This window comes from Mycobacterium sp. NGS51 (assembly GCF_059812525.1).
The window spans coordinates 115,344-170,302 of the sequence record NZ_JCALCV010000008.1 but is presented as its reverse complement, the minus strand read 5'-3'; the positions used below and the strand labels follow the sequence as shown (position 1 = coordinate 170,302).

The 54,959-nt window shown below is 66.7% G+C and carries 58 protein-coding genes (1 of these 58 only partly in view); 43 read left to right on the top strand and 15 right to left on the bottom strand.

Going from position 1 to position 54,959, the window contains the following annotated elements; genetic code table 11:
* Nucleotides 1–78, bottom strand: the 5' portion of a protein-coding gene (locus tag AC5Y5W_RS12550) for an aromatic ring-hydroxylating dioxygenase subunit alpha (RefSeq protein ID WP_500022324.1). Its footprint begins 1,209 nt before the window's first position; only the first 78 of its 1,287 coding nucleotides appear in the window; its start codon is at nucleotides 76–78; its stop codon lies beyond the left edge, outside the window.
* A 268-nt stretch (nucleotides 79–346) separates the two neighbouring features.
* Between AC5Y5W_RS12550 and AC5Y5W_RS12545 the strand changes: the two genes are divergently transcribed.
* The 7 genes from AC5Y5W_RS12545 to pcaC all read left to right on the top strand — a co-directional run bounded on the left by AC5Y5W_RS12545 (nucleotide 347) and on the right by pcaC (nucleotide 5,507).
* The gene (locus tag AC5Y5W_RS12545; protein ID WP_500009609.1) at nucleotides 347–1,291 is read left to right on the top strand and encodes a Rieske (2Fe-2S) protein; all 945 of its coding nucleotides are present in this window, start codon (nucleotides 347–349) and stop codon (nucleotides 1,289–1,291) included.
* A complete protein-coding gene (locus tag AC5Y5W_RS12540; protein ID WP_500009611.1) occupies nucleotides 1,288–1,773 on the top strand; it encodes a hemerythrin domain-containing protein in 486 nt (161 codons plus the stop codon). Before AC5Y5W_RS12545 ends, AC5Y5W_RS12540 begins: the two co-directional genes overlap by 4 nt.
* A 63-nt stretch (nucleotides 1,774–1,836) precedes the next feature.
* Complete coding sequence (pcaH, locus tag AC5Y5W_RS12535) at nucleotides 1,837–2,574, top strand: protocatechuate 3,4-dioxygenase subunit beta (protein ID WP_500009612.1); 738 nt, start codon at nucleotides 1,837–1,839, stop codon at nucleotides 2,572–2,574.
* Entirely contained in the window at nucleotides 2,567–3,118 is a 552-nt protein-coding gene (pcaG, locus tag AC5Y5W_RS12530; RefSeq protein ID WP_500009613.1) for a protocatechuate 3,4-dioxygenase subunit alpha, read from the top strand. Before pcaH ends, pcaG begins: the two co-directional genes overlap by 8 nt.
* On the top strand, nucleotides 3,115–4,344 hold the full coding sequence (locus AC5Y5W_RS12525) for a lyase family protein (protein ID WP_500009614.1): 1,230 nt from the start codon (nucleotides 3,115–3,117) through the stop codon (nucleotides 4,342–4,344). Before pcaG ends, AC5Y5W_RS12525 begins: the two co-directional genes overlap by 4 nt.
* Entirely contained in the window at nucleotides 4,341–5,120 is a 780-nt protein-coding gene (locus AC5Y5W_RS12520) for an alpha/beta fold hydrolase (protein ID WP_500009615.1), read from the top strand. The genes AC5Y5W_RS12525 and AC5Y5W_RS12520 overlap by 4 nt, the downstream gene beginning before the upstream one ends.
* Entirely contained in the window at nucleotides 5,121–5,507 is a 387-nt protein-coding gene (gene pcaC, locus AC5Y5W_RS12515) for a 4-carboxymuconolactone decarboxylase (protein ID WP_500009616.1), read from the top strand.
* Between the two features lie 7 nt (nucleotides 5,508–5,514).
* On the opposite strand, the gene AC5Y5W_RS12510 is transcribed toward pcaC, so the two are convergent.
* The 3 genes from AC5Y5W_RS12510 to AC5Y5W_RS12500 all read right to left on the bottom strand — a co-directional run bounded on the left by AC5Y5W_RS12510 (nucleotide 5,515) and on the right by AC5Y5W_RS12500 (nucleotide 8,785).
* Nucleotides 5,515–6,318, bottom strand: coding sequence for a class I SAM-dependent methyltransferase (locus AC5Y5W_RS12510; protein ID WP_500009617.1), 804 nt, complete (start codon nucleotides 6,316–6,318; stop codon nucleotides 5,515–5,517).
* Nucleotides 6,318–6,914, bottom strand: a complete 597-nt coding sequence (locus tag AC5Y5W_RS12505) for a DUF2249 domain-containing protein (protein WP_500009618.1) — start codon at nucleotides 6,912–6,914, stop codon at nucleotides 6,318–6,320. The genes AC5Y5W_RS12510 and AC5Y5W_RS12505 overlap by 1 nt, the downstream gene beginning before the upstream one ends.
* Nucleotides 6,915–7,000: 86 nt before the next feature.
* Complete coding sequence (locus AC5Y5W_RS12500) at nucleotides 7,001–8,785, bottom strand: molybdopterin-dependent oxidoreductase (protein WP_500009620.1); 1,785 nt, start codon at nucleotides 8,783–8,785, stop codon at nucleotides 7,001–7,003.
* A 55-nt stretch (nucleotides 8,786–8,840) separates the two neighbouring features.
* Here AC5Y5W_RS12500 and fdxA point away from each other — a divergent pair, with 55 nt between their 5' ends.
* The 5 genes from fdxA to AC5Y5W_RS12475 are packed head-to-tail and all read left to right on the top strand — an operon-like array spanning nucleotide 8,841 to nucleotide 11,614.
* Nucleotides 8,841–9,197, top strand: coding sequence for a ferredoxin (fdxA, locus tag AC5Y5W_RS12495; RefSeq protein ID WP_499886022.1), 357 nt, complete (start codon nucleotides 8,841–8,843; stop codon nucleotides 9,195–9,197).
* Nucleotides 9,194–9,865: a helix-turn-helix transcriptional regulator gene (locus AC5Y5W_RS12490; RefSeq protein WP_500009621.1), complete on the top strand. Its 672-nt coding sequence runs from the start codon at nucleotides 9,194–9,196 to the stop codon at nucleotides 9,863–9,865. Before fdxA ends, AC5Y5W_RS12490 begins: the two co-directional genes overlap by 4 nt.
* Nucleotides 9,862–10,287, top strand: coding sequence for a hypothetical protein (locus tag AC5Y5W_RS12485; RefSeq protein WP_500009622.1), 426 nt, complete (start codon nucleotides 9,862–9,864; stop codon nucleotides 10,285–10,287). The genes AC5Y5W_RS12490 and AC5Y5W_RS12485 overlap by 4 nt, the downstream gene beginning before the upstream one ends.
* Nucleotides 10,288–10,318: 31 nt before the next feature.
* Complete coding sequence (locus tag AC5Y5W_RS12480; protein ID WP_500009624.1) at nucleotides 10,319–10,660, top strand: cupin domain-containing protein; 342 nt, start codon at nucleotides 10,319–10,321, stop codon at nucleotides 10,658–10,660.
* Between the two features lie 9 nt (nucleotides 10,661–10,669).
* The gene (locus AC5Y5W_RS12475) at nucleotides 10,670–11,614 is read left to right on the top strand and encodes an NAD(P)H-dependent flavin oxidoreductase (RefSeq protein WP_500009626.1); all 945 of its coding nucleotides are present in this window, start codon (nucleotides 10,670–10,672) and stop codon (nucleotides 11,612–11,614) included.
* Here AC5Y5W_RS12475 and AC5Y5W_RS12470 read toward each other — a convergent pair.
* Nucleotides 11,611–12,306, bottom strand: coding sequence for a helix-turn-helix transcriptional regulator (locus AC5Y5W_RS12470; RefSeq protein ID WP_500009627.1), 696 nt, complete (start codon nucleotides 12,304–12,306; stop codon nucleotides 11,611–11,613). The genes AC5Y5W_RS12475 and AC5Y5W_RS12470 overlap by 4 nt on opposite strands.
* Before the next feature lie 90 nt (nucleotides 12,307–12,396).
* Here AC5Y5W_RS12470 and AC5Y5W_RS12465 point away from each other — a divergent pair, with 90 nt between their 5' ends.
* On the top strand, nucleotides 12,397–12,840 hold the full coding sequence (locus AC5Y5W_RS12465) for an Rv2617c family stress response/phage resistance protein (protein WP_500009628.1): 444 nt from the start codon (nucleotides 12,397–12,399) through the stop codon (nucleotides 12,838–12,840).
* Between the two features lie 39 nt (nucleotides 12,841–12,879).
* On the opposite strand, the gene AC5Y5W_RS12460 is transcribed toward AC5Y5W_RS12465, so the two are convergent.
* Nucleotides 12,880–13,377: a DUF1990 domain-containing protein gene (locus AC5Y5W_RS12460; protein WP_500009629.1), complete on the bottom strand. Its 498-nt coding sequence runs from the start codon at nucleotides 13,375–13,377 to the stop codon at nucleotides 12,880–12,882.
* 58 nt (nucleotides 13,378–13,435) lie between these two features.
* Between AC5Y5W_RS12460 and AC5Y5W_RS12455 the strand changes: the two genes are divergently transcribed.
* The 3 genes from AC5Y5W_RS12455 (at nucleotide 13,436) to AC5Y5W_RS12445 (ending at nucleotide 15,447) form a co-directional block, all read left to right on the top strand.
* Nucleotides 13,436–14,320 carry an aldo/keto reductase gene (locus tag AC5Y5W_RS12455; protein ID WP_500009630.1) on the top strand — a complete coding sequence of 295 codons (885 nt, stop codon included), beginning with the start codon at nucleotides 13,436–13,438 and terminating at the stop codon, nucleotides 14,318–14,320.
* 87 nt (nucleotides 14,321–14,407) lie between these two features.
* Nucleotides 14,408–15,025: a PaaI family thioesterase gene (locus AC5Y5W_RS12450; protein ID WP_500009631.1), complete on the top strand. Its 618-nt coding sequence runs from the start codon at nucleotides 14,408–14,410 to the stop codon at nucleotides 15,023–15,025.
* A complete protein-coding gene (locus AC5Y5W_RS12445) occupies nucleotides 15,022–15,447 on the top strand; it encodes a TIGR02611 family protein (protein ID WP_500009633.1) in 426 nt (141 codons plus the stop codon). The genes AC5Y5W_RS12450 and AC5Y5W_RS12445 overlap by 4 nt, the downstream gene beginning before the upstream one ends.
* 16 nt (nucleotides 15,448–15,463) lie before the next feature.
* Here the strand turns inward: AC5Y5W_RS12445 and AC5Y5W_RS12440 are convergent, their stop codons facing one another.
* On the bottom strand, nucleotides 15,464–16,117 hold the full coding sequence (locus AC5Y5W_RS12440; protein ID WP_500009634.1) for a TetR/AcrR family transcriptional regulator: 654 nt from the start codon (nucleotides 16,115–16,117) through the stop codon (nucleotides 15,464–15,466).
* 82 nt (nucleotides 16,118–16,199) lie between these two features.
* Here AC5Y5W_RS12440 and AC5Y5W_RS12435 point away from each other — a divergent pair, with 82 nt between their 5' ends.
* The 3 genes from AC5Y5W_RS12435 to AC5Y5W_RS12425 are packed head-to-tail and all read left to right on the top strand — an operon-like array spanning nucleotide 16,200 to nucleotide 19,095.
* Nucleotides 16,200–17,033, top strand: a complete 834-nt coding sequence (locus AC5Y5W_RS12435; RefSeq protein WP_500009767.1) for an SDR family oxidoreductase — start codon at nucleotides 16,200–16,202, stop codon at nucleotides 17,031–17,033.
* A complete protein-coding gene (locus AC5Y5W_RS12430; RefSeq protein ID WP_500009635.1) occupies nucleotides 17,030–18,139 on the top strand; it encodes an MBL fold metallo-hydrolase in 1,110 nt (369 codons plus the stop codon). The genes AC5Y5W_RS12435 and AC5Y5W_RS12430 overlap by 4 nt, the downstream gene beginning before the upstream one ends.
* Nucleotides 18,136–19,095 (top strand): alpha/beta hydrolase, encoded by a 960-nt coding sequence (locus AC5Y5W_RS12425; RefSeq protein ID WP_500009636.1) that lies wholly within the window; start codon nucleotides 18,136–18,138, stop codon nucleotides 19,093–19,095. Before AC5Y5W_RS12430 ends, AC5Y5W_RS12425 begins: the two co-directional genes overlap by 4 nt.
* A gap of 34 nt (nucleotides 19,096–19,129) precedes the next feature.
* Here AC5Y5W_RS12425 and AC5Y5W_RS12420 read toward each other — a convergent pair whose 3' ends face one another.
* Entirely contained in the window at nucleotides 19,130–20,806 is a 1,677-nt protein-coding gene (locus AC5Y5W_RS12420; protein WP_500009637.1) for a Na+/H+ antiporter, read from the bottom strand.
* 129 nt (nucleotides 20,807–20,935) lie between these two features.
* On the opposite strand from AC5Y5W_RS12420, the gene AC5Y5W_RS12415 reads away from it, so the two are divergent.
* From AC5Y5W_RS12415 to AC5Y5W_RS12385, 7 genes are all read left to right on the top strand, one after another.
* Nucleotides 20,936–21,430, top strand: coding sequence for a YflT domain-containing protein (locus AC5Y5W_RS12415; protein WP_500009638.1), 495 nt, complete (start codon nucleotides 20,936–20,938; stop codon nucleotides 21,428–21,430).
* A 142-nt stretch (nucleotides 21,431–21,572) separates the two neighbouring features.
* Entirely contained in the window at nucleotides 21,573–23,618 is a 2,046-nt protein-coding gene (gene thrS, locus AC5Y5W_RS12410) for a threonine--tRNA ligase (protein ID WP_500009639.1), read from the top strand.
* Entirely contained in the window at nucleotides 23,611–24,162 is a 552-nt protein-coding gene (locus tag AC5Y5W_RS12405; protein WP_500009640.1) for an ATP adenylyltransferase, read from the top strand. The genes thrS and AC5Y5W_RS12405 overlap by 8 nt, the downstream gene beginning before the upstream one ends.
* Entirely contained in the window at nucleotides 24,144–24,812 is a 669-nt protein-coding gene (pgsA, locus tag AC5Y5W_RS12400) for a phosphatidylinositol phosphate synthase (protein WP_500009641.1), read from the top strand. Before AC5Y5W_RS12405 ends, pgsA begins: the two co-directional genes overlap by 19 nt.
* A 59-nt stretch (nucleotides 24,813–24,871) precedes the next feature.
* Nucleotides 24,872–25,798, top strand: a complete 927-nt coding sequence (locus tag AC5Y5W_RS12395) for a phosphatidylinositol mannoside acyltransferase (RefSeq protein ID WP_500009768.1) — start codon at nucleotides 24,872–24,874, stop codon at nucleotides 25,796–25,798.
* Complete coding sequence (locus tag AC5Y5W_RS12390) at nucleotides 25,798–26,922, top strand: glycosyltransferase family 4 protein (RefSeq protein WP_500009642.1); 1,125 nt, start codon at nucleotides 25,798–25,800, stop codon at nucleotides 26,920–26,922. Before AC5Y5W_RS12395 ends, AC5Y5W_RS12390 begins: the two co-directional genes overlap by 1 nt.
* Nucleotides 26,922–27,953 carry an NUDIX hydrolase gene (locus AC5Y5W_RS12385; protein WP_500009643.1) on the top strand — a complete coding sequence of 344 codons (1,032 nt, stop codon included), beginning with the start codon at nucleotides 26,922–26,924 and terminating at the stop codon, nucleotides 27,951–27,953. The genes AC5Y5W_RS12390 and AC5Y5W_RS12385 overlap by 1 nt, the downstream gene beginning before the upstream one ends.
* Here the strand turns inward: AC5Y5W_RS12385 and AC5Y5W_RS12380 are convergent.
* A complete protein-coding gene (locus AC5Y5W_RS12380) occupies nucleotides 27,857–29,056 on the bottom strand; it encodes a glycosyltransferase 87 family protein (protein ID WP_500009645.1) in 1,200 nt (399 codons plus the stop codon). The genes AC5Y5W_RS12385 and AC5Y5W_RS12380 overlap by 97 nt on opposite strands.
* 170 nt (nucleotides 29,057–29,226) lie before the next feature.
* Here AC5Y5W_RS12380 and pdxS point away from each other — a divergent pair, with 170 nt between their 5' ends.
* The 9 genes from pdxS (at nucleotide 29,227) to AC5Y5W_RS12335 (ending at nucleotide 36,867) form a co-directional block, all read left to right on the top strand.
* The gene (gene pdxS, locus AC5Y5W_RS12375; RefSeq protein ID WP_499897347.1) at nucleotides 29,227–30,138 is read left to right on the top strand and encodes a pyridoxal 5'-phosphate synthase lyase subunit PdxS; all 912 of its coding nucleotides are present in this window, start codon (nucleotides 29,227–29,229) and stop codon (nucleotides 30,136–30,138) included.
* Nucleotides 30,139–30,147: 9 nt separating this feature from the next.
* Nucleotides 30,148–30,993, top strand: coding sequence for an acyl-CoA thioesterase II (gene tesB, locus AC5Y5W_RS12370; RefSeq protein ID WP_500009646.1), 846 nt, complete (start codon nucleotides 30,148–30,150; stop codon nucleotides 30,991–30,993).
* Nucleotides 30,990–31,592: a pyridoxal 5'-phosphate synthase glutaminase subunit PdxT gene (pdxT, locus tag AC5Y5W_RS12365; RefSeq protein ID WP_500009647.1), complete on the top strand. Its 603-nt coding sequence runs from the start codon at nucleotides 30,990–30,992 to the stop codon at nucleotides 31,590–31,592. Before tesB ends, pdxT begins: the two co-directional genes overlap by 4 nt.
* Nucleotides 31,593–31,638: 46 nt before the next feature.
* Nucleotides 31,639–33,024 (top strand): ABC1 kinase family protein, encoded by a 1,386-nt coding sequence (locus AC5Y5W_RS12360; RefSeq protein ID WP_500009648.1) that lies wholly within the window; start codon nucleotides 31,639–31,641, stop codon nucleotides 33,022–33,024.
* 45 nt (nucleotides 33,025–33,069) lie between these two features.
* Complete coding sequence (locus tag AC5Y5W_RS12355; RefSeq protein WP_499886086.1) at nucleotides 33,070–33,822, top strand: YebC/PmpR family DNA-binding transcriptional regulator; 753 nt, start codon at nucleotides 33,070–33,072, stop codon at nucleotides 33,820–33,822.
* 99 nt (nucleotides 33,823–33,921) lie between these two features.
* Nucleotides 33,922–34,476 carry a crossover junction endodeoxyribonuclease RuvC gene (ruvC, locus tag AC5Y5W_RS12350; protein ID WP_499886088.1) on the top strand — a complete coding sequence of 185 codons (555 nt, stop codon included), beginning with the start codon at nucleotides 33,922–33,924 and terminating at the stop codon, nucleotides 34,474–34,476.
* Nucleotides 34,473–35,063 carry a Holliday junction branch migration protein RuvA gene (gene ruvA, locus AC5Y5W_RS12345; protein ID WP_500009649.1) on the top strand — a complete coding sequence of 197 codons (591 nt, stop codon included), beginning with the start codon at nucleotides 34,473–34,475 and terminating at the stop codon, nucleotides 35,061–35,063. The genes ruvC and ruvA overlap by 4 nt, the downstream gene beginning before the upstream one ends.
* Nucleotides 35,060–36,103 carry a Holliday junction branch migration DNA helicase RuvB gene (gene ruvB / locus AC5Y5W_RS12340; RefSeq protein ID WP_499897360.1) on the top strand — a complete coding sequence of 348 codons (1,044 nt, stop codon included), beginning with the start codon at nucleotides 35,060–35,062 and terminating at the stop codon, nucleotides 36,101–36,103. The genes ruvA and ruvB overlap by 4 nt, the downstream gene beginning before the upstream one ends.
* Nucleotides 36,104–36,186: 83 nt before the next feature.
* Nucleotides 36,187–36,867 carry a hypothetical protein gene (locus AC5Y5W_RS12335; RefSeq protein WP_500009650.1) on the top strand — a complete coding sequence of 227 codons (681 nt, stop codon included), beginning with the start codon at nucleotides 36,187–36,189 and terminating at the stop codon, nucleotides 36,865–36,867.
* A gap of 17 nt (nucleotides 36,868–36,884) precedes the next feature.
* Here AC5Y5W_RS12335 and car read toward each other — a convergent pair whose 3' ends face one another.
* Nucleotides 36,885–40,367 (bottom strand): carboxylic acid reductase, encoded by a 3,483-nt coding sequence (gene car, locus AC5Y5W_RS12330; protein ID WP_500009651.1) that lies wholly within the window; start codon nucleotides 40,365–40,367, stop codon nucleotides 36,885–36,887.
* A 365-nt stretch (nucleotides 40,368–40,732) separates the two neighbouring features.
* Between car and AC5Y5W_RS12325 the strand changes: the two genes are divergently transcribed.
* A complete protein-coding gene (locus tag AC5Y5W_RS12325) occupies nucleotides 40,733–41,032 on the top strand; it encodes a hypothetical protein (RefSeq protein WP_500009652.1) in 300 nt (99 codons plus the stop codon).
* Between the two features lie 171 nt (nucleotides 41,033–41,203).
* On the opposite strand, the gene gabT is transcribed toward AC5Y5W_RS12325, so the two are convergent.
* Nucleotides 41,204–42,544, bottom strand: a complete 1,341-nt coding sequence (gene gabT / locus AC5Y5W_RS12320) for a 4-aminobutyrate--2-oxoglutarate transaminase (protein ID WP_500009653.1) — start codon at nucleotides 42,542–42,544, stop codon at nucleotides 41,204–41,206.
* Nucleotides 42,545–42,637: 93 nt separating this feature from the next.
* Between gabT and AC5Y5W_RS12315 the strand changes: the two genes are divergently transcribed.
* The gene (locus AC5Y5W_RS12315; RefSeq protein WP_500009654.1) at nucleotides 42,638–44,065 is read left to right on the top strand and encodes a serine/threonine-protein kinase; all 1,428 of its coding nucleotides are present in this window, start codon (nucleotides 42,638–42,640) and stop codon (nucleotides 44,063–44,065) included.
* Between the two features lie 5 nt (nucleotides 44,066–44,070).
* Here the strand turns inward: AC5Y5W_RS12315 and AC5Y5W_RS12310 are convergent, their stop codons facing one another.
* On the bottom strand, nucleotides 44,071–44,316 hold the full coding sequence (locus AC5Y5W_RS12310; protein ID WP_500009655.1) for a hypothetical protein: 246 nt from the start codon (nucleotides 44,314–44,316) through the stop codon (nucleotides 44,071–44,073).
* 58 nt (nucleotides 44,317–44,374) lie between these two features.
* The gene (locus AC5Y5W_RS12305; RefSeq protein ID WP_500009656.1) at nucleotides 44,375–45,046 is read right to left on the bottom strand and encodes a nitroreductase family protein; all 672 of its coding nucleotides are present in this window, start codon (nucleotides 45,044–45,046) and stop codon (nucleotides 44,375–44,377) included.
* A 59-nt stretch (nucleotides 45,047–45,105) separates the two neighbouring features.
* On the opposite strand from AC5Y5W_RS12305, the gene yajC reads away from it, so the two are divergent.
* From yajC to AC5Y5W_RS12275, 6 genes are all read left to right on the top strand, one after another.
* Nucleotides 45,106–45,429, top strand: a complete 324-nt coding sequence (gene yajC / locus AC5Y5W_RS12300; protein WP_500009657.1) for a preprotein translocase subunit YajC — start codon at nucleotides 45,106–45,108, stop codon at nucleotides 45,427–45,429.
* 70 nt (nucleotides 45,430–45,499) lie between these two features.
* Nucleotides 45,500–47,191 (top strand): protein translocase subunit SecD, encoded by a 1,692-nt coding sequence (secD, locus tag AC5Y5W_RS12295; RefSeq protein WP_500009658.1) that lies wholly within the window; start codon nucleotides 45,500–45,502, stop codon nucleotides 47,189–47,191.
* A gap of 4 nt (nucleotides 47,192–47,195) precedes the next feature.
* Nucleotides 47,196–48,422 carry a protein translocase subunit SecF gene (secF, locus tag AC5Y5W_RS12290; protein ID WP_500009659.1) on the top strand — a complete coding sequence of 409 codons (1,227 nt, stop codon included), beginning with the start codon at nucleotides 47,196–47,198 and terminating at the stop codon, nucleotides 48,420–48,422.
* 4 nt (nucleotides 48,423–48,426) lie between these two features.
* On the top strand, nucleotides 48,427–50,079 hold the full coding sequence (locus tag AC5Y5W_RS12285) for an ABC transporter substrate-binding protein (protein WP_500009660.1): 1,653 nt from the start codon (nucleotides 48,427–48,429) through the stop codon (nucleotides 50,077–50,079).
* Nucleotides 50,076–50,612: an adenine phosphoribosyltransferase gene (locus tag AC5Y5W_RS12280; protein WP_500009661.1), complete on the top strand. Its 537-nt coding sequence runs from the start codon at nucleotides 50,076–50,078 to the stop codon at nucleotides 50,610–50,612. Before AC5Y5W_RS12285 ends, AC5Y5W_RS12280 begins: the two co-directional genes overlap by 4 nt.
* A gap of 49 nt (nucleotides 50,613–50,661) precedes the next feature.
* Complete coding sequence (locus AC5Y5W_RS12275; RefSeq protein ID WP_500009662.1) at nucleotides 50,662–53,025, top strand: RelA/SpoT family protein; 2,364 nt, start codon at nucleotides 50,662–50,664, stop codon at nucleotides 53,023–53,025.
* Nucleotides 53,026–53,192: 167 nt separating this feature from the next.
* Here AC5Y5W_RS12275 and AC5Y5W_RS12270 read toward each other — a convergent pair whose 3' ends face one another.
* Nucleotides 53,193–54,029: a peptidylprolyl isomerase gene (locus AC5Y5W_RS12270; RefSeq protein ID WP_500009769.1), complete on the bottom strand. Its 837-nt coding sequence runs from the start codon at nucleotides 54,027–54,029 to the stop codon at nucleotides 53,193–53,195.
* A 21-nt stretch (nucleotides 54,030–54,050) separates the two neighbouring features.
* Complete coding sequence (locus AC5Y5W_RS12265) at nucleotides 54,051–54,926, bottom strand: peptidylprolyl isomerase (protein ID WP_500009663.1); 876 nt, start codon at nucleotides 54,924–54,926, stop codon at nucleotides 54,051–54,053.
* Nucleotides 54,927–54,959 lie beyond the last annotated feature (33 nt).

Here is a 54,959-nt window from a genome sequence, read left to right as displayed (position 1 = left end):
CATCCAGGCGCGACTGAATATTCGGTCCTTCTCCAAAGCGAAGATGTCGTCGTCGTTGTAGATGTGGGCGGGGATCATCCCACGCCGAACGTTGTCGAAGACGTGGCTGTAGTCGGTCACCGGCCAACTCCCGTCGATGATCTGCTATGCAGAGAGCACTTCCGCTAATTAGAGAATGCCCGAACCGTGGGGGACGGTCAACGGAGCGCGGGCTGCGCGCTGGGAGCGTGAACAATCTCACATGAATCCGATCATGCGGTTCCATGAATCGTGCAAGCTGGGCATATAAAGCTATAGTCCGTAACAGAGCGGGGATAGACACCGCAAATGAGGAAAGGCTGAGGTCATGGTTCAGCGGTCAAAGGTGGGCACCCGAACGCTGTCCTTCATCGGGCGGCAGGACTGGTTGGATCGCCCCAGTTACCGGTTTGAGCACATGCTCGGCTTTGCCTACAACGCGCTGGGCGGCGCCCGGGACCGGATTTCCAACGCACTGAACGGCGTGTGGCTCGGGCATCCGGTTCATCCGCCATTGGCGTCGCTGACCAGCGGAGCGCTCGGGACGACGGTGGCGCTGGATGCGCTGAGCGTGCTACCGGGCCGACCGGCTTCCGAACTGGTGGACGCATCGCGGTTTGCGCGACGCGCGTTGGGTCTGGGGATTCTGGCGAACATCGCCTCCGCGGTCACCGGTGTCACCGACTGGCAGCACACGCACGAGGAAGACCGCCGCGTCGGAGTCGTACACGGTCTGCTGAACGTCGTCGCGACTGGGCTGTACGTGAAGTCGTGGTCGGATCGCCGACGTGGCCGGCACCTGCGCGGAATTGCCATCAGCGCAGTGGGTTACGGCATCACCGTGGGCAGCAGCTACCTGGGCGGTGCCCTGGTGTTCGAGTCCGGAATCGGCATCGATCAATCCGGCCAGCGGTTGCGCACCCGCGACTGGATGCCTGTGCTGCCGGCGACGTCGCTGCAGAACGGCAAGCCGCAGCGAGTCGAGATCGACGGGGTGGGGTTGGTCGTGTGCAAGACCGGCGACGACGAGGTGTCCGCCTTCGGCGAGTTCTGTCCGCACCTCGCTGCGCCGATGGCCGACGGTTGGGTCGATCGTGGGCGAATCGTATGTCCCTGGCACGGTTCACGATTCGACGTCGACTCAGGGGAGGTGCTGCGCGGCCCGGCGGCGGCGCCGCTGCCCCGCTATCAGGCGCGGATCAGCGACGGAATGATCGAGTTGCGCGGCGACGCACAACATCCGCTCGAGGCGGGAAGGGGAGTGGCCAAGTGAACGCCTACACAGTGCTGCAGGACCACCACAAAGTACTCAAAGGCCTGGCGGCCAAGGTCAGTGCGGCGCCGGCAGGGACCGCGGAACGGCAGGCCATTCTCGACGAGATGTTGGTGGAATTGGATATCCACTTTCGCATCGAGGACGACATCTACTATCCGGCCCTGGCGGCGGCCAGCAGGTTGATTGCGATCGCGCACGCCGAACACCGCCAAGTCACCGACCAGCTCGCCGTGCTGCTGCGCACGCCGCCGACCGCGTCCACCTACGAACTCGAATGGGAAACGTTCAAAACGGTCCTGGAGGCGCACGCCGACGAAGAGGAGCGCGACATGATCCCGGTTCCCGCATCGGTGCACATCACCGACGAAGAACTCGCGGCGCTGGGCCGCAAGATGGCATCGCGCATCGAGCAGCTGCGTGGCTCCACTCTGGAAAAATTGCGGGTGAAGGGCAAAGCGGCGCTGCTTCGCGCGATGTAGTCGCGCGGCAGTCGAGCCCCGCCCCCGGAGGACAGCCGGGCATTGCTAGTAGCGTCAGCCTCTATGAGGGCTGCACCGGAGCACCTCGCGTCCCAGGATGACATCACGGCGGAGATCGCCGGCGTGGCGGCCGGGGGCGCGGAAGGACCGCAGCCGCGACTGAACTACCCGCCGTATCGCAGCAGCGCCCTGCGCCATCCGCAATCGCCGTTTGTCCGCATCGATCCGGAGGGCGTCGAGCGCGCGGCGCCGTGCTTCGGCTACCAGGACGTCGACCCCGGCGATGCCGACCTCACCGCCGGTGGTGCCGGCGAGCCGATCGGCGAGCGCATCATCGTGACGGGGCGGCTGCTCGACACCGCGGGCCGACCGCTCACCGGACAACTCATCGAGATCTGGCAGGCCAACGCCAGTGGCCGTTACAACCACGATCGTGACCAACACCCGGCGTCGATCGACCCGAACTTCATCGGGGTGGGCCGCTGTCTGACGCAGTCCGACGGCACGTACCGCTTCCTGACCGTCAAGCCGGGCCCGTACCCATGGCGAAATCACCACAACGCTTGGCGACCGGCGCACATTCACTTCTCGGTTTTCGGCACGGCTTTCACCCAGCGCCTGGTCACTCAGATGTATTTCCCTGGGGACCCGTTGTTCGGGTTGGACCCCATCTTCCAGTCCGTCCTCGACCCCGCCGTCCGACAACGTCTGATCGCCGCCTACGACCACGAGCTCACCCAGCCCGAATACGCCACCGGTTACCGTTGGGACATTGTGCTGGAGCACAGCGAACATGAGTGAATTGGCTTGCACGGCAGGGCAAACAGTCGGACCGTTCTTTCACTGCGCGTTGCCGTATGTCGGCGACAACCGATTGGCCGACGATGCCGACGCCATCCAGTTGCACGGCGTGGTCTTTGACGGCGCCGGTGTCGGCATCCCCGACGCGCTGGTCGAACTGTGGCAGCCGGCCCCGGACGGCAGCATCGTCTCGCAGCCCGGTTCGCTGCGTCGCGACGGCGCGACATTCACCGGCTGGGGACGATGCGCGACTGACGAGGCCGGGCGCTACACCTTCACGACCCTGACACCCGGATCGGTAACCGCCGGACGTGCTGCGTTCTTCGCGATCACCGTCTTCGCACGCGGGTTGTTGAATCGGTTGTTCACCCGGGCCTATTTGCCGCACGGTGACCTGGCCGCCGAGCCGCTGCTGTCAGTGGTCGACACCGCGCGACGAAATACCCTGTTGTGCTCCGTGGAGCCGAGCGGATACCGTTTCGACATCCACCTGCAAGGCGAGCACGAGACGATTTTCCTGGCCTACCACAGCGATAACGGATGACGAACCTGCTGTGGCCGGGTGATCACCGCGCCGGTGCCCTGATGACTGACGAGGCGTTGCTTGCGGCGATGCTCGCGGTGGAATCGGCCTGGCTGAACGCACTGACCGCCGCCGGCCTGGCACCGGGCGAGGCAGCCGACGCCGATCTGGGCCAATGGGTGGGCTCGCAGGACTGCGAGTTGCTCGCCGTGACCGCCGAAGAGGGCGGCAACCCGGTGATCGGGCTGGTCGCACTGCTGCGTGAGCGCGCCGCTCCGGCCCTCAGTGCCTGGATCCACCGCGGCCTCACCAGCCAGGACACCCTGGACACCGCCCTGATGCTGGCCGCCCGCGATGTTGCCGATACCCTGAAAACTCAATTCTCCGAGCAGATTTCGACACTGTCTGCTCTTGCGGAGAAGTATCGGGCCGCACCGATGGTGGCCCGCACGCTAACCCAGCACGCCGTGCCAACGACATTCGGCGCCAAGGTGGCCGGGTGGCTCGGCGGCGTGGTCGAGGCGTATCGGGGCCTCGGCGCATTGACCTGGCCGGCCCAGATCGGCGGTGCCGGCGGGACACTGGCGGCGACGACCGAGCTGGCCACCTTGGCCGGAAGCGCAAACGGCCCCGCGCAGGTCTCCATCCAGTTGGCGCAAAACACCGCAGCGGCATTGGGATTGGCGGCCCGAATGCCGTGGCATACCACCCGGGCGCCGATCACCGCGTTCGCCGACGCCCTGGTGGGATGCACTGACGCGTGGGGCCATATCGCCTCGGATATCGTCACGCTGGCCCGTCCCGAGATCGCCGAGTTGAGCGAGCCTACCGTCGGCGATCGCGGCGAATCGTCGACCATGCCGGGCAAGCGCAATCCCGTGCTGTCCATCTTGCTCCGGCGCACTGCATTATCGGCGCCACCATTGGCCGCGACCCTGCACATCGCCGCCGCCCTCGCCCACGACGAGCGCCCGGACGGGGCGTGGCATGCCGAATGGGACACGGTGCGGACGTTGGCCCGCCGCACCGTCGTCGCCGCCGCCCAGTGCAGCGAACTGCTTGCCGGGTTGGAAGTCCACCCAGACCGCATGGCCGACAACCTCGACGGCGCCGACGTATCCGGCGAACAAGGAGCGATCGCAGATCTGGTCGAAAGCACCCCGTCGCCAACCTATTTCGGTACAGTAGATTTCTTGATCGATGACAGCCTGGACCGTGCGCAACGGCTTCGCGAGGAACGACGTTGAGTACGCCTGCCATCCGCGGATGCCACCTCGGCGGCTCACCCGACCTGCCGCCGCTGGTCGTCGGTCCGTCGCTGGGCACATCCGTGGTGACGTTGTGGTCGGCCGCGGCCCGGCGTCTGACGGACAGCTATCAGGTCATTGGCTGGGATCTACCCGGCCACGGCGCCAGCCCGCCGCCGCGGGGCGCCTTCACGATCAGCGAGTTGGCCTCAGCCGTCGGCAAGCTGGTGGATCACACGGTGGGCAAGCGACCGGTCACCTATGCCGGTGTCTCGGTCGCCGGCGTCGTCGGACTGCAGTTGCTGCTCGCGCGCCCCGAACGCATTATGTCTGCTGCGCTGATCTGCACAGCGGCAAAAATCGGCGACCCGGACGACTGGCACTCCCGAGCCCAGGTCGTCCGTAGCGGCGGAACCGGCGAAGTGGTGTCCGGATCTGTCCGGCGGTGGTTCGCTCCAGGCTTTTTCGAGCGTGACCCGGGCTCGGCGCGGGCGCTGCTGGACGCGTTGCGGGAAGTGGATGACGACGGCTACGCGCGAACCTGTGAGGCGCTGGCCGAATTCGATGCCCGCGGTCGGCTCGGTGAAATCGACACACCGATTGTCGCGGTCGCCGGGGCCGCCGACATCGCCACTCCGCCCGATTCGGTGCGCTTCATTGCCACCAATGTCAGCCGTGGCCGGTTCGTCCAGGTGCCCAACGCCGCGCACCTGGCTCCCGCCGAGCAACCCGGACGTATTGCCAAAGTTCTTTCCGCGCTGAGGAAGTGGAGATAGATGGCCGGGGCCAGTGACCGCTACGCGAACGGGATGGCAGTGCGGCGTGAGGTGCTCGGCGAACTCTACGTCGAACGCGCCGACTCGCAGATCACCGACTTCACCCGCGAGTTTCAGGCGTTCATCACCGAATTCGCCTGGGGCGCGATCTGGACGCGACCGGGCCTGGACCGGCGCAGCCGTTCACTGATCGCGCTGACGGCCCTGATCGCTCGTGGGCGCGACGAGGAACTGGCGGCGCATCTCCGGGCGGCGCTGCGCAACGGGTTGACCCGCGATGAGATCAAAGAAGTGCTGCTGCAGACCGCCGTCTATTGCAGCGTGCCAGATGCCAACAGCGCTTTCCGCATCGCCCAGCGCGTGTTCGACGAAATCGACGCTCAGTGACGCGGATTCAGTCGGTTGCCGGTTTGTGAGCGATGATCGCCACGGCGATCAGCTGCTCACGGTACTTGCGGAAAGTGCGGCGCATGATCAGTACGCGTCGTCGCGCATCGTGGTGAGTGAGCAGGTTTTTGGCGAACCGCAGCGCTCCCCACAGCCCTTCGTCGGCAACCAGCCGCCGCGGCTGTAACAGCGCCATCGGCGCCGTTGCCACTTCGTCGACGACCAGACCCGCCTCGGCGAGGAGCTGGGTCCATTCAGCCACGGTGAGCGGGCGGGCGTTGACTTTGATCGCGCGGGCAAGAGACTGCCGGACATCGGTTTTGATGTCCTCGGCGATGCTGTCCGGCGTCAGCGCCAGTTCGTGAATCGCATACCGTCCGCCCGGTCGCAGCACCCGCGCCGCCTCGCCGACGATCGCCTGTTTGGCGGTGTCGCCCTGCATGGTCAGCATCGCCTCGCCGATCACCACGTCGGTGGCGGCGTCGGGCAGGCCGGTCTGGGCAGCGTCGGCGACCCGGACATCGCCGTGCCCCGCAACGAGGTTGCGCACCGCCCGAGCGGCGTCGGGGTCTTGCTCGGCGCCGAGATAAGAGCGCGGGTGGCGGGCCAGGATCTCGGTCGCGGTGCGGCCCATTCCGGGGGCCAGTTCGAGCACGTCGACACCGGCCACATCGGCACGGGTCAACAGCGTGCGGGTCAGTCCGAGCCCGCCCGGGCGCAAAACCCGCTTGCCCAGCCGGGCCAGTAGCCAGTGCCCGTGTACCGCATCATCGGTGCGGTCCGCTGACGGCAGCGTGTCGTAGTCGGCCATTAGACTGCCCGCCGCACAGTCGGTGTGAGCGGCAGAATTTCCCGCTTTTGGTGCACGGTCAGATAGCGCAGCCCGTCCGGACCCGCGCTGAACTGGCGTCGGGACCGCTTAGGCAGCCAGAGCAACGCGCCGGGCACCAAATCGATCACGCCATGTTCGGTGGTGAGCCGCCCGCTACCGGAGAGCACGTGGATCAAGACGTCGACGTCCGCGCCGGCGTGCGCGTCGATCCCGCCGTCGGGCGCCAGCGCGATCACGTTCGAATCCAGGTCGCGTTCGCGGGCCTCCAGCTTCCATACCGCCCCGGCCACATCGGGCTCGGCCGCCAGGTCGGCGGTGTTGGCCAGAACGCGGGGGAGCGGAGTCGTGGCGCGCTTGGTGATTCGGATCCGCCAGACCTTGGGGCCCTTCTCGACGTACTCCCAGCCATAGCTGCCGGCGTGGTCGGCCTCGAACTCGTCGTGCAAATGCTTGGGGTCATGGTTGTTGACCAGCACAAACGATTCGTCGACGGCCAGCGCGCCGTAGGTGGCGAAGATCGTCGGATGCTTCTGGGGCTTGGGTAACTCTCGGACGTCAAGTTCGTTCTCTGCCATGGGGTTTCGTCCTCCCAGAGTTTGTACAACGCAACTTGTGTAAACGCTACCGCATCACCTGCGTGATAGGGAAGCCTCCCCTACCCTTAGATCGTCTGGTGGCGGCCGAAGAACTCGTGGTCTTCGTTATAACCGCCATAACCGCTACCGACCTCGGAGTAGTGCGCAACAAACTCGATGCCCTTGAGCCACTTCACCTGCCTGAACCCGTGCTGCAGCTCGTTGCGCAGCCGCAGCGGCGCGCCGTGCCCGTAGCTCACCGCTTCCCCGTTCATGTCGTAGGCCAGCATGGTCAGATGGTTGCTCATCTGCTCGATCGGGTGCGCGACGTAGTAGATGCCGCCGTCGGCGCCGGCGCCCAGTGAGTAGAACACCGCCCATTTTGCCTCCGGCAGCGGTGTGACGATGTCGATGATGGTCTGCATCGATACACCGCCCCATTTCGCGACGCCTGACCAACCCTGGATGCAGAAATGCTGGGTGATCTGTTCGTGGTAGGGGAGATCATGCAGGTCGGCCAGGGAGAAGTCGGTGGGGTTCTCGACAAGACCGTGGACGCGCAAACGCCAATCCACGAAGTTGTTGTGCTCCAACTCCTTGTACTCCACGGTTTCCGGGTAGGTGCCGTTGTGCCAGAAGTAGGGCGAGATGTCTTGCTCGGTGAACGCGCCCGGCTTCGGGTTGACGTATTCGAACAGCCGCTGCAACGGCCCGATCAGCGCGTAGCCGACTCGTTGCACCACGCGGGGGTGGCGATATGTGAACGGGGTGGCAGCTGCCCAGCCGACCGCCACCACCACCATCGCCGCGGCAAAGGCACCGAACCCGATCCAGCTGTCGTCGTCGCGGGCGGCGAACATGTGGTTGAGGTTGCGCAACGCCTCGGTGGTGAAGACCAACGTCACGTGCACCACGATGAAGAACACGAAATACGCCATGACCAGGAAGTGCAGCGAGCGCGCGACCTGAATGTTCAACCGCTTGCTGATCACGGTGAGCCGCATGGACAGCGCCGGCGACATGCCGAGCCCGGTGATGACCGCCAATGGCGCGGCGATGAAGACGGTGGTGAAGTAAGCCAGCAGCTGCAACGCGTTGTAGGCCAGCCACGTGTTGTCGGCCGGCCAGTTCAGTGACAGGTACTGGATCGCCACCGACACGGCGTTGGGGAAGACGTCCCACCTGGTGGGCACAATGCGACGCCATTGCCCGGTCGCGAACAACAGCAGGTAGAACACCACGCCGTTGAGCAGCCACAAGACATCGGCCCCGAGGTGCCACCATCGGGCCAAGCCGATGGAGTGCCGAATCCCCGGCAACCCGAGTTGATCGGGCAGCGCGACCGAATCATCCTTGGCTGTCCACATCGGGTCATCCGGCACCGGCTTCGCCAGCCGCAACCACTCGTCTTTGCCGGGTGTGGCGTTGCGGCTGAAATAAAGCCGCGGGTGATCGACGAGGATCTGGATGCCGGAGCGGATGATGAACGTCATCAAGAACAGGTTGAAAAAATGCGTCCACCCCACCCAGCCGGGAATGCCGGCGGGCGCCCCGGACGGTCCGGGTACACCGGGATAGCGCTGGATGAAAGCCTGCACTGCTGAAATATTGTGCAGCCCTTTGCCGATCGCGACCGCTGCGACGAGTATGCCGAACCCGATCGGGATCAGCCACAGCGTGTTGAACCACATCTCGCGTCCCACTCGCAGCCGCGGAGCGATGGCCCGCTTGTCTGCTAATCCGCCTGCCCAGCTCTCCGGATCGACGGTGTCGTGCGCCAGTCGCAGCTCGGTGCGGTAACTGATGGCGGGCGGGTCGACGTCAGCGCCACTCGTTTGCGGCTCCCGGACGCCGAGTTCATTGTCGGCCATGGGGTCTCGCACCTCGCTCTAGTTTCTACAAGGCAAATTGTGTAAACTGTAGCCCATGACGTACGTGATCGGGAAACCATGCGTTGATGTGATGGACCGGAGCTGCGTGGAGGAGTGCCCGGTTGACTGCATTTACGAGGGCGGGCGTGCCCTCTACATTCACCCGGACGAATGCGTGGATTGCGGTGCCTGCGAGCCGGTTTGTCCGGTCGAGGCGATCTACTACGAGGACGATCTTCCAGAGGACCTGCAGCCCTACCTGGCCGACAATGACGCGTTCTTCTCGGAAACCTTGCCGGGCCGCGACGAGCCGCTGGGCTCGCCGGGCGGCGCCGCCAAGATCGGCCCGCTCGGCGTGGACACTCCCTTGGTGGCTAGCCTGCCGAAGGCGGATGAAACTCAGGAAGAATGAGCGACATCGTCAGGTCACCAACCGAACACGTCGGTCGCCGGCGCGACGTCCTTCGGGTATTGAAGGCGGCGACGGCGCCGATGAGCATCGCCGCGGTTGCCGACGAGTTGCACGTGCATCCCAATACCGTCCGTTTCCATCTCGACACGCTGGTCAGTGAGGGACAGGTAGAGCAGGTGGCGCCCGACCGTAAAGGGCCGGGCCGGCCGCCGTTGCTGTTCCGGGCCACCCGGCAGATGGACCGCGGTGGCCCGCGGCGTTACCGGTTGCTGGCCGAGATCTTGGCGATGGGCTTTGTCGCAGAACGAGATCCGGGCGCCAAGGCGCTGGCCGCCGGCCGTGCGTGGGGCAAGCAGTTGGCCCCGCCGCCCGAGAGCGGCAAACGGTCCGGAACTCTCGGGACCGAGGAATCGATCGAGCACTTGGTCGACGTGCTCGACGACCTCGGGTTTGCGCCGGAGCGCCGCGGCAAAAAGGAGGTCGGTCTGCGGCACTGCCCATTCCTGGAACTGGCCGAAGCTCGGACCGCCGTTGTCTGTCCGATTCACTTGGGGCTCATGCAAGGAGCATTGGAAACCTGGCAGGCGCCGGTCGCGGTCGATCGGCTGGACGCCTTCGCCGAACCGGATCTGTGCATGACGCACCTCACCCTGGGCTCTCGCAGATGACCGCCGGAGCGGCCGTCGCCGTCGCCGTGATCTTCCTCTGGCTGGGCATGGTGTTGGCGATTTCGTTCCTCGAAGCACCGCTGAAGTTCCGCGCACCCAACGTCACCACTGCGATCGGGCTCGGCATCGGCCGACTGGTCTTCCGCGCGCTCAACAGCGTGGAGGTCGTATTCGCCGTGGTGATTTTGGTAGCCGCCGTGGCCAGCCCGCCCCAGACCGCTGTCACCGTGGCGTTCGTCGTCGCGTTTGCCATGCTGGGCCTGCAATTGGGCGGGGTGCGACCGCGGTTGAACCGCCGGTCCGACAAGGTGCTCGCCGGTCTGAACGCACCGCGCTCACGTGCCCATTACGGGTACGTCGGCCTCGAACTGATCAAGGTGGTTGCATTGGCCGTAGCCGGGGTTCTTCTACTATCCAGCTGAAAGCCCACCTCCGACCCGAAGGAAATCATCGATGGACTCCGTCTCATTGACCAGCCTGGCCGCCGAACAGCTCGCCAAGGCCCGAGAGGCGCATAGCGGTCGGGCCGCTCACACCATCCACGGCGGTCATGCGCTCGAATTACGCCAGACCGTGCTGGCGCTGCTGAGCGGTCAGGAGTTGGCGGAACACGACAGCCCGGGGGAGGCGACGGTGCAGGTCCTGCAGGGCCACGTGCGGCTGACTGCCGGTGACGAGGTCTGGGAGGGCAAAACCGGTGACCACGTCACGATCCCGCCGCGCCGGCACGCGCTGGAATCACTCGAGGATTCGGTGATCATCCTGACCGTGGTGAAGAACATCCCCTCGGCGTAGGCCGGCGCTGTGCTGTCGACGCCGTGGTCACGCCGCATGGGGTTGCGGGTGCCGATCGTCAACGCGCCGATGGGCGGGGTGGCCGGCGGACGGCTCGCGGCCGCGGTGTCGGCAGCGGGCGGGCTGGGCATGGTCGGTATGGGCAGCGCCGGGTCGACGTCGTCGCTGGCCGCCGAGTTGCAGCATGCGGATCCGACGTTCGGAATTGGCTTGGTGGACTGGGTGATCCGCAAGGAGCCGGGCCTGCTCGACGCGGCGCTGGCCGCGCAGCCGGTCCTGCTGTCGGTCAGTTTCGGGACCGACTGGTCTTGGGTCCGTCGCGCCCATGATGCCGGAATCGCCACCGCCACCCAGGTTTACGACGGCGGCGAGGCCCGGCGCGCCCAAGACGCCGGCATCGACGTTCTCGTCGCCCGGGGCGCGGAGGGCGGTGGTCACGGCGACGCGAGGGTCGCGATGCTGCCGCTGCTCGATGCCGTGCTGGACGCGGTGTCACTGCCGGTGCTGGCCGCGGGTGGCATCGCCTCGCCGCGCAGCCTTGCCGCGGTGCTGGCCGCCGGTGCCGGCGGGGCGTGGTTGGGCACCTGCTTGTCGGCTTCCTCGGAGGCGCTGACCAGCGACGCCGCCCGCCGGATGCTGATTGCTGCCGGCGAGACGGACACCACCGCGACTCGGGTGTTCGACGTCGGTCGTGATCGCCCGTGGCCCAAGCGGTTTCCGTCGCGGGTGCTGCGCAACGACTTCGTCGCACGCTGGGGCGGCCGCGAAGACGCGCTGGCCGGCGATTCCGGTGCGCAGGCCGAACTCGCCGAGGCGATCGCCGCCGAGGATTATCGGGTGGCTCCGGTCGACGCGGGACAAGGGGTGGGAATGGTGACCGGCGTGACGCCGGTGGCCGACGTGATCGACCGGCTCTGCGCGGGCGCCGAAGGTTTGCTTGCCCGCTGGGGTTAGTCGCTTGTCAGCACCACACAGCACCGCTCCGGTTGCGGCTGCAACCGGGCCCGAGGGCAGTGCGGGGTGAGCGCATCGGTCACCCCGGTGATCAGTGCATGGTTCATGCCGCAGGCCAGTTCGGTCTGCTCTTGAGCCAGCGCGTGAAACGGGCAGTTGGCCAGATAGACCTCGCCGTCGGCGCGTCGCGGCTCGTAGCCGTAGTCGGCCAGCACGGTCGTCGCCAACTCGAGCGCTGCCTGCGCGTCGGGCGGCTGCCGGTCATCGCGGACGGCGGCATCGGCGATGGCGCGGCCGTAGTCGTGCGCGACCTGCTGCAGCACCTCGACGACGGGCATGCCGGTCTGCGCGGACCGCGCGATGGCCTCGGCCATCAGCCGGCCGGCCAGCTCGTACTCCCGCTGCGGCAGGCTGACCGCGATGTCGCGGTCAGCCCGTTGATAGAGCTTGGACGTCCGGCCCGCCCCGGGGCCGGACCGACCGGTCAGCCGGGCATAGCCAGATTCCAGCAAGCCCTCGGCCTCCAGCCGGTCGAGGTGGAACTTCGCCTGGTGGCGCGCAATACCGACCGCCTCGGCTGCTTGATCCCGGCTGACCGGCTCCGCTTGCGAGCAGACGAACCGGTAGAGCTCGTGTCGTACCGGATCGGCGAGCGCGCCGATGCCGGCCGCGTCGCGCTGCAAGTCTCCCATAACTCCACTTCTAACGGATTAAACCCTTGACGTTAGAGTACGCCTTGTTCTAACGTTCAAATTAGGATCTTTTAGAGTAAGGAGCGAGCCATGACTACTACCCGCGCACCGGCCCCAACGGCCACCCTCACGGAGCGGTTGAAGGATCCGACGTACTCGGCGTACTTCGCGTTGCGCGTCGTCTTCACCGTCGCGCCAATCCTGTTCGGGCTGGACAAGTTCTTCAACCTCCTGACCCATCCCTACCACTGGGGCGAGTTGTATCTGGCCAACTGGATCAACGACATCGTTCCCGGAAACGCCGACCAGTGCATGTACGTGGTCGGCGTGATCGAGATCGTGGCCGGCATCCTGGTCGCGGTCGCGCCGCGCATCGGGGCCTGGGTGGTGGTGGCTTGGCTGGCCGGCATCATCATCGACCTGCTGACGCTGTCCGGTCATTACGACGTCGCGCTGCGTGACTTCGGCCTGCTGGTCGGCGCCGTCGCGCTCGGCCGGCTGGCCCAGGGCTTCCACACTCCCCGGCAACCCTGACGCAGCCCGACCGGCTGCGAACCGGTGCGGCACAGCGCATCACACCGCGCGCACGTAGCGTTTGGCGATGATGCGCTGGGCCAGCGTCACGACCGGTCCGCCGGCCTTGCTCCACCACGTCGCCGGCCGTGAGAATGCCGACACCTCCGCGAACACCGCCGCGGTCACCGGGTCATGGCGTACGACGAATCGTTCCTCACCGGACTCCGGGTGACCGGGCAGCGTGCCGTAGGCGAATCCCCTGACATCCGGTTCGTCGATGACGTAGACAACACGACACGGTGCCTGCAGGAAGGCGAGCTTGACCAGTAGCACGGCGCCGACCTCGACCACCTCGCTGCTGGCCGTCACCCGCAGTCCGGCGCCGCGCTGCATTCCCCAATGCATCACCGCGTCGGCGGCGTCGTCGAAACGCTTTTGGCCCGCACCGATCTGGGTGGCAAAGCCCATGTGGTGATAGCCCGGAGGCGGCGGGCCGGCGGTCGCGCCCACTTCGGAATAGGTCAGCGGTAAATCGGCCAGCATGCGCAAGTCCACCCGCTCAGCTTGCCACGACGTAACAGGCTATAGGCATTGGCGGCGTACGGTCGGCTTCATGACCGCACCAAGCTCTCAAACTCCTGCCCAAGCTTCCGGAACCTTCACTCTCGGCGGTGACCTCACAGTCAACCGGCTCGGATTCGGTGCCATGCGCATCACCGGCAAGGGTGTCTGGGGTCCGCCGGCCGACCGCGACGAAGCCGTGCGGGTGTTGCGTCGCGCCGTGGAACTCGGCGTCAACTTCATCGACACAGCCGACTCGTATGGCCCCTACGTGTCTGAGGAGATCATCTGCGAGGCGCTGCATCCCTACCGAGGGCTGGTCATCGCGACCAAAGCGGGGCTGCTGCGCACCGGCCCGGATGTATGGGTGCCGTTGGGCAATCCGACCTATCTGCGCCAGGAGTGCGAGATGAGCCTGCGGCGTCTGGGTGTCGACACCATCGACCTCTTCCAACTGCATCGCGTCGACCGCAACTTTCCGTTGGCGGACCAGGTGGGTGAGCTGGTGAAGTTGCGCGAGGAAGGCAAGATTCGCCACATCGGCCTGTCGGAGGTGGACGTCGACCAACTCACCGCCGCCCAGCAGATCACCCCGATTGTGTCGGTACAGAACATGTACAACCTGACGGCCCGGGACGCCGAACCGTTGCTGGATGCGGCGACCGAGCGGGGCATCGGCTTCATCCCGTGGTTCCCGCTGGCCGCCGGACCGCTGGCCGCGCCCGATGGACCGCTGCAGCAGATGGCCGCCGAGCACCGGGCGACACCCGCGCAGTTGTCGCTGGCCTGGCTGCTGAAACGCTCGCCGGTGATGTTGCCGATTCCGGGCACCTCCAGCGTTGCGCACCTCGAGGAAAACGTCGCCGCCGCCGAAATCACGCTGTCCGACGACGAGTTCGAGACGCTGTCCGCGGCCGGAGCCCACCAAAGCAGCTAACCGGCCGCCGCGAAAGTGCATTCCACGACGCATTTTGCGAGTGGACCCGTCGGTAGTTGCACTCTCGCGTGCACATACCGTGTCGGCATGGCCGGCGAACAACACCCGGGCGGCGGATTCAATCCGCCGGATCCGACCATCAGGGGTGGGCCCGACTACGGCAGGTTCATCGACGCGGTGCGGATGCTGCAGGATCACGCGCGTGCCGTCGATGCGCCCGACGAGGTGATCAGTGAGGCGGCCGATCTGGTCGAGAAGGTGTCCGATCTGCTCAGCCCGTACGACGCCGACGAATGGCAATCGCCCTCGGGCCGCCGGATGGATTTGCCGATGCGCGGCAACCTGCTGACGGTGCCGATGAAAATGGCCAAAACTGAGGACGGCCGCATCCACGGCTGGGCCCGCTTCCGCCGGTTCCATCTGGGACGTAACGGTGCCGTGCACGGCGGCGCGATTGCGCAATTGTTCGATTCGGTGCTGGGCCTAACGTCGGCTGTGCTCACCGGCGGGCCCTACCAGCGCACTGCCTATCTGCACCTAAACTACCGTCGCATTGTGCCGATCGAAAAAGAGCTACGGGTCGATGCGGGGATTGAACGCACCGGGGGCCGGAAGATTTTCGTCGAGGGACGGCTGCTCGACGGCGAGACCGTTGTGGCCGACGCCGAGGCGCTCTTCGTCCGGCTACGGCCAGGACAACCGTGACACCATCGGGACGGCCAATTGCCCACCGCTGGACCCGGTGGCGCGATCGGCTTCGCCGTTGGCCCGTCGTCGAGCTCGGCTACCGGATTGGCGTCGCGGTGATCGGTTTTACCGTTCTGACGATCGGCATCATTGCGATTCCATATCCCGGGCCGGGCTGGGCCATCGTGTTCCTGGGCCTGGCCATCCTCGCCAGTGAATTCGCCTGGGCGCACCGGCTGCTGACGTACGCCAGGAGCCGGTATGACGCAGTGATGGCGTGGTTCGCCCGCAGGAGCCGGTGGATACAGGCACTGGGTGTCGCGTTTACCGCGGCGATCGTAGTGACGACGATGTGGCTGCTCGGCGTTGTCCACTGGTCGGCAGGGTTGGTGGGTGTCGAGCAGGCGTGGTTGACGAGCCCGATCGCCCAGCATTCGTAGTTCCAGCCCACGGTTCCTAGCGGCGTGGGGCGTCGAGTCGTTCCCGCGCGGCGGTGAACAGGGTCGCGCAGACGTCGGCCAGATCGGCCGGACGGTGCTTGCTGCCCGTCATCAGCCAGTCGACGAGTAGATGGTTCACGCCGCCGACCAGTGCGACGGCGGTCGAGTGTTCCTTTTGCGTCAGGGGTTCAGTGCGGGAGGCGGCCCAAATGGTGGCCACGATATCGGCGAACTGCCGCAAGACGCCGTGGCGCCGCTGTTCCATCTCGGGCGAGACGCCGACCACCTCGGTCAGTACGACCCGGGCGCGTCTCGGGTCATCGGTGAGGTAGCCGATGAATGCCCGCAGACCTGCCTGGGCTCTCGCATCGACACCGGTGCCAGCGGACTCGACGGCCGCCAAGGTGGCCGCACGCATCTGATCGACGAGGTCGGAATAGAGCTCGGCCAAACAGCTTTCGCGGTCGGAGAACGACTCGTAGAAGTATCGTTCGGTCAGGCCGGCGACGCCGCAGATCTGTTTTACCGAGCTGCCCGCATATCCGCGGATGCCGAACACTTCCAGACCCGCCGCAAGGATGGCGGCACGCCGCTGACGTGTGCGTTCCTGGGGAGTCAGCCCGTGGTACTTGCGCCCTGCCGGCCGCGCAGCTAACTGCTTGCCCACCATCTCTGTCCTTGTTTGTCGTCGGACTGCAGAGTAGAGTATCAATTCTGACATGCCTTCATGTCAGGATGGGGGCGTGACTGAGATGAACGCACCGATCACGGGCCAGGTGATCGCGGTGACGGGGGGCGCGCGAGGGATCGGGCGGGAAATCGCCCGCCAACTTGCCGCCATCGGGGCGCGGGTGGCCATCGGCGATCGCGACGGCGAGATCGTGCGCAGCACCGCCGCGGCGCTACCCGGCACCGTGCAGGGATTCGATCTCGACGTCACCGACTCGGCGTCGTTTCGGGCCTTCCTCGCCGCGGTCGAGTCGTTATGGGGGCCGATCGACGTGCTGGTGAACAACGCCGGGGTGATGTGGGTGGGCCCGTTCGACGAGGAACCCGAGTCCTGGACCCAACGCATGTTGGACGTCAACCTGGGCGGTGTCATTCGCGGTGTTGGACTGGCGGCTCCTGCGATGCGGGCCCGGGGCCGCGGTCATATCGTCACGATCGCGTCGGCCGCCTCGCGGCTTTCCCCGCCGGGCGAATCCACGTATGCGGCCACCAAACACGGAGTGCTCGGCTATCTCGTTGGTGTGCGAGAAGAACTGCGCAGCAGCGGGATAGAACTCTCGGTGATCATGCCGGGCGTCGTCGATACCGAACTCGCCGCGGGCACCGCGACCGGCGCCGCGCGGCTCCTACAGCCGGCGGATGTCGCGCGGGTGGTCGTACGGACCATCCAACGACCGCGCTTCGAGGTGACCATTCCCGGATATGTGGGGCCGCTGACCCGGATCGTCGCGGTGCTGCCCCAGCGCATCCGCGACCTAGTGCTACGGCGCATGGTCCCCGACCAAATTGCGGCGACGCGCGGATCATCCGCTCGCGCCAGCGAATCCCAAGCCTTCAGAGACGGAGGAAACCCATGACAACGACCCAGCCCATCGCCACCGTGCGGCCGATACCGGAGTTCGACGGCGTCCACGACGTTTGGCCCCGGGGTGATCGACTCGAGGCAGTCCGGGCCGCCGCGAAGCGCTATCGGGAACGCTTCGCCGCCCAAGGACAGGTCAAGGCGATGAAGAGCATCGACCTGGTGGCGGCTCCGTATCCGGCCCGGTTCGCGTTTCAGGGCTACTCGGTCAACCTCAACCCGTTCATTTCCATCATCAACCGGATGATGGTGATTCAATTCGAGGGGTTCGACGGGAAGCTCAAAACCCTGGTCTGGGAGCCGACCGTTGCGGATGGTTCGGCCGAGGCACCGTTCTACAACAAGATCCGCAAATTCGGGAACGCCTTGCACGCCGGGCGATTCTTCGTCAAGTATTACAACGATCCCGACGAGGTGCTGCCGAATCTGGGTCTGACGAATGCAGACGTCGACTACGTCAGCTACGACCATCTCCATGTGCAGGACGTGCGGATGATCATGGGCAGCAGCGAGCCGATCGAGGGAGAGGGCAAGCCCCGAGACCCGGTCTTTCCCAACGCCAAGCTGCTGGTGCACCGCAAGGAACTCGGCACGTTCGAAGCGCTGCATCCCATGCAGTGGGCCTGGTACGTCGAGAACGGGATGGCCGGCGTACCGCCGGAACGTCTCGAAATCTTCGACGGCGACGTGGAACTCGGTGTCGGGGTGAGCCTGCTGTGGACACCCGGTCACACCGACGGGAACCACTCGCTGTGCGTCAACACGCCCGACGGGGTATGGGTGTGTTCGGAAAACGGTATGGCGCCGGACAATTGGCAGCCCGAATTGTCGAAGATCCCCGGCGTCAAGCAGCAGGCAGCGTTCTATGGGCGTGAGGTGGTGCTCAACGCCAACACGCTGGAAGACACCCTCGACCAATACGACTCGATGGTCAAAGAGAAGACGATGGCCTCGCCGTCGCCGCGGGACCCACGCTGGGTGCAGGTAATCCCGTCGTCGCAATGCGTGTCCTGGAAACGGCAATGGCCGCTGATCCCGACGTACTCGCACGCTCCGCTGAACTACGGCGAAATCGTCAAACCGGGCCGCAGCGCCTCGTGACGACGACACGACCCGTCGTATCGCCGATCATCAGTCACCGCTCGCCGAGCGTCGCATCGGTGGTGCTCTACTGGCTGGCCCGGATCTTTCTCAAGCAGGTCTATCGGGCCTGGCCGCTGGGAGACCGCGGCATCCGCGCGTTGCGCATCATCGAAACCGCTTTTGCCCGGCTGCCGCACCCCACCACGGTGTGCCACGGTCACACCGATTTGGGAGGCGTCGGAGCGCAGACCTGTACCCCGCACCAGCCCGCTAGCGATGCCCTGGCCGGCGCGCACATCCTGTTTCTGCACGGCGGCGCATTCCTCTTCTGCGGCCCCGCGACCCATCTTCGCCTGTGCAGCGGGTTGGCCGAAACGGCCGGCGTGCCAGTGTATTCCGTTAACTACCGGCAGCTGCCCGAGGTAGGGGTTGGCACCTCGGTATCCGACGCGTACGCCGCCTACCGGGCGCTGGCCCACGAGGCGGCGCCCGGCAAGGTGATCGTCGCAGGCGACTCCGCCGGCGGCTTTCTGGCCGCCAAGATTTGTGAGCTCGCCGACACCGACGGCATTAGCCGCCCAGCCGCTTTCGTCGGCTACTCACCGCAACTCAGTCTCGACGCCGACCAACGCGACCCCGCTGCGCTCAAACACGACGCGTATCAGCCGCTGAGCGCGGTACGCCGAGCCAAGTCGAAGTGGCTGCGCGGTGATATCGAGCTGCGCGGCTCGCGGACGCCGATCGACGCACCCATCGCCGCGTTTCCGCCGAGCTTCTTCACCGTCGCCGAACGAGAATTACTGGAGCCCGACATCCTGGCCTTCACCCAGCGGCTGCACGAAGCCGGAACACCGGTCGAGACGCACCGTTGGCGCCGTCAAGTCCACGCCTTCCCCGTGCTCGGCCGGCTGCTGCCGGAAGGCCGCGAAGCCATCACCCTGACTGGCCAATTTCTGCGCGCAGCACTCGAATAGCGGCCTCGCATAGTCATCCCGGAAGCCAGCAGTATCAGGGCTTGCGCCGGCGTGGCAGCGGTGTAGCCACCGGCAGCATGCCCTCTTCGTGGTCGAGTTCGCGTTCGAGCACGCGAAGGCTCTGGTCGGGCAGCATGCCGGCGTCGCGCCGACGCACCAGCTCGTCGCGCTGGGCCTCGATGGCCGCCCGGCGGATACCGACGCTGGCCTCGTAGGCAGGGGAGGCGGGTATCTCACCGGAATCCCAGGACTCCAGCAGATCGAGTCGACGTCGATAACGCTCGAGGCGGGCGGACAACTGTTGGCGCACACCGTCGATTACCCGCGGATCAACGTCGTCGCGGTCCTGTTGGTCCAACTCGTCCAGTCTGTCGAGGGCAGCCTGTACGGCAGCCGTTCGAGCCTGATTGCGCAGCCGCACTTCGTCGACGGCATTGGCATGCAGGCCCAGGGCGCGTACCACCGGAGCGAAGGTGATGCCCTGCCCGATCAGTGTCACCAGTACGACCACGAAAGCGCAGAACAGCAGCAGACTCCGGTCGGGAAACGGTGTGCCGCTGTCGGTGACAAATGGGAGCGCGAAAATCGCGGCGAGGCTCACCACGCCGCGAGTGCCGGCCCAGCTGAGCACGAAAACCTCACGGCCGCTGAGTCGCTTAGCGTTGCCGTCCCGGTGGGCATCGTTGCCGGAGACGTTACCGAGCCGGGTATGCAGCGGTCGAGGAAGCGCCTGGGTGAGCACTAACCACAGCGGTCGCACCAACAGCACCACCGCGACCGTGATCGTCACTGCCGCGATGATCGTCGACAGTTCGTAGCCCGTGAGGCCGTGGAGAATAGCCGGCAGTTGCTGACCGATCAGCAGGAAGACGAGACCTTCGAGCAGGAAGTTGACCAGTCGCCAGACGGCGCGGGTCTGGAGTCGGCTCGCGCCAGATTCCGATCGTGGCGAGTGGTGGCCAACGATCAGCCCACACACCACAACCGCCAAAACACCGGAGGCATGGACCTTCTCGGCTGCCAAATAGGTCAAAAACGGTGTCGCGAGCGAGATCGCGTTGGCTGTCAACACGTCGTGGGTCCAGCGCCTGATGAAACGCCGGCAATACGCCAGCACCACGCCCACCACCAGACCGCCCAAGGCCGCCAGCACGAATTTTCCGGCTGCCGACGGCACTGAGAATCCGGCGCCCCGGGCGACTGCAATCGCGACCGAGAACGTGGTGAGCGCGGTGGCGTCGTTGAGCAATCCTTCGCCCTCGATCAGCGTGACGATGTTGAGCGGTAGGCCGACCTTTCGTGCGACGGCGAGCGCGGCCACCGGATCCGTGGGCGCCACCGCGGCACCCAGCGCCACGCCCACCGCGAGCGTCGCGCCGCCGACGAACAGGCTGAACGCCACACCGACCGCCGATGCGGTCACCAGCACCAGAACCACCGACAGGCTGATGACCGTGCGCAGGTTGTGACGTATCCCGACCAGCGACGATTCCAGCGCCGCGTTGTACAGCAGCGGCGGCAATATGCACGTCATCACGACATCGGGATCAAGGCTGAGGTTCGGCCCTGGCAGCAGCGCATACCCGATGCCGACCAGGGTGAGCAGCGCCGCGCCGGGCAGGCCGGTGCGTTCGCTGACCCAACTCACCACCACGATCACGGCGACAGCGGCGAGCAGCAGTGCCAGAGCCGTCTGCACCACCACAGCCATAATTCTGCCGGACACCGTCTGATTCGCCGCGATCGTTGTCGTGACCTCGGGCCGGCAATCCGTTTGCGGTCCGCGATTCACGTCAACCCCAGACGTAAGTAGCTGTCGAGAACGCGTCAGGAGATTGCAATGGTTTATCCGTCTGGTCAATCCGGTCCGAGCCAGCAGCAGGCCCGCGCCGAGCCGCCCGTCCGACGGGAGGTTATTGCATCCTTCGACAATTACTTCGCCGCGCAGCAACTGGTCGACCGGATGTCCGACGGCGGGTTTCCGGTGGAACACGTCCGCATCGTCGGCGACGGTGTACGCACGGTTGAACACGTCACCGGCCGCCTGACCAACGCAAGGGCAGCGTGGGCCGGCGCCGGCGCCGGTGCGTGGTGGGGTCTGCTCATCGGGTTGCTTTTTGCGATCTTCACGGTCGGGCCGTATTGGATATGGGCGCTGCTCATCGCGGTGGCCATCGGTGCGTTCTGGGGTGCAGTCTTCGGATTCGTCGCACACTGGTCGACTCGAGGCCGGCGTGACTTCTCCAGCGTGCAAACGTTGGAAGCCCAGCGCTACGACATCTGCGTTACCGCCGATCACGCGCCGGAAGCGGCCCGCTACGTCCACGCCGGGTGACGGTATGCCGGGGTGAACCCGAGCGAACGATTTTGCTGACAGCGGCGCCGCTGAGTCCGCTCGCTGCTCGATGGCTCATGCCTGGCTGCGGACCGCCCCGATAGCATGGTCGTCGTTCCCCCGAGCCTTGGAGACCGCCGTCATGACCGCCCCTGCGCAGCCCGCCCCGATTCGGGTTCCTGCCGGCGCGACCGCGGCCGCAGCGGTGCGGGACGCGGGGTTGCCGGTCCGCGGCGTGCCGGACGCCGTCGTGGTGGTGCGCGATGCCGACGGCAAACTGCGTGACCTGAGCTGGACACCTGACGTCGATTCCGAGGTCGTTCCGGTAGCGGCCGACACCGACGAGGGTCGCAGCGTCATCCGGCACTCGTGTGCCCACGTGTTGGCCCAAGCCGTCCAGGACATGTTCCCGGACGCGAAGTTGGGGATCGGGCCGCCGATCACCGACGGCTTCTACTACGACTTCGACGTGGCGCAACCGTTCACCCCGGAGGATCTGGAGGCGCTGGAAAAGCGGATGCGCCGCATCGTCAAAGACGGGCAGCTGTTCGCCCGGCGGGTCTACGAATCCAAGGACGAGGCCCGCACCGAGCTGGCTGGTGAGCCCTACAAGCTCGAACTCGTCGACGACAAGTCTGGCGACCCGGCGGTAATGGAGGTCGGCGGCGACGAGCTCACCGCCTACGACAACCTCAATCCCCGTACCCGCGAACGTGTTTGGGGCGATCTGTGCCGCGGTCCGCACCTCCCCACCACCCGCCACATTCCGGCGTTCAGGCTGACCCGCAGCTCGGCGGCGTACTGGCGCGGCGACCAGAACAACGCCAGTCTGCAACGCATTTACGGCACCGCCTGGGAGTCGCAGGAAGCCCTCGACCGCCACCTGACCCTGCTGGAAGAAGCCCAACGTCGCGACCACCGCAAGCTGGGCGCCGAGCTGGACCTGTTCAGCTTCCCCGACGAAATCGGCTCCGGCTTGGCGGTTTTCCACCCCAAAGGCGGAATCGTGCGCCGCGAGCTGGAAGAGTATTCGCGGCGCAAGCACATCGATGCCGGCTACGAGTTCGTCAACACTCCGCACATCACCAAGGCGGACCTGTTCCATACCTCCGGGCATCTGGACTGGTACGCCGACGGCATGTACCCGCCGATGCACATCGACGCCGAGTACGACGACGACGGCACGGTGCGCAAGCCGGGGCAGGACTACTACCTCAAGCCGATGAACTGCCCGATGCATCACCTGATCTTCCGTTCCCGCGGACGGTCCTACCGCGAACTGCCGTTGCGGCTCTTCGAGTTCGGCAGTGTCTACCGCTACGAGAAGTCCGGCGTGGTGCACGGACTGTCCCGGGTACGCGGAATGACCCAGGACGATGCGCACATCTACTGCACCCGCGAGCAACTGCGTACCGAACTCGCGTCGCTGCTGCGGTTCGTGCTCGACCTGCTCCGCGACTACGGGTTGGACGACTTCTACCTGGAGCTGTCCACCAAAGACCCCGACAAGTTCGTCGGCTCCGACGAGGTGTGGGACGAAGCCACCGAAACACTGCGCGCAGTGGCTGAAGAGTCGGGGCTGCAGCTGGTTCCCGATCCCGGTGGGGCCGCGTTCTACGGGCCCAAGATCTCGGTTCAGGTCAACGACGCGCTCGGGCGCAATTGGCAGATGTCGACCATCCAACTGGACTTCAACATGCCCGACCGGTTCCACCTGGAGTACACCGCCGCCGACGGCAGCCGGCAGACGCCGGTGCTGATCCACCGCGCGCTGTTCGGGTCGATTGAACGGTTCTTCGGCGTCCTGACCGAGCATTACGCCGGCGCGTTCCCGGCATGGCTGGCGCCGGTGCAGGTGGTCGGCATCCCCGTCGCCGACGGTCATGTGCCGTATCTGGAAGATGTTGCGGCCCAACTGCGCTCGAAGGGTGTGCGGGTCGAGGTCGATGCCAGCGACGACCGGATGGCCAAGAAGATCGTCAACCACACCAACCAGAAGGTGCCGTTCATGCTGCTGGCCGGGGATCGTGACGTCGCCGCCGGCGCGGTCAGTTTCCGGTTTGGCGACCGCTCCCAGATCAACGGGGTGAGTCGTGACGACGCCGTCGACGCCATCGTCACATGGATTGCCGAGCGCGAAAACAGTGCTCCCACGGCAGATTCAATGAAGGTGAGCAGCCGTGGCTGACGAGGACTTCATCGTCGACAGAGGCGTCGGCGAGTCGGACCACCTGCAGCGGTTGTGGACGCCCTACCGGATGAGCTACCTGGCCGAGGCGCCGCTGCGGCGGGACAAGAGCAGCCGTGCAGAACCTTTTACTGACATCCCGCAGCTCTCCGACGAGGACGGCCTGGTGGTCGCCCGCGGTGAACTGGTCTATGCGGTGCTCAACCTCTACCCGTACAACCCCGGGCACCTGATGGTGGTGCCGTATCGGCGGGTATCCGAACTCGAGGACCTCACCGACAAGGAGAGCGCAGAGTTGATGGCGTTCACCCAGAAGGCGATTCGCGTCATCAAGAACGTGTCGCGGCCGCACGGCTTCAATGTCGGACTGAACCTGGGCACGTCGGCGGGTGGGTCGCTGGCCGAGCACCTGCACGTGCATGTCGTGCCGCGGTGGGGCGGTGACGCCAACTTCATCACGATCATCGGTGACTCCAAGGTCATTCCGCAGTTGCTGCGCGATACCCGTGAGCTGCTGGCCACCGAGTGGGCCAGGCAACGGTGAGCAAGTTCTTTTCCCGCGAGGGGGTCGCCAGCGTCACCACGCCGCTGGCCAGGGCGTTCCTGCGGGTGGGTTTCACCGCCGACGGCGTCACCATCCTGGGCACCGCCGCGGCCGTGGTCGCCGCGCTGACGTTGTTCCCGACCGGCCGATTGTTCGCCGGCGCCGTGGTGATCTGGTTTTTCGTGATGTTCGACCTGCTCGACGGCGCGATCGCGCGGGAAAGCGGCGGCGGCAGCCGGTTTGGCGCGGTGCTCGACGCCACCTGTGACCGCATCAGCGACGGCGCGGTGTTCTGCGGGCTGGCGTGGTGGGCGGCGTTCGGCCTGCGCAGCCCGTCGCTGGTAGTGGCCACGCTGATCTGCCTGGTCACCTCGCAGGTGATCTCCTATATCAAGGCCCGTGCCGAAGCCAGCGGTTTGCGCGGCGACGGCGGCTTCATCGAACGACCGGAACGGTTGATCATCGTGCTGGTCGGCGCGGGATTGTCCGACCTGCCCTTCTTCCCGCTGCCGTGGGCGTTGCACGGGGCGATGTGGCTGCTCGCCGCCGCGAGCATGGTCACCTGCGCGCAGCGGTTGCATACCGTGCGGACCTCGCCGGGCGCGGCGGATCCGCTGCGCCCGGGGGAGTCGGAAAAGAGCGAACCGTGATCTCGCTGCCGGCGGGACTCAAAGTGCCTGGGCTCAGTCGCTTCCCGCTGGCCGGCAAAATGAGCGACTGGGGGTATGCGGCCGGCTGGATGATGGTGCGCACCATGCCGGAGTTGGCCGCGCGCAACGTGTTCGACGCCGGAGCGCTCTACGCGTCGCGCAACGGCGGGCCCGAGCAGCTGCGCAAGAACCTGGCCCGGGTGATCGGGGTGGCGCCGGCTAAGGTGCCCGGTGCACTGATGCGTGCGTCGCTGGCCTCCTATGCGCGCTACTGGCGGGAAGCGTTCCGGCTACCCACGATGGACCACCGGCGAGTGGCCCAACAACTCGACGAGTCGATCCTGGGGCAACACCATCTGGAAGCGGCGCTGGCGACCGGCCGTGGGGCGGTGCTGGCGTTGCCACACAGTGGCAACTGGGATATGGCCGGTGTCTGGCTCACCCAGACACACGGCACCTTCACCACTGTCGCCGAGCGTCTGAAACCCGAGTCGTTGTACCGGCGGTTCATCGACTATCGCGAAGGTCTCGGCTTCGAGGTATTCCCGCTGTCGGGCGGCGAGCGGCCGCCGTTCGAACTGCTCAGCCAACGGCTGAGCGACAACAGGGTCGTCTGCCTGATGGCCGAGCGCGACCTCACCCGCACCGGCGTTCAGGTCGACTTTTTCGGTGAGCCCACCCGGATGCCGGCCGGATCGGCGAAACTGGCCATCGAGACCGGCGCGGCGCTGCTGCCGGTGCACTGCTGGTTCGAGGGCGCCGGCTGGGGCGCGGAGATCTATCCGGCGCTGGACTGCGCCGGCCGCGACGTCAGCGCCATTACCCAGGCGCTGGCGGACCAGTTCGCGCGCAACATCGCCGCATACCCCGCCGACTGGCATATGCTGCAGCCGCAATGGCTGGCTGATCTGTCCGATGAGCGACGGGCCAGCTTGGGAATCGGGCGAGCTGGAGCGACGCAACCCGGGGAGCAGGAACAAGTCTGATGCGCATCGGGATGGTGTGTCCGTACTCGTTCGACGTGCCGGGCGGGGTGCAGTCCCATGTCCTGCAACTCGCTGAGGTGATGCGCGCGCGGGGGCACACGGTCAGCGTGCTGGCGCCGTCGTCGCCGCATGTCGCGCTGCCCGACTATGTCGTTTCCGCCGGCCGGGCCTTCCCGATTCCCTACAACGGCTCGGTGGCGCGGCTGCAGTTCAGTCCGGCGGTGCACGGCCGGGTTCGGCGCTGGCTGTCCGACGGCGATTTCGATGTGTTGCACCTGCACGAACCCAACGCGCCCAGCCTCTCGATGTGGGCGTTGCGGGTAGCCGAGGGGCCGATCGTGGCGACCTTTCACACGTCGACCACCAAATCTTTGACGTTGACCGTCTTCCAGGGGGTGCTGCGGCCCTGGCATGAGAAGATCGTCGGCCGCATCGCGGTGTCCGACCTGGCGCGGCGCTGGCAGATGGAGGCGCTGGGCTCCGACGCGGTGGAGATCCCCAACGGCGTGGATGTGGCGTCGATCGCGTCGGCGCCGCGCCTGGACGGATATCCGCGGCCCGGCAAGACGGTGCTGTTTTTGGGCCGCTACGACGAGCCCCGCAAGGGGATGGCGGTACTGCTCGACGCGTTGCCCACGCTGGTCGAGCACCTGCCCGACGTGCAGTTGCTGATCGTCGGGCGCGGCGATGAGGACGAATTGCGCGACGCTGCCGGCGATTTGGCGAAGCATCTGCGGTTCCTTGGCCAAATCGACGACGCCGGGAAGGCCTCGGCGCTGCGCAGCGCCGACGTCTACTGCGCACCCCACACCGGCGGCGAGAGTTTCGGCATCGTGCTCGTTGAGGCAATGGCCGCCGGCACCGCCGTGGTGGCCAGCGATCTGCACGCATTTCGGCGGGTGCTGCGCGACGGCGAGGCCGGCCGGCTGGTACCGGTGGACGACGGCGCCGCGTTGGCCGAAGCCCTGGTCGCGGTGCTGGAGAACGATGTGCTGGCCGGACGCTACGTCGCCGCCGGCCACGAGGCCGTGCGCCGGTACGACTGGTCGGTGGTGGCCAACCAGATCATGCGGGTCTATGAGACGGTGGCCGGCTCGGGCACCAAGGTTCAGGTGGCCAGCTGATGGTTTGGCTGCTGGTGGCGATCGCGGCGCTGGTCGCGCTGCTGGTGGTGTTGGGCGCCTGGGGCTATCACACCGCCAACCGCCTGGACCGGTTACATGTGCGCTGCGACCTGTCCTGGCAGGCGCTCGACGGTGCGCTGGCCCGCCGCGCCGTGGTGGCCCGCGCCGTCGCGATCGACGCCTTTCACGGCGCGGCTCAGGGCAAGCAGCTGGCGGCGCTGGCCGATGCGGCCGAACGTGCTCCCCGCCACGACCGCGAGGCGGGTGAGAACGAGTTGTCGGCAGCGCTGGCTGCTGTCGATCCGGCGTTGCTGCCGTCGGCGCTGGTCGCTGAGCTGGCCGACGCAGAAGCCCGGGTGCTGTTGGCCCGCCGGTTCCACAACGACGCGGTCCGCGACACCCTGGCGCTGCGCGAGCGAACGATAGTGCGGCTGCTGCGCCTGGGCGGAAGAGCCGCACTGCCAAGCTATTTCGAGATCGCCGAGCGCTCACGCATGCACGGGTTGAGCGGCCACGCGGCCAACCGGCGTACGTCGGCGCGGGTGGTGCTACTCGACGACACCGGCGCCGTGCTGCTGCTGTGCGGATCCGACCCGGCGCTGCCCCATGACACCGCACCGCGCTGGTGGTTCACCGTGGGCGGGCAGGTCGGCGACGACGAAGGGTTGGCGCAGGCGGCCGCCCGCGAGCTCGCCGAGGAAACCGGCTTGCGGGCTGAGCCCGCCGACATGGTCGGACCGATCTGGCGACGCGACGCCGTATTCGACTTCAACGGCGCAGTGCTGGACAGCCAGGAGTTCTTCTTCGTCTACCGCACCCACCGGTTCGAGCCGTCCATCGCCGGGCGGACAGAGCTGGAACGCCGCTACATCCACTGTCACCGTTGGTGTGGTGCGGCCGACATCGCCGGCCTGGTGGCCGCCGGCGAGACGGTTTACCCGCTGCAGTTATCCGAGTTGCTGGCCGACGCGGTGACGCTGGCCGATGGTGAGTCCTCGGGGCCGCGGCGGCAGCTGCAGTCCATCCGCTGAGCAGCGCTCCGGCTGAAGCTCAGACACACCACCAACCCGAGCAGACAGATGCCGGCCAACAACCACGGCATCGCCGCGGCCGGCTCGAACGGATGGAAGCTGGCGTTGTCCAGCATGCCGACCGCGGTGAGCAGCCCGGCCAGACATAACGTCGACGCTGCCAACCTGGCCGCGGCGCCGGCCGCGACCACGATCAGGAAAGGCAGTGGCCAGATCAGGTACTGCTCGAGCACGACTTTGCTGGCCAGCAGGAAAGCCACCAGGGTCAGCGCGGTAGCAAGCCACACGTCGGTCAGCGACGCGAGGAGGACCGCGGCGGCCGCGAAGCAGACCAGCAGCAGAGAGCTGAGCCACTTGGCTTGTTCGTGCGTCAGTAGTCCGAGCAGTTCCCGTTGCCACGACAACCCCTGCGGAAGCTTCGTCGCGTCGTAAAGAACCACATCGGCATACAGCGCGTGAAAGCTGCGCAGGTAGGGAAGGCACAGAACAGCGACGACCAGGACAAGGGTCCCGATGATCGCGAGCCGCCGGCCTTTGACATGGCGCAGGATGGTCGGCAGCACGAATATCGGGAACGTCTTCGCGGCGACTGCCAAGGCGTAGTAGCCGGCGGTCGACCTGATGTTGCTCCGAGCGGACAGGCTGAGCAGGGCAGCAAGCAGGAGCGCACCGCCCAGTGAGTCGAAGCGGCCGTAGTAGGCGCTGTTGTAGAGAACCAGCGGGTTCAGAAAGAACGCGGCGGCGGCCCCGGCTACCACCCACTCGTTGCGGCCTTGGCGGCGCATCGCGGCCGCGATCAGCAGCGTGCAGGCCACATCGGCGGCCGCGATCGGCAGCTTGCCCGCCACCTGAAACGAGATGCCACTGTGCTGGGCCAACCATTGGAACGGCAATTCGATGTACAGCCAGAGCGGGAAGTACGCATACGGCCCGGCGGGGTAGTGCGGATGATGTGTGTAGATGTTGACGCCGCGCAGGGTTGCCGCACTGGCCATGTCCCAGACCACGAAGTCCTGGCCGTGGGTCAGCGGGATCAGGACGCAGCGCGCAATCGTCCCGAGCAGCAGGACAATGGCGAGCGGCGAGACGGCTCGGACGCTCACTGCCGGCGAGGTTTTCGATCAGTGCTGCGACCTGGTGGTCCACCGATCGGCAGCATGCGCGGGATCGTAGCACCATCCGCGGGCTGACCGATCCGCCCAGGTCGCGCCATTTACCATCAGCTTTTCGGGACGCTTTAGACTGGCTTAGTACCAGGTGAAGGAGATCAGCAGTGGATAGCGCCGGTTCGTCGAACGGCCGCGGGCAAATCGGAACCGCGCGAGTCAAGCGCGGTATGGCCGAAATGCTCAAGGGCGGCGTCATCATGGACGTCGTCACGCCCGAGCAGGCCCGCATCGCCGAGGGCGCCGGCGCCGTCGCGGTGATGGCGCTGGAACGGGTGCCTGCCGACATCCGCGCCCAGGGCGGGGTGTCGCGGATGAGCGATCCGGACATGATCGAAGGCATCATCGCGGCGGTCACCATCCCGGTGATGGCCAAGGCGCGCATCGGGCACTTCGTCGAGGCGCAGATCCTGCAGAGCCTGGGCGTGGACTACGTCGACGAGTCCGAGGTGCTCACCCCGGCCGACTACACCCACCACATCGACAAGTGGAAATTCACCGTCCCGTTCGTCTGCGGCGCCACCAATCTGGGCGAGGCGCTGCGGCGCATCGGCGAAGGCGCGGCGATGATCCGGTCCAAAGGTGAAGCCGGCACCGGCGACGTCTCCAACGCCACCACGCACATGCGGGCCATCGGCGGCGAGATCCGTCGGTTGACCTCGTTGTCAGAAGACGAATTATATGTTGCCGCAAAGGAACTCGCAGCGCCCTACGAGCTAGTCGTAGAGGTGGCCCGCGCCGGTAAATTGCCGGTCACGCTGTTCACCGCCGGCGGCATCGCCACCCCCGCCGATGCCGCGATGATGATGCAACTCGGCGCCGAGGGGGTGTTCGTCGGCTCGGGCATTTTCAAGTCCGGCGACCCGGCCCAGCGGGCCGCCGCCATCGTCAAGGCCACCACCTTCTACGACGACCCCGACGTGCTGGCCAAAGTGTCGCGGGGGCTGGGTGAGCCGATGGTCGGCATCAACGTCGAGGAGATCGCGGCGGCGCATCGCCTGGCCGAACGCGGCTGGTAAGAACGATCCGTGGCGATCGAGCAGATCCTCGATCTCGAGCAGCTCGAGGTCAACATCTACCGGGGCAGTGTGTTCTCCGCCGAATCAGGCGCCTGGCAGCGCACCTTCGGCGGCCACGTCGCCGGCCAGACGCTGGTGTCGGCGGTGCGCACCGTCGACCCGCGCTTCCTGGTGCACTCGCTGCACGGATACTTCCTGCGACCCGGAGATGCCAAGGCGCCCACGATCTTTCTCGTCGAACGTATCCGTGACGGCGGCTCGTTCTGCACCCGGCGGGTCAACGCCGTCCAGCACGGCGAGACGATTTTTTCCATGTCGGCGTCCTTTCAGACCGACCAGACCGGCATCGAGCACCAAGACGTGATGCCTTCGGCGCCGCCGCCCGACGACCTGCCCGGGCTGTCGTCGATGAAAGTGTTCGACGACGCGGGATTCCGCCAATTCGAAGAGTGGGATGTGCGCATCGTGCCGCGGGAGCAGCTGACACTCCTGCGCGGACTGGCGTCCCAGCAGCAGGTGTGGTTTCGGCATCGCGATCCGCTGCCCAACGACCCCGTGCTGCACATCTGTGCGCTGGCCTACATGAGTGACCTCACCCTGCTCGGTTCGGCGCAGGTAATCCACCTTCAGGAGCGCGACCACTTGCAGGTCGCATCGCTGGACCACGCGATGTGGTTCATGCGGCCGTTCCGGGCCGACGAATGGCTCCTGTATGACCAGTCGTCGCCGTCGGCGTGCGGTGGGCGGTCGCTGACCCAGGGCAAACTCTTCAACCAGTACGGCGAGATGGTCGCGGCGGTGATGCAGGAGGGCCTGACCCGCTACAAACGCGACTTCCGACCGGGGAGCCAGTGAGCGCAGTAGCTCCCCGTATCGGCGTCCTGGCGTTGCAGGGCGACACCCGCGAACACCTGGCGGCGCTGCGCGAAACCGGAGCCGATCCGCAACCGGTGCGCCGCCGCGACGAACTCGACACGGTGGACGCACTGGTGATCCCCGGCGGGGAGTCCACCACGATGAGCCACCTGCTGCGCGAACTCGACCTGCTGGATCCGCTGCGCAAGCGGCTGGCCGAGGGCTTTCCGGCCTACGGGGCGTGTGCCGGGATGATTTTGCTGGCCGGAGAGATACTCGATGCCGGCGCCGGCGGGCGCGAGGCGCTGCCCCTGGGTGGCATCGATATGACGGTGCGGCGCAACGCCTTCGGACGACAGGTCGACTCCTTCGAGGGTGATATCGCCTTCGACGGTCTCGACGATCCGGTGCACGCGGTGTTCATCCGGGCGCCGTGGGCGGAGCGGGTGGGTGCAGATGTCCAGGTGCTGGCCCGCGCAGCCGGCCACATCGTCGCGGTGCGGCAGGGCCCCGTGCTGGCGACCGCGTTTCACCCGGAAATGACCGGCGATCGTCGCATCCACCGGCTGTTCGTCGACATGGTCACCGGGGCGGCCTAACCCCGCGCGAGCAGACACCACGGCTGCCGCCAGGCATGATGTGCTCATGGCCGACATCGTGCGGGGCCGATTAGGGCGCGTCGCAAAGCTGGCCGGACTTCCAGCAGGAGTGGCCGGGCGTGCTGCGCTGGGCGTGGGCAAGCGGATGACCGGCAAGTCCAAGGAAGAAGTCAACGCGGAGCTGCTGGAAAGGGCCGCCGACGAGCTGTTCCAGGTGTTGGGGGAGCTCAAAGGCGGCGCCATGAAGGTCGGTCAGGCGCTGTCAGTAATGGAGGCGGCAATACCTCCGCAGTTCGCCGATCCGTTCCGGGAGGCCTTGGTCAAGCTGCAGACCGAAGCACCGCCGCTGCCGGCAGCCAAGGTGCACCGGGTGCTCGACGCCCAGCTCGGCACCAAGTGGCGCCAACGCTTCGAATCCTTCGACGACACACCCGTCGCGTCGGCCAGTATCGGACAGGTTCACAAAGGCACCTGGAAAGACGGGCGCACGGTCGCCGTCAAGGTCCAGTACCCCGGCGCCGACGACGCGCTACGCGCGGATCTCAAGCTGATCCAACGGTTCTCCTGGCTCGCCAAGCAGATCGTGCCGCGAGCGGACGTGGACCGCCTCGTTTCCGAGGTCAGCGAACGTATCGAAGCAGAGCTGGACTACCGGCAGGAAGCCGACTATCAGCGTGCCTTCGCGAAAGCCTTTGCGAACGACCAGAAGTTCTTCGTACCGGCAGTGGTCGCGAGTGCGCCCAAGGTGATCATCTCGGAGTGGGCGGAGGGTCGACGTCTTTCCACAATCATCGCCGAGGGCACCCAAGACGAACGAGACGCGGTGTGCACCTTGCTGCTTGAGTTCACGGTGAGCTCACCCGCCCGTGTTGGGCTGGTGCACGCCGATCCCCATCCGGGCAACTTCATGATGCTGGCGGACGGCCGGCTGGGAGTCATCGATTTCGGCGCCGTCGCCGAGCATCCCGGCGGTGTGCCCGCCGAATTCGGCGAACTGCTGTGCTGGGCGCGAGACGAACAGTGGGATGAAGCAATCTTCTTGATGAAGAAGCTCGGATTCATGCCCCAGCACTACGACCTGAGCGCCGAGCAGCTGGTGGAGTACCTCGGACCGCTGTGGGCTTACATCGATCCGTTGCGCTCCGGGGAGTTTCACTTCACCCGCGACTGGTTCCAGAAGTCGGCCCTGATCACCGCCGACCCGCTCGCGGAAGGATTTGCTGACCGGTTCAAGGTGGCCCGGCAACTGACTATCCCGCCCGGCTACGTCATGTTGCTCCGCACGCTCGGCGGTCTGCTCGGAGTCGCCGTGCAACTTGACGCGCAGGTTGCCTACGCCACGCTGATCGAACGATGGATACCGGGATTCTTCCCGCCCGGGGAGGGGCACCGCACGCGGGCGACGGACGACCGGCACCAGCCGCCCACGTAGACTCGTCTGGCGAACTTTGCCAGCAACAGAAGAGGTAGCACGCCGATGAGCGGCCACTCCAAATGGGCCACCACCAAGCACAAGAAGGCCGTCATCGACGCCCGTCGCGGCAAGAACTTCGCCCGGCTGATCAAAAATGTCGAGGTTGCGGCCCGCGTCGGCGGTGGCGACCCGGCGGGTAACCCGACGCTCTACGACGCCATCCAGAAGGCCAAAAAGAACTCGGTGCCCAACGACAACATCGAGCGGGCCCGCAAACGCGGCGCCGGTGAAGAGGCCGGCGGCGCCGATTATCAAACCATCACCTACGAGGGCTACGGGCCCAATGGGGTGGCTGTGCTCATCGAATGCCTGACCGACAACCGCAACCGCGCCGCCAGCGAGGTGCGGGTGGCGATGACCCGCAACGGCGGCAACATGGCCGACCCCGGCTCGGTGGCCTACCTGTTTGCCCGCAAGGGCGTGGTGACCTTGGAGAAGAACGGGCTGACCGAAGACGACGTGTTGACCGCGGTGCTGGAAGCGGGCGCCGAAGACGTCACCGACCTTGGCGATAGCTTCGAAATCCTCAGCGAGCCAGGTGATCTGGTGGCGGTCCGCACCGCGTTGCAGGACGCCGGCATCGACTACGACTCCGCGGAGGCGGGCTTTCAGCCGTCGGTCACCGTTCCGCTGGACGCCGAAGGTGCCCGCAAAGTCATGAAACTCGTCGATGCGCTTGAAGACAGCGACGACGTGCAAGACGTCTACACCAACGCCGACATCCCCGACGAGATCCTGGCTCAGATCGAGGAGTGACAGCTCGCCGGTCGAGCCTGCGACCGCGTGTCCTACCGGCTCTTGTCGGCGCTGCCCGTTAGGGTATCGAACAACCGTTCGGCATCGAGGGAGCTTGACGTGCGCGTGATGGGCGTCGACCCGGGACTGACCCGCTGCGGCCTGTCGGTCATCGAAGGCGGCCGCGGGCGGCAGGTGACCGCGCTGGACGTCGACGTGGTGCGCACCCCGGCCGACGTGCCACTGCCGCGGCGGCTGCTGACGATCAGCGACGCCGTCGAGCACTGGCTGGACACTCATTGTCCCGACGTGATCGCGATCGAGCGGGTGTTCTCCCAGCAGAACGTGTCGACGGTGATGGGCACCGCGCAGGCCGGCGGCGTGATTGCGCTGGCCGCGGCAAAGCGCGGCATCGACGTGCACTTCCACACCCCCAGCGAGGTCAAGGCCGCGGTCACCGGCAACGGCGGCGCCGGAAAGGCGCAGGTCACCGCAATGGTGACCAGAATCCTCGGGTTGCAGGCCAAACCGACGCCGGCGGACGCCGCCGACGCCTTGGCGCTGGCAATCTGCCACTGCTGGCGCGCGCCGATGATCGCGAGGATGGCCGCCGCCGAAGCCAAGGCGGCTGAACAGCGCCGGAAGTTCAACGCGAAAGTGAAGGCCGCGACATGATCGCCTCGGTGCGCGGAGAGGTGCTCGACATCGCGCTCGACCATGTCGTGATCGAAGCCTGTGGTGTCGGGTACAAGCTGATGGCCGCCCCGTCGACGTTGGCCACGCTGCGTCGCGGCAGCGAGGCCCGGTTGATCACCGCGATGATCGTGCGGGAAGACTCGATGACCCTGTACGGGTTTCCCGATGCCGACGCTCGCGACCTCTTCCTGACCCTGCTGGGTGTCTCCGGCGTCGGCCCCAAGATCGCACTGGCCACATTTGCGGTGTATGACGCGGCGGCGCTGCGCCAAGCGCTGGCCGACGGTGACATCACCGCGCTGACCCGGGTCCCCGGCATCGGCAAGCGCGGCGCCGAGCGGATGGTGCTCGAACTCCGCGACAAGATCGGTCCGGTTGGACCGACGCCGAGCGCGTCGGTCAACGGCCACAGCGTCCGCGGCCCTGTGGTGGAAGCCCTTGTCGGGCTTGGCTTTGCAGCCAAACATGCCGAAGAGGCCACCGACAGCGTGTTGGCCGGCGACGACGCCGCCACCACGTCCAGTGCGCTGCGCGCGGCTCTGTCGCTGCTGGGTAAGTCCACATGAGTGAGCCCGACGAGCGTGAGGTTTCACCGGCGCTGACCGTCGGCGAGGGTGACATCGACGCCAACCTGCGGCCGCGTTCGCTGCGCGAATTCATCGGCCAGGCGCGGGTGCGCGAACAACTGCAACTGGTCATCGAAGGCGCCAAAAACCGTGGCGGCACACCGGATCACATCCTGCTGTCGGGGCCGCCCGGGCTGGGCAAGACGTCGCTGGCGATGATCATCGCCGCCGAATTGGGGTCGTCGTTGCGGGTGACGTCCGGACCGGCGCTGGAACGCGCCGGTGACCTGGCCGCGATGTTGTCCAACCTCGTCGAGCACGACGTGCTGTTCATCGACGAGATCCATCGCATCGCCCGGCCCGCCGAGGAGATGCTGTATCTGGCGATGGAGGACTTTCGGGTCGACGTGATCGTCGGCAAAGGGCCTGGGGCGACGTCGATTCCACTGGAGGTGGCACCGTTCACGCTGGTCGGTGCGACCACCCGGTCCGGTGCACTGACCGGGCCGCTGCGCGATCGGTTCGGGTTCACCGCGCACATGGACTTCTACGAGCCCGCCGAGTTGGAGCGGGTGCTGGCCCGGTCGGCCGGCATCCTGGGCGTCGAACTGGGCGCCGAAGCCGGCGCGGAGATTGCGCGCCGCTCGCGCGGCACCCCGCGGATCGCCAACCGGCTGCTGCGTCGGGTGCGTGACTATGCCGAGGTCCGTGCCGATGGCGTCATCACCCGCGATGTCGCCAAGTCGGCGTTGGCGGTATACGACGTCGACGAGCTCGGCCTGGACCGGCTGGACCGAGGCGTGCTGTCGGCATTGACCCGCAGCTTCGGCGGCGGCCCGGTCGGCGTGTCGACGCTGGCGGTAGCGGTCGGGGAGGAGGCCACCACCGTCGAGGAGGTGTGCGAGCCGTTTCTGGTGCGAGCCGGAATGATCGCCCGCACTTCGCGCGGTCGGGTGGCCACGGCCCAGGCCTGGACGCATCTGGGCATGGTGCCGCCGGTCGGAGCCGGTGGGCTGGGCCAAGCGGGGCTTTTCGACTAGTTACGTCGAGTTACGTCCGCACCCGATCCGGGTACTCAGCACGCAGCCGACACCGTCGGTATCAACTGTGTGAGGAGATTGTCATGAATGACTCGCGGACGGCCCCGGGCAGCCTGCATATGCCTCGTAGCCGCGGCGCGGTCAGCGGATTGCTCCTGATCGCTCTGGGTGCGTGGGGCGCGTTGGCCCCGTTCATCGGGCCGTATTTCCACTGGGCCTATACGCCGGACCAGGAATGGACCTGGACCGCGGCCCGTGGTTGGCTCGAAGTGTTCCCCGGCGTCACCGCCGTGGTTGGTGGTCTGCTGCTGTTGGGCTCGGGAAACCGCGCCACCGCGATGTTCGGCGGCTGGCTGGCGGCCTTTGCCGGTGCTTGGTTCGTAGTCGGGGGCGCCTTCGCCTCGACGCTGCGGATCGGCAGTGTCGGCCAGCCGGTGGCATCCACTGACGCCAAGCGGGCGTTGCTCGAAGTCACCTACTTCTCCGGGCTGGGCGCGCTGATCGTGTTCCTGGCCGGCGCTGTGCTGGCGCGGGTCGCGGTCCGGATGGCGCGAGATGTCGAGGCGGTGCCGGCAGCCGAGGCTCCTGCCGCCGACGTGCCGTCAGCGGACTACACGCCGGCTCCGGAGTACGAGCCTGCGCCCGCCGAAGTGTCACCGGACGCCGTGACCCAGGCGCGGGCCAATCAACTTCCCGCGCAAGAGCCGCAGCGCTCCAAGAGCAGCTTCTTCCGTCGGCGCAAACACGCTAGCGCGTCGAACTGAGCTAAAGCCACATCTCGTCAGAGCAGGCCGAGCAGGTGCAGGTCGGTGATGTACTTGACGATCACCGGCGCGCTGACATGCGGAATGTCTTTGTCCGGTCCGATTTTCGCGTCCTGCACCGCGGCGCGGAACCGATCGGTCGGCGCAATCGAGCCCTGGATCGGTGTCTCTGGCTTCTGGTAATTGTGCAGCAACGGCAATAGCGAGTACTGGCGCTGTTTCTCCGGTAGCGCCCGCAGCGTCATCTCGAACCGCTGCAACCACTCGCCGTAGTCGCCGATCCGCTGGATCTTGTAGTCGGCGTCGATCAGCCAGTCGACGTACTCGTCCATCCCGATGCCGTCGTCGTAGGGATTCATCACGTGGTAGGTCTGCAAGCCGTCCACATTCTGAGCGCCCAACGTCGCGATGGCCTCGGCGATGAACTCGACCGGCAGGCCGTCGTAGTGTGCGCGCTGCCGGTTGCCGTCGGCGTCGAGCTGGTAGAACGAGCCGGGCGCGATCCCGGTGGCCACCAGGCTCAGCATCGTCCGGGTGAACATGTCCGGCAGATTGAGCTGGCCCGCATACGTGGTGTCGGCCAGGATCATGTCGCAGCGGAACACCGCGACCGGCAGGCCGCACAGCTCGTGCGCCTCGGCCAGCAGCACCTCGCCGGCCCACTTGCTGTTGCCGTAGCCGTTGGCGTAGCTGTCGCTGATCCGGCGGGTCGGGCTCATCACCCGGACATCGGCATCCTCGGTGAAGCTGCCCGGAGCGATCTGGTCGCCCACCCCGATCGTCGACACGTAGCTGTACGGCTTCTTCTTGGTGGTCAGCGCGATCCGGATCAGCTCGGCGGTCCCCACGGCGTTGGGACCGAACAACTCGCTGTACGGCAGCACGTGGTTGACCAGCGCCGCCGGGTCGACGATCAGGTCGACGGTGTCGGCCAGGCGCTGCCAGGTCGCTTCGTCGAGGCCGAGGCCGGCCTCGCCCTTGTCGCCGGCGATGACCTCCAGGTGATCGGCGGCCAGCTCCCGATAGTGCGACAGCAGGGTCGGGTCGCCGCTGTCGAAGGTGTTGTCCAACCGGGCCCGCGCATCCTCGTCGGAGCGGGCCCGCACCAGGGCGATCACCTTGCCGTCGACCTGGTCCATCCGCTCCAGCCACTCCAGGGCCAGGTAGCGACCCAGGAAGCCGGTCGCGCCGGTCAGCAGCACCGTCCGCACCTCTGAGCTCGGTGCAGGCAGCGAGGGTGCGGCCGCCAGCGTGGCGGCGTCGAGGAACTTGTCCAGCGTCAGATCGCCGGCGTGCACCTCGACCGCGTCGCGGCCGTGCACGGAGGCGAAGGTGGGCCGCTTGGAGCCCTGCCGTTCGCTGTCGATGTAGTCGGCGATGGCCTGCAGATCCGAGGCCGGGCTGACGATCACACCGACTGGCACGTCGACGTCGAAGATCTCGCGCAGCAAGTTGCCGAATGTCAGCGCCGACAACGAGTCTCCACCCAGGTCGGTGAAGTGTGCGTCGGGTTGCAGGTCGGACGTCGACGCACCCAGCAGTGCGGCCGCGGCGCGGCTGATGGTCTCCAGCACCGGCCCGTCGGCACCGCTGCGACGCAGGTCGCTGAGCTCATTGGCCTGGCCCTCGGCCAGCTCGGCGTAGAGCTGTTCCAGCCGCTCGCCGTAGTGCTGCTTCAGCTTGGGCCACGCCAGCTTGCGGATACCGGTGAGCAGACCGTTTTCCAGCGTGAAAGGTGTTGTCTCGATGAGGAAGTCGCGCGGCACCTCGTAGGACTGCAGCCCGGCCTCTTTGGCCACGTTCTGCAGCGACTCGGCGATCGCCGACTTCGACGCGTTGACGTCGGTGGGCACCACAACTGCCAGCAGGTAGGGGTGTGCGCTGTTGCCGTAGACGTAGATCTGCCGCACCAGCGGGCTGTTGCCGAACACCGCCTCCAATTTCGCGACGGTGACGAACTCGCCCTGGGCGAGTTTGAGCACGTTGTTGCGGCGGTCGACATACACCAGCCGGCCGGGGCCGACCTCGGCCACCACGTCCCCGGTGCGGTAGTAGCCCTCGGCGTCGAAGACCTCGGCGGTGACTTCGGGGCGCTTGTAGTAGCCGGGGAACAAGTTCTCCGTCTTGAGCAGCAACTCGCCCCGCGGATAGGGCCGGTCGGTATGGAAGTAGCCCAGATCCGGGACGTCGACCAGCTTGTAGTCGATCACCGGCGGGCGCTGCACCTCGCCGTCGAAGAGCACCATGCCGGCCTCGGTGGAGCCGTAGCCGTCCAGCAGGTGCATCTCGAGGACGGATTCGACCCAGACCTTCAGCTCCGGGGAAGTGGGCGCGGACCCGGTCATCGCGAAGATATACCGCCCGCCGAGGCGGTGCTGCCGCTGCTCGGCGATGACCTCGGTTTCGGCGGCCGCACGGTCGGCCCCGTCGGCAGTTCGGCGGTCCACTTCGCTCTGGAACTCCTGGAAGAGCATTTCCCAGATTCGCGGCACGAAGTTCAGTTCGGTTGGCCGCACCAAGGCAAGGTCTTCCAGCAGCGTGGACAGGTCGCTCTTGGCACCGAAATAGGCTGTGCCGCCGTTGCCGAGGGTGCCGTAGAGGATGCCGCGGCCCATCACGTGACTCATCGGCATGAAGCTGAGCGTGATCGACGCGGCGCTCGGTCCGAACCAGTTCCGGGACGACCGTTGCCACATCTTGGCGACGTTGCGCTGCGGGTACATCGCGCCTTTGGGCGCACCGGTGCTGCCGGAGGTGTAGATCAACAGCGCCAGCGCGTTCCCGTCGTCGGTGACCACCGCGGGCACTGGCGGCAGCGCCGCTCCACGGTCCAGCACCTCGTCCAGGGTTTCCACGACGACCGGGCTGTCGGCCAGCTGCGCGCGGGCGGCCTGCACGGCTTCCCGGTGGTCGTCGACCTGCCGGTGGTAGTCGAACACCACCAGCCGCGCGGGCCGGTGCCCGGTCTGGATCAGTTCGACGGCTTCGGGCAGATGGTCGACGCTTGCCGCGATCACGGACGGCTCGGTCTCGACGACAATCGGCCGCAGCTGCGTGATCGCCGCGCTGGTCTGCATTGGCACCGACACCGCGCCCAGGCGCGCCAGCGCCACATCGATCGTGGTGTAGTCGACGCTGGTGAAGCCGAGCACACACACCCGATCGCCGGGCGACACCGCCTGAGTGGCCCACGCACTGGCCAGCGCACCCACGCGCCGGCCCAACTCCCGGTAGCTGATCGTGTCGAACCGGGGCAACAGCTGCGCCGAGGTGCGGCCGCTCTGTTGGTCGCGGACGAATTCGACCGCGCGATGGCCGAGCGCGGGCCGGTCCGCGTAGCCGTCGAGGATGGTCTGAATCACCTGAGGCAGTTGGAGTGCGGGCTGTTGCGCGGCAACCGCGACGGCCTGGTCAGGGCGGGCGGCGGCGAACTGCGGGTCGTTGGCGGTCAAATCGGCGATGCGGCGCTCGACGCGCTCTTCATTGATATCGGTGGGCATTGAGGTCCTCTCGCAAGGATTAGGACGTTTGACATTTACGGCGCACCGTTGCGTCAATGGTTTACTACGTTAGCAAAGCTAATGTTATTCCGGCGAATAGGGTGACCAAGCTAACGGCGGGCGCTCGGCGACCGTCACCTGTCAGCCCACCTGTCACACCAGTCGCCGCAAAGTTGGTGATGTCCGATGTGCCCGCCTCGCGGCGACAACGCGACGTATGGCCAGGTGGCGCAGCGGCGACGGAGTCACTCTGGGCACTCCTAGCGTGGTTTGCCACACCCGTCACGCCCTGGCCCGCTCTTCCGGGGTGCCCGCCTATGCGCGACAGTGAACTGGTTGTCGGACGTCCATGCGACGGTCAGGCGATGAATGACTTACTGCTACTGCGGGGGACCGAACTCCGCTACGTACTGACAATGCAGTTGTTTCGCCATGGGCCGGCCACCGTGGGCGAGTTGGCCGATGCGCTCGCGCAGCACGGTTTTGCCGTGGGCGGGCGGGCGTCGAAATCCATCTCGGATGCGTTGCGCTGGGAAATGGGCTACGGCCGGGTGCAACGGCTAAGACGCGGTCGATATGGACCCGGCTGGATGCCGCGGGGTACCGAGCACCGGATCCATAAACGTGAGCTGGCATTACGCGACCAAGCCAAGTGTCGCTCGTAGCCGGGCACGTTCCTGTCAGCGACAACGCCCGAACTCGCGTGACTGACGGGGCGGCAGTGCCCCAAGTGAAAAATTCTCGCCAGGCCGCTGCGCCAAATCATCCTTTGTCGCTGCGAGGCGGGCACATCGTCACATCCCGAATCCCTTGCGACAGCTGGGATTAGTGTGACGTCACATCTCGGCGAGAAGCCCTGCCAGCACATCGATGCCTTCGGTGAGCAACTCGTCGCTGATCGCCAGCGGCGGCAGGAACCGCACCACATTGCCGAAGGTGCCGCAGGTCAACAGGATGACGCCGGCGGCGCGCGCGGCAGTCGCGAGTTTGTTCGTCAGCTCGGCGTCGGGTTCGGTGCCGCCGGATTTCACCAGCTCGACGGCGATCATCGCGCCGCGGCCGCGCACATCGCCGATCCGGTCGTCGTCGGCCTGCAGCCGGAACAACCGCTCGGTCATCAGTCGCCCGATGTGCTGTGCGCGCTCGATGAGCTCGTCGCTTTCGATGGTCGCGATGGTGGCCAGCGCCGCCGCGCATGCGAGCGGATTGCCCCCGAACGTGCCGCCCAGGCCACCGACGTGGGAGGCGTCCATCAGCTCAGCGCGGCCGGTGACCGCCGACAGCGGCAGCCCGTCGGCGATGCCCTTGGCGGTGCAGATCAGGTCGGGCTCGATGCCTTCGTGCTCGCACGCGAACATCGCACCGGTGCGGGCGAATCCGGTCTGCACCTCGTCGGCGATGAAGACGACGTCGTTCTGGCGGCACCACTCCAGCAAGGTCGGCAGGAACCCCTCGGCCGGCACGATGAAGCCGCCTTCGCCCTGGATCGGCTCGATGACGAGGGCCGCCAGGTTGTCCGCGCCGATCTGCCTACCGATGACGCGGATCGCTCGGGCGGCCGCCCGTTCGCCGTCCGTGGCCAGCTCTTTGTCGAGCAGCCGGTCGCGATACGGATAGGACAGCGGCGCTCGATAGATCTCCGGCGCGAAGGGCCCGAAGCCGCTCTTGTACGGCATCGACTGTGCGGTCAGGGCCATGGCCAAGTTGGTGCGACCGTGGAAGGCATGGTCGAAGGCGACCACCGCGGATTTGCGGGTGAAGGCGCGGGCCACCTTGACCGCGTTCTCCACCGCCTCGGCGCCCGAGTTGAACAGCACGGAGCGCTTCTCGCCGGAGCCCGGGGTGAGGCGATTGAGCTGCTCGGCGACGGCGATGTACTGCTCGTAGGGGGTCACCATGAAGCAGGTGTGGGTGAAGTCGGCGACCTGCCCGCGCACCGCATCGACGACCCGGGGCGAGGCATTGCCGACCGTGGTGACCGCGATGCCGGAGCTCAAGTCGATGAGCCGATTGCCGTCGACGTCCTCGACGATGCCGCCGCCGGCGCGCACGGCATAGACCGGCATCGTGCTGCGGACACCGCGGGCGACCGCAGCGGACCGGCGCTTGGCCAATTCCAGCGATGCGGGGCCCGGGATTTCGGTGACGAGGTGGCGACTCTGTTCGAGAGTGGGCATGTATCCGAGCCTAGTTGCGGCCACACCCGAAACGCCGCCGGGCGAGCGCTCGAAACCGCAATCACTATGGGAACTGCCTGAGAAGATGCCGATATGGCCTCCGCGGAAGGCTCACGCATCGGCACCATGTTCGGGCCCTACGAGCTGCAGGCGTTGCTGGGCCGCGGCGGCATGGGGGAGGTGTACCGGGCGTACGACACCGGCAAAGACCGGACGGTCGCGCTCAAGCTGCTGCGCCCAGAACTGGCCGCAGACACCACTTTTCAGCAGCGGTTCCGCCGCGAATCACGACTCGTGGCGCGGCTGCAAGAACCGCACGTCATCCCGGTGCACAACTTCGGCGAGATCGACGGCGTTCTCTACATCGAGATGCGGCTGGTAGAAGGAGGCAACCTCAAGGCCATGCTGCGCCAGGGCGGGGCGCTGGACCCGGGGCGGGCGGTGTCGATCATCGCGCAGGTGGCGGCGGCGCTCGATGCCGCGCACGCCGACGGGCTGTTGCACCGCGACGTGAAGCCGCAGAACGTGCTGTTGACGCGCACCGACTTTGCCTACCTCGTCGACTTCGGTATTGCCCGGTCGACCTCGGATACCAGCGGGACCAACGCCGCTACGCTGAGCGGAACCTACCTCTACATGGCCCCGGAGCGGTTCAGCGGCGGACCGGTGGGGCCGCACGCCGACATCTACTCGCTGACCTGCGTGCTCTACGAGTGTCTCACCGGCCAACCGCCGTTCCCGCAGGGCGAACTGGACCAGCTGTTGGGCGCCCACCTGTTGACTCCGCCGCCGCGGCCCAGCCAGATCCGGCCGGATCTCGGTCCGGCCTTCGACGAGGTGATCGCCCGGGGGATGGCCAAACAGCCGGGCGAGCGATTCCCGTCTGCCGGCGAGCTTGCCCAGGCCGCCAACACGGCGTGGGTCTGGTCGGCCGGGGCCCCGCCGCCCGCGGCGAAGCAGCCCGATCCGGGGCCGTCCGATCCCGGCCCGCCCATACAACAGGCCATGCCTTCCCGGCGCCGGCGGCCGGTGCTGGCCGCGGCAGCGGCTGCGGTGCTGATCGCCGCGGCCGGCGCGCTGTGGTGGGGTTTCGGGGCGGGTCGCCCTGCCGACGTCGAGGTGCCGCCAGCAAGCACGCCCTCGCCGTCGTCGCCGCCGCCATCGTCGTCGTCGCAGGTCACCCAACCCGTGCTCAGCTTGCCGGGCGCCGATGCGCAGGGTTTCATCGACTATCCCGGTGCCCGTTGTGACCCGGGAAACCGGCCTGCGGTGCTGGCCCGCACCGACGAGTCGGTGCTGGTGATCTGCCAAGCCGGGCCCAGCCGCTACTACTACCGGGGCGTTCGGCTCAGCGACGGCGCCGCAATCGAACTCGCCAACGCGGTCCGCTCATCCGGCGGATTCGACGTCGTCAACCCGGTCGACGGAACCCGATACGAGGTGCGTAGCGACGGCTTGACTATCATGCTGTCCGACGGTCGGCACTTCGTGGAGCCGATCGTCGACTACGCGGCCGATTAGCCTGGTCAGGGCTGGCCGAGTGGCTTGCACACGTTGTCGGCCGGGTTCCAATACTGGCCGTCGGGGCAATTGATGGGTTGCGGGCCGACGCCCAGCGGGCGGCAGACGTTGCCGGTCGGCTCCCAGTACTGGCCTTCGGGGCAGTTCAGTGGTTCCGCCGAGCCCAGGGCTGGTGTTTCGACCACCACGACCGCCATCGTTGCTGCCGCCAGCATGGCTGCGGCCGCCAACCGGCCGACGAGGTTATTCATGACAGACCTCCAGGAAAGCGTGTTAACCGTGCGATGAGTTTAGGTATTGACGGTCGCGTCATGCGCCAAACGCCGGGCCGTCGATCGTGTCGACAGTGGCGAACGAGGAGACCGGTGCGCGGCGCAGTTTGCGTGGCTGGCGAACCGGGTGCCCGAGCGCGATCACCGCGGCCAGCGCCAGCGGGCCCGGAGCCGCGAGCAGAGCTTTGACCTGCGGTTCCTCCCGGATCGCGATTGTCGTAATGACCCCGCCCAGGCCTTCTTCGCGGGCGGCCAGCAGGATGCTCCAGGCGAACGGGTAGATCGAGGCACCGCCGGCGAAGGTGTACCGGTCGGCGTCGCGATCCACCGCCGCCAGCAGCGACAGGTCGGCGAACAGCGCAAGCAGGACCGGGGCCTGGTCGAAGCGGCCGGCGAACCCTCCTGGCGTGTCGGGCTGTCCGGCGGCCAGGGCGCTGGCTTCGGCGTCGCGGTCGTTGGTCGGTGACCAGGGCCGCAGCCCCGCGGCGCTGAGGGCCAGGTAATCGCGGGAACCGCGCTGGTACAGATCCCGCAGTCGGCGCCGCCGCTCGGGGTCTTTGAGCACCACGATCCGCCACGCCTGCGCGTTGGCGCCGCTGGGCGCGAACCGGGCGTTTTCGAGCACGCGCGCCACAGCGGCGTCGTCGACGGACTGATCGGTGAAGTCGCGAACTGCGCCGGTAGTGCGCAACGCCGAGAGGAGTTCCATCACCTCATCATGGAGTAGCTCGTCAAGGTCCAGGGCGCCGCAATGGCACACTGGCGGTCATGGACCTTCTCGTCTTCTTGCCGCTGCTGATCATCCTGGCGGCGTTCATGTTCTTCGGGTCGCGGCGTCAAAAGCGGGTCATGCAGGCGACTATCGACCTGCACGAGTCACTGAGCGTCGGCGACCGGGTGCACACCACGTCGGGGCTGCAGGGCACGATCACCGACCTCAACGACGACACGGTGGACCTGGAGATCGCGCCGGGCGTGGTGACCACCTGGATCAAGATGGCGATCCGCGACCGTATCGACCCGGAGATCACCGAGGGCGACGCGAGCGCCGTCGAGCTCACCGCCGACCCAGAGCGACTGCCCAAGGACTAAGTCCGGCCGACCGGCACGTACCCTTTGCGGGAGCAGTCGAACTGATCGGTAAGCGAGGAGACTCAACAACGTGGCATCGCCTTCCGCGCCGGTGCACCCTGCCCGTTACCTGACGATCTTTCTGGTCATGCTCATCGGCGTGTACCTGCTGGTCTTCCTGACCGGGGACAAGCGGGCCGAACCGAAGCTCGGCATCGACCTGCAGGGCGGCACCCGGGTCACGTTGACCGCACGGACACCGGATGGTTCCCGGCCGTCCAGGGACGCACTGTCGCAGGCCCAGCAGATCATCGGTGCCCGAGTCAATGGGCTGGGCGTCTCGGGTTCGGAGGTCGTCGTCGACGGCGACAACCTGGTCATCACCGTGCCCGGAAACGACGGCAACGAGGCCCGCAATCTGGGGCAGACCGCGCGGCTCTACGTCCGGCCGGTGATCAACGGCATGCCCGCACAGGCCGCTCCGCCGCCCGAGGAGTCGCCGCCGCCGACGGATGAAAAGCCGGGCGACAAACCCGCGCCGACCGGCCAACCGGCGCCACCACCCCAGCCGCGGCCCTACCCGCAGGAGCCGCCGCCATCGCCGAGCCCGGCTCCTCCGCCGGATCAGACGGCGGCGCCCGTGCAGCCTGGGCCGCCGGATCCGCGCAAGGACCTCGCCGAACGCATCTCCAAAGAAAAGGAGTGGCGGCAGAGCACCGACAAAGCCATCCAGTTCTACGGGCTGCAATACCAGGCCACCCAGTGCGACAAAGACGACATCCTGGCCGGCAACGACGATCCCAACCTGCCGCTGATTACCTGCGACAAGGACCACAAAACCGCCTACCTGCTGGCGCCGTCGATCATCAGCGGCGACCAGATCCAGAACGCCACGTCGGGCCTGGACCCGCGCAGCGGCTACGTCGTCGACGTGCAGTTCAAGAGTGCCGCGGCCGGCATCTGGGCGGATTACACCGCCGCCCACATCGGCACCCAGACCGCGTTCACACTGGACTCCCAGGTGGTCAGCGCACCGCAGATCCGTGAAGCGATTCCCGGCGGCCGAACCCAAATCACCGGCGGCGACCCGGCGTTCACCGCCGACAGCGCCCGTCAGCTCGCCAACGTGCTCAAGTACGGGTCGCTGCCGCTGTCGTTCGAATCCTCGGAAGCCGAAACCGTTTCGGCCACACTAGGTTTGACTTCATTGCGGGCAGGACTGATCGCCGGTGCGATCGGGCTGGTGCTGGTGCTGCTGTATTCGCTGCTGTACTACCGGGTGCTGGGATTGCTGACCGCACTGTCGCTGGTGGCTGCCGGCGCCATGGTTTTCGCGATCCTGGTGCTGTTGGGCCGCTACATCAACTACACGCTGGATCTGGCCGGGATCGCCGGTCTGATCATCGGTATCGGCACGACCGCCGACTCGTTCGTGGTGTTCTTCGAACGCATCAAAGACGAAATCCGCGAAGGCCGTTCGTTCCGGTCAGCGGTTCCGCGTGGTTGGGCGCGGGCGCGCAAGACGATCGTGTCCGGTAACGCGGTGACGTTCCTGGCCGCCGCGGTGCTGTACTTCCTGGCGATCGGACAGGTCAAGGGCTTCGCATTCACCTTGGGCCTCACCACGGTCCTCGACCTTGTCGTGGTGTTCCTGGTGACCTGGCCGCTGGTGTACCTGGCGTCGAAGTCCCCGACGTTGGGCAAGCCCGCATACAACGGCCTGGGCGCGGTACAGCAGGTCGCGCGCGAGCGGCGCGCCGCAGCCCACACAGGACGGGGATAGCGAGATGGCCGCAAAAGCAGGCGAAGCCTTAAACAGCGCAGAAATCACCGAGACGACGAGCGCCGAAGTCGACGACAGCGGCACCCAGCTGCCGCACCACAACTTCCTGTCCCGGCTGTACACCGGGACCGGTGCGTTCGAGGTGGTCGGCCGCCGCCGACTGTGGTACGGCGTCAGCGGGGCGATCGTCGCGATCGCGATCGCCAGTATCGTGCTTCGCGGATTCACCTTCGGTATCGACTTCGCAGGCGGAACCAAGGTGTCGATGCCCAGGGGAGACATCCAGACCAGCCAGGTGACCGAGGTCTACCACGACACCATCGGCTCTGACCCCGAGTCGGTGGTGATCGTCGGCAACGGCGCCTCGGCGACCGTGCAGATCCGTTCCATGCCCCTGGACAACGACCAGACGGCCAAGCTGCGCAACGCGCTGTTCGACAGGTTCCAGCCAAAAGGCGCCGACGGCAAGCCCAGCAAGCAGGCGATCAGCGACTCGGCGGTCTCGGAAACCTGGGGCGGCCAGATCACCAAGAAAGCGGTGATCGCGCTGGTGGTGTTTTTGGTGCTGGTCGCGATCTATATCACCGCGCGCTACGAGCGCTACATGGCGATCTCCGCGCTGGTCGCGATGTTCTTCGACGTCGCCGTCACCGCGGGCATCTATTCGCTGGTCGGCTTCGAGGTCACCCCGGCGACGGTGATCGGGTTGATGACGATTCTCGGGTTCTCCATCTATGACACCGTGATCGTGTTCGACAAGGTCGAGGAGAACACCCACGGCTTCCAGCACACCACCCGGCGCACCTTCGCCGAACAGGCCAACCTGGCGGTCAACCAGACGTTCATGCGCTCGATCAACACCAGCCTGATCTCGGTGCTGCCGGTGGTTGCGCTGCTGGTGGTGGCAGTGTGGCTGTTGGGTGTGGGCACGTTGAAGGACCTGGCGCTGGTGCAGCTGGTCGGCATCATCGTGGGCACCTACTCGTCGATCTTCTTCGCCACCCCGCTGCTGGTCAGCCTGCGTGAGCGCACCGAGTTGGTGCGTACGCACACCCGCCGGGTGCTGCGCCGGCGCAGCGGAGCTTCCGAGAAGACTTCGGAGTCCGCGGAATCGGCCGAGGACGAGCCGGACCGGCAGAACACTGTGGCGGCCCCGAACAAGCCGGCGCCGAACAAGCCGGCGCCCGGCGCGCGGCCGGTACGGCCAACCGGCAAGCGAAACAAGAGCTAGCCCGATGGCTGCCTGGCCCGGGCGCGTGGCCGCCAGCTGTCTGGCGGCCATCGTGGCAGCAGCCGGGCTCGCGAGCCTGTCGGGCTGCTCGGGTAGTGCCGCCGGGCACGTCGACTACGTCGTCGACGGCGCGCTGGTCACCTACAACACCACCACCGTGACCGGCGCCGCGTCGGCCGGTGCGCAGGCGTTTGCCCGCACCCTGACCGGGTTCGGCTACCACGGGCCCGACGGGCAGGTCGTCGCCGACCACGACTTCGGCACGGTGTCGGTGGTGGGCGGCGCGCCGCTGGTGCTCGACTACCAGATTGCCGACAAGGCCGTCTATTCCGACGGCAAGCCGGTCACCTGTGACGACCTGATGCTGGCGTGGGCGGCTCACTCCGGAAGGTACCCGGCCTTCCACGCCGCCAGCCAGGCCGGCTACGTCGACATCGCCACCATCGACTGTCAGCCCGGGCAGAAGAAGGCCCGGGTGTCATTCCAGCCCGACCGCAACGTGGTCGACTACCACCAGCTGTTCACGGCGACCACGATGATGCCCTCGCACGTCATCTCCGACGAACTGAAAATGAGCGTGGCCGCCGCGGTGATGGTCAACAACGGGCCGGCCATCGAGCGCATCGCCCAGCTCTGGAACACGATCTGGGACCTCAAACCCGGTCTGGACATCAAGCATTTCCCGTCGTCGGGGCCCTACAAGATCGAATCGGTGCTGAACGACGGCGGGGTGGTGCTCGTCGCCAATGACCGCTGGTGGGGCGCCAAGCCGATGACCAAGCGGGTCACGGTGTGGCCGCAGAAAGCCGACATCCAAGACCGGCTCAACAACCAGAGCGTCGACGTCGTCGACGTCGCGACCGGTTCGTCGGGGTCGGTGATCACCCCGGACGACTACCAGCGCATCGATGCGCCGTCGGATGGAATCCAGCAGCTGATCTTCGCTCCGGGCGGTCCATTGTCGGAGACCCGTGCGCGCCGCGCGGTCGCGTTGTGCACCCCGCGCGACGTGATCGCCCGCGACGCCGGGGTGCCGATTGCCAACGCGCGGTTGCACACCGCCGCCGAAGACGCCATCAGCCAGGCCGAAAATGTTCCCGAGGCCGCGCAGTTCGCCCGGTCGAATCCCGACGCGGCGCGTGATGCGCTTGGCAAGGCGCCGCTGACGGTGCGGATCGGCTACCGGGCACCTAACGCGCGGCTGGCCGCCACCGTCGGCGCGATCGTCAAGGCGTGTGCGCCCGCCGGTATCACCGTCTCCGACGTCACCTCCGACACCACCGGCCCGCAGACGTTGCTCGACGGGCAGATCGACGTGCTGCTGGCCAGCACCGGCGGCGCCACCGGCAGCGGATCCACCGGGTCCTCGGCGATCGACGCCTACGCCCTGCGCGCCGGCAACGGCAACAACCTCTCCGGCTATCACAACGGCCAGATCGACGGGATCATCAGTGCGCTGGCGGTATCGGCCGACCCGGCCGAGTTGGTCCGGCTGCTGGCCGAGGGCGCGCCGGTGCTATGGGCCGATATGCCGACGCTGCCGTTGTACCGCCAGCAGCGCAGCCTGCTCATGTCGAAGAAGATGTATGCCGTGGGCACCAATCCCAGCCGCTGGGGCGCCGGCTGGAATATGGACCGCTGGGTGCTGGTGCGGTGACTCAGGCTGGCGACCAAGTCGCCGACATCATCGCGTCGTTGACCCGCGAGGTGGCCGACTTTCCCACGGCGGGTGTGCAATTCAAGGACCTGAGCCCGCTGTTCGCCGATCCGCGCGGGCTGGCCGCGGTGACCGACGCGCTGGCCGACGTGGCCGCCGGCGCCGAGGTGATCGCCGGCATCGACGCCCGCGGCTTCCTGGTCGGCGGTGCGGTGGCGGCCCGGCTCGGCACCGGAATGCTGGCCATCCGCAAGGGCGGCAAGCTGCCGCCGCCGGTGCTTGCCGTCTCCTACAACCTGGAGTACGGCACCGCCACCCTGGAGATCCCCGCCGACGGCGTCGAGTTGGCCGGCCGCAGCGTCGTCATCGTCGACGACGTGCTGGCCACCGGCGGCAGCGTCGCGGCAGCACACCGGCTGCTCACTCACAGCGGCGCTCAGGTGACGATGGCCGCGGTGGTGCTGGAACTCGGTGCACTGGGCGGACGCGACGTCGTGGCGCCGCTGCCGGTCCACAGCTTGCGCCGCATCTAGCGGGACAATCGAGATTGAGCGATATCCTGGGTGGTCGGAGGTGACGAACGTGGCGGATGACCAGCGCACGGCTGTCCAGCAGCCGACCCAACCGCTGCAGATCGCCGATATCCCGCAGGCGCCGCCGGCCGCGGAGACACTCAAGACGTCCAGCAGCGCGTCGAGGCGGGTTCGGGCCCGACTGGCCAGGCGGATGACCGCCCAGCGCAGCACGCTCAGCCCCGTGCTCGAGCCGCTGGTGGCGGTGCACCGCGAGATCCACCCGAAGGCCGACGTGTCGATGTTGCAGCGCGCCTACGACGTCGCCGAACAACGGCACGCCGACCAGATGCGGCATTCCGGGGATCCCTACATCACTCATCCGCTGGCCGTCGCCAACATTCTGGCCGAGTTGGGCATGGACACCATCACGCTGGTGGCCGCCCTGCTGCACGACACCGTCGAGGACACCGGATACACGCTGGCCGCGTTGTCCGAGGAGTTCGGCGAGGAGGTCGGTCATCTCGTCGACGGGGTGACCAAGCTGGACCGCGTGGTGCTGGGTAGCGCCGCCGAGGGCGAGACGATCCGCAAGATGATCACCGCAATGGCGCGTGACCCGCGGGTGTTGGTGATCAAGGTGGCCGACCGGCTGCACAACATGCGCACGATGCGTTTCCTGCCGCCGGAGAAGCAGGCCCGCAAAGCCCGCGAAACACTGGAAGTGATTGCGCCGCTGGCACATCGGCTGGGGATGGCCACCGTCAAGTGGGAGCTGGAGGATCTGGCTTTCGCGATTCTGCATCCCAAGAAGTACGAGGAGATCGTGCGGCTGGTAGCCGGGCGGGCCCCGTCGCGCGATACCTACCTGGCCAAGGTGCGCACCGAGATCATTGCCACCTTGGCCGCGTCGAAGATCAACGCGGTGGTCGAGGGCCGGCCCAAGCACTACTGGTCGATCTACCAGAAGATGATCGTCAAGGGCCGCGACTTCGACGACATCCACGACCTGGTCGGCATCCGGATTCTGTGTGAGGAGATTCGGGACTGTTATGCCGCTGTGGGCGTGGTGCATTCGCTGTGGCAGCCGATGGCCGGCCGGTTCAAGGACTACATCGCCCAGCCCCGCTACGGGGTGTATCAGTCGCTGCACACCACGGTCGTCGGGCCGGAGGGCAAGCCGCTGGAGGTGCAGATTCGCACCCGCGACATGCACCGCACCGCCGAGTACGGTATCGCCGCACACTGGCGTTACAAGGAAGCCAAGGGCCGCAACGGAGTTCCGCATCCGCATGCTGCCGCCGAGATCGACGACATGGCCTGGATGCGGCAACTGCTCGACTGGCAGCGGGAAGCCGCCGACCCCGGCGAGTTTCTCGAGTCGCTGCGCTATGACCTTGCGGTTCAAGAGATTTTCGTGTTCACCCCGAAAGGCGATGTGATCACGCTGCCGGCCGGGTCGACACCGGTCGACTTCGCCTACGCCGTGCACACCGAGGTCGGCCACCGCTGCATCGGCGCCCGGGTCAACGGCCGGCTGGTGGCGCTGGAGCGCAAGCTGGAAAACGGCGAAGTCGTCGAGGTTTTCACCTCTAAGGCACTCAACGCCGGGCCGTCGCGAGACTGGCAGCAGTTTGTGGTGTCTCCGCGCGCCAAGACCAAGATCCGTCAGTGGTTCGCCAAGGAGCGCCGCGAGGAGGCGCTGGAGTCCGGCAAGGAAGCGATGGCGCGCGAGGTTCGCCGCGTCGGACTTCCGTTGCAGCGCTTAATGAATGGCGCATCGGTGGCGGCGGTGGCCAATGAGCTGCACTACACCGACGTGTCCGCGCTCTACACCGCGGTCGGTGAGGGCCACGTGTCGGCCAAGCACGTCGTGCAGCGCCTGCTGGCCGAACTCGGTGGTATCGATCAGGCCGAAGAGGATCTCGCCGAGCGGTCCACGCCCGCGACGATGCCGCGGCGTCCGCGCAGCACCGACGATGTCGGTGTGGCGGTGCCCGGCGCGCCGGGGGTGTTGACCAAGCTGGCCAAGTGCTGCACGCCGGTGCCCGGGGACCAGATCATGGGGTTCGTCACCCGCGGTGGCGGGGTCAGCGTGCATCGCACCGACTGCACCAACGCCGCGTCGCTGCAGCAGCAGGCCGAGCGCATCATCGAGGTGCACTGGGCACCGTCGCCGTCTTCGGTGTTCCTGGTGGCCATTCAAGTCGAAGCGCTGGACCGGCACCGGTTGCTCTCGGACGTGACGAAGGTCCTCGCCGACGAGAAGGTGAACATCCTGTCCGCCTCGGTGACCACCTCATCCGGTGACCGGGTTGCCATCAGCCGCTTCACCTTTGAGATGGGCGACCCGAAGCATCTCGGGCATCTGCTCGACGTGGTCCGCAATGTCGAAGGCGTCTACGACGTCTACCGGGTGACCTCCGCGGCGTAATTTCTTGCGCCCTTTTGCGCGAGCGTGCGTGTCCCCGGCCGACACGCCGGGGTGTCGGCCGGGAACACGCACGCTCGCGGCGGGAGTTGGCGGCTTGCTCCGCGAAACTGCAGCTATGGTCGTGATTTCTCGGAAACTACAGCCCTGGTTGCAGTCTCGCGGGCTGCTCAGTCCAGCCGTACCGACGTGATCGTGACCTTGGTGGCCGGCGCCCCGTCCGTGCCGCCGCCCTCAACACCGGCGGCAGCGACCTTGTCCAGCATGGCCAGCCCATCGTCTTGCATGGTCCCGAAAATCGTGTATTGCGGTGGCAGCTGCGAGTCCTGGTACACCATGAAGAACTGACTGCCGTTGGTCCCTGGCCCCGCATTGGCCATCGCGAGTGTGCCGCGCGGGTAGACGACGGGTTGATTCAGCGCTAAATCGTATGGCGGAAACTGATCGGTCGGATATTCGTTGGCGAATTGATAGCCCGGGCCGCCGGCGCCGGTGCCCTTCGGGTCGCCGCACTGCAGCACGCTTAGGCTCGGCGAGGTGGTCAGCCGGTGACATTGGGTGCCGTCGAAGAAGCCCTGCTGAGCCAAGCTGACGAAACTGTTGACCGTGCAAGGGGATTGGTTGTTGGCCAGCTGCAGGCCGACATTGCCCTGATCGGTGACCATGCTGACGCTGACCTGCGCGGGGTCGGTTGGCACCTTGCCCGTCCGGGGCGGATCTACCGGCTTGCTGGCCGGATCCGTCGACGGCCGGTATTGGCAGTCGGAGCCCAGATGCTCGGTCGGGGTAAAAGGCGGCAATTGCCCATTCGCCTGCGGCGCCGATCGCGGTGACGTGCTGGGCGGCGCCCACGGTGACGCACTGGTTTCCGGGGTGCCGGTGCTGGTCGTCTTTTCCGAGTTGCGGTTGACGGCGACCACCACAACGACCGCGACGAGCACGGCGATGACACCGCCGGCGATGAGCAGGATTGTCGGCGTCGACAACGTCTTGCCGGATTTATTCATTTGCGCCACAAGCTCCTTCGGTCAGTCCAGCAGTACCGACTTGATGGTGACCGGGGTAGCGGGTGGGCCGTCTTCGCCGCCGCCGGCGACGCCGGCCTTGGCGATCTTGTCCAGCGTCGCCAGCCCGTCGTCCTGGATCGTGCCGAACACGGTGTATTCCGGCGGCAGCTGCGAATCGTGGTACACCATGAAGAACTGGCTGCCGTTGGTGTCCGGGCCGGAATTGGCCATCGCCAGCGTCCCGCGCGGGTACACAACCGGCTCCTTGGCTTTGGGATCGTTCGGCGGATATTGATCGGTGGGGTATTCGTTGCCGAACTGGTAACCCGGACCGCCGGTGCCGTCGCCCTTGGGGTCGCCGCACTGCAGCACGCCCAGCGTCGGCGAGGTGGTCAGCCGGTGGCACTGAGTGTCGTTGAAGAAGCCCTGCTGGGCCAGGCTGGCGAAACTGTTGACTGTGCAGGGGGATTTCGCGTTGGCCAGTTGCAGACCGACCTTGCCCTGGTCGGTGACCATGCTGACGCTGATCTGGGCCGGCTCGGTCGGCACTTTGCCGGTCCGCGGCGGCTTCACCGGCTTGCTGGCCAGCTCCGGTGACGGCGGGTACTGGCAGTTGGCGCCCAGATCAGCCGACGGCTTGAATGACGGCAACGGCGGCGCGGCCGGAGGTGCGCTCTGCGTGGTCGTCGCACCGCCCTCGGTTCCCGACGCTTTCTCGTTTTTGTCCTTGTTGGTGACCAGCACAGTGATGACCACTGCGGCGATGACCACCACCGCGGCGACCGATCCGCCGGCGATCGCCATAATCCTGCGCCGGCGGGCCTGCTTGGCGCGGCGTTCCAGCTGGCGTTCGAGTTTGCGCTTGGCTGTCGCCCGTCGCTGTTCGTTGGTCGGCACCGCCGAAGTCCCTCCTCGATCGTTCGCGTGGGT

What these genes read in the sequence shown, in the direction of transcription:
- ruvB (WP_499897360.1), top strand. Translation starts at nt 35,060, where the DNA reads ATGAGTGAGCCCGACGAGCGTGAGGTTTCACCGGCGCTGACCGTCGGC.
- fdxA (WP_499886022.1), top strand. Translation starts at nt 8,841, where the DNA reads ATGACGTACGTGATCGGGAAACCATGCGTTGATGTGATGGACCGGAGC.
- AC5Y5W_RS12485 (WP_500009622.1), top strand. Translation starts at nt 9,862, where the DNA reads ATGACCGCCGGAGCGGCCGTCGCCGTCGCCGTGATCTTCCTCTGGCTG.
- AC5Y5W_RS12315 (WP_500009654.1), top strand. Translation starts at nt 42,638, where the DNA reads ATGGCCTCCGCGGAAGGCTCACGCATCGGCACCATGTTCGGGCCCTAC.
- AC5Y5W_RS12525 (WP_500009614.1), top strand. Translation starts at nt 3,115, where the DNA reads ATGACGAACCTGCTGTGGCCGGGTGATCACCGCGCCGGTGCCCTGATG.
- AC5Y5W_RS12505 (WP_500009618.1), bottom strand. Translation starts at nt 6,914, where the DNA reads ATGGCAGAGAACGAACTTGACGTCCGAGAGTTACCCAAGCCCCAGAAG.
- gabT (WP_500009653.1), bottom strand. Translation starts at nt 42,544, where the DNA reads ATGCCCACTCTCGAACAGAGTCGCCACCTCGTCACCGAAATCCCGGGC.
- AC5Y5W_RS12335 (WP_500009650.1), top strand. Translation starts at nt 36,187, where the DNA reads ATGAATGACTCGCGGACGGCCCCGGGCAGCCTGCATATGCCTCGTAGC.
- AC5Y5W_RS12325 (WP_500009652.1), top strand. Translation starts at nt 40,733, where the DNA reads ATGAATGACTTACTGCTACTGCGGGGGACCGAACTCCGCTACGTACTG.
- AC5Y5W_RS12415 (WP_500009638.1), top strand. Translation starts at nt 20,936, where the DNA reads ATGGTTTATCCGTCTGGTCAATCCGGTCCGAGCCAGCAGCAGGCCCGC.
- AC5Y5W_RS12465 (WP_500009628.1), top strand. Translation starts at nt 12,397, where the DNA reads ATGACTACTACCCGCGCACCGGCCCCAACGGCCACCCTCACGGAGCGG.
- AC5Y5W_RS12500 (WP_500009620.1), bottom strand. Translation starts at nt 8,785, where the DNA reads ATGGCCGACAATGAACTCGGCGTCCGGGAGCCGCAAACGAGTGGCGCT.
- AC5Y5W_RS12480 (WP_500009624.1), top strand. Translation starts at nt 10,319, where the DNA reads ATGGACTCCGTCTCATTGACCAGCCTGGCCGCCGAACAGCTCGCCAAG.
- pcaG (WP_500009613.1), top strand. Translation starts at nt 2,567, where the DNA reads ATGAGTGAATTGGCTTGCACGGCAGGGCAAACAGTCGGACCGTTCTTT.
- AC5Y5W_RS12420 (WP_500009637.1), bottom strand. Translation starts at nt 20,806, where the DNA reads ATGGCTGTGGTGGTGCAGACGGCTCTGGCACTGCTGCTCGCCGCTGTC.
- AC5Y5W_RS12395 (WP_500009768.1), top strand. Translation starts at nt 24,872, where the DNA reads ATGAGCGACTGGGGGTATGCGGCCGGCTGGATGATGGTGCGCACCATG.
- AC5Y5W_RS12510 (WP_500009617.1), bottom strand. Translation starts at nt 6,318, where the DNA reads ATGGCCGACTACGACACGCTGCCGTCAGCGGACCGCACCGATGATGCG.
- AC5Y5W_RS12355 (WP_499886086.1), top strand. Translation starts at nt 33,070, where the DNA reads ATGAGCGGCCACTCCAAATGGGCCACCACCAAGCACAAGAAGGCCGTC.
- AC5Y5W_RS12270 (WP_500009769.1), bottom strand. Translation starts at nt 54,029, where the DNA reads ATGAATAAATCCGGCAAGACGTTGTCGACGCCGACAATCCTGCTCATC.
- AC5Y5W_RS12305 (WP_500009656.1), bottom strand. Translation starts at nt 45,046, where the DNA reads ATGGAACTCCTCTCGGCGTTGCGCACTACCGGCGCAGTTCGCGACTTC.
- AC5Y5W_RS12470 (WP_500009627.1), bottom strand. Translation starts at nt 12,306, where the DNA reads ATGGGAGACTTGCAGCGCGACGCGGCCGGCATCGGCGCGCTCGCCGAT.
- AC5Y5W_RS12440 (WP_500009634.1), bottom strand. Translation starts at nt 16,117, where the DNA reads ATGGTGGGCAAGCAGTTAGCTGCGCGGCCGGCAGGGCGCAAGTACCAC.
- AC5Y5W_RS12545 (WP_500009609.1), top strand. Translation starts at nt 347, where the DNA reads ATGGTTCAGCGGTCAAAGGTGGGCACCCGAACGCTGTCCTTCATCGGG.
- secF (WP_500009659.1), top strand. Translation starts at nt 47,196, where the DNA reads ATGGCCGCAAAAGCAGGCGAAGCCTTAAACAGCGCAGAAATCACCGAG.
- AC5Y5W_RS12450 (WP_500009631.1), top strand. Translation starts at nt 14,408, where the DNA reads ATGGCCGGCGAACAACACCCGGGCGGCGGATTCAATCCGCCGGATCCG.
- AC5Y5W_RS12390 (WP_500009642.1), top strand. Translation starts at nt 25,798, where the DNA reads ATGCGCATCGGGATGGTGTGTCCGTACTCGTTCGACGTGCCGGGCGGG.
- AC5Y5W_RS12490 (WP_500009621.1), top strand. Translation starts at nt 9,194, where the DNA reads ATGAGCGACATCGTCAGGTCACCAACCGAACACGTCGGTCGCCGGCGC.
- AC5Y5W_RS12430 (WP_500009635.1), top strand. Translation starts at nt 17,030, where the DNA reads ATGACAACGACCCAGCCCATCGCCACCGTGCGGCCGATACCGGAGTTC.
- AC5Y5W_RS12285 (WP_500009660.1), top strand. Translation starts at nt 48,427, where the DNA reads ATGGCTGCCTGGCCCGGGCGCGTGGCCGCCAGCTGTCTGGCGGCCATC.
- pcaC (WP_500009616.1), top strand. Translation starts at nt 5,121, where the DNA reads ATGGCCGGGGCCAGTGACCGCTACGCGAACGGGATGGCAGTGCGGCGT.
- AC5Y5W_RS12455 (WP_500009630.1), top strand. Translation starts at nt 13,436, where the DNA reads ATGACCGCACCAAGCTCTCAAACTCCTGCCCAAGCTTCCGGAACCTTC.
- yajC (WP_500009657.1), top strand. Translation starts at nt 45,106, where the DNA reads ATGGACCTTCTCGTCTTCTTGCCGCTGCTGATCATCCTGGCGGCGTTC.
- ruvA (WP_500009649.1), top strand. Translation starts at nt 34,473, where the DNA reads ATGATCGCCTCGGTGCGCGGAGAGGTGCTCGACATCGCGCTCGACCAT.
- pcaH (WP_500009612.1), top strand. Translation starts at nt 1,837, where the DNA reads ATGAGGGCTGCACCGGAGCACCTCGCGTCCCAGGATGACATCACGGCG.
- car (WP_500009651.1), bottom strand. Translation starts at nt 40,367, where the DNA reads ATGCCCACCGATATCAATGAAGAGCGCGTCGAGCGCCGCATCGCCGAT.
- AC5Y5W_RS12360 (WP_500009648.1), top strand. Translation starts at nt 31,639, where the DNA reads ATGGCCGACATCGTGCGGGGCCGATTAGGGCGCGTCGCAAAGCTGGCC.
- AC5Y5W_RS12385 (WP_500009643.1), top strand. Translation starts at nt 26,922, where the DNA reads ATGGTTTGGCTGCTGGTGGCGATCGCGGCGCTGGTCGCGCTGCTGGTG.
- thrS (WP_500009639.1), top strand. Translation starts at nt 21,573, where the DNA reads ATGACCGCCCCTGCGCAGCCCGCCCCGATTCGGGTTCCTGCCGGCGCG.
- AC5Y5W_RS12435 (WP_500009767.1), top strand. Translation starts at nt 16,200, where the DNA reads ATGAACGCACCGATCACGGGCCAGGTGATCGCGGTGACGGGGGGCGCG.
- AC5Y5W_RS12310 (WP_500009655.1), bottom strand. Translation starts at nt 44,316, where the DNA reads ATGAATAACCTCGTCGGCCGGTTGGCGGCCGCAGCCATGCTGGCGGCA.